This window comes from Halomarina halobia, assembly GCF_029338575.1.
In the GTDB taxonomy this organism is placed as follows: domain Archaea; phylum Halobacteriota; class Halobacteria; order Halobacteriales; family Haloarculaceae; genus Halomarina; species Halomarina halobia.
The window spans coordinates 1-52,415 of record NZ_CP119995.1 but is presented as its reverse complement, the minus strand read 5'-3'; the positions used below and the strand labels follow the sequence as shown (position 1 = coordinate 52,415).

The 52,415-nt window shown below is 65.0% G+C and carries 67 protein-coding genes and 1 pseudogene (1 of these 68 running past the window's edge); 14 read left to right on the top strand and 54 right to left on the bottom strand.

Annotated elements, in window-relative coordinates; translation table 11 throughout:
• The 3 genes in view from P1K31_RS21810 to P1K31_RS21800 are tightly spaced (at most 8 nt apart) and all read right to left on the bottom strand, a layout consistent with a single transcriptional unit that may run on beyond the window.
• Positions 1-1,672: the 5' portion of a type IV secretory system conjugative DNA transfer family protein gene (locus P1K31_RS21810; RefSeq protein WP_276306856.1), read on the bottom strand. It extends 17 nt beyond the left edge of the window; the window shows 1,672 of its 1,689 coding nt (coding positions 1-1,672); its start codon is at positions 1,670-1,672; its stop codon lies beyond the left edge, outside the window.
• A gap of 8 nt (positions 1,673-1,680) precedes the next feature.
• A complete protein-coding gene (locus P1K31_RS21805) occupies positions 1,681-2,373 on the bottom strand; it encodes a relaxase/mobilization nuclease domain-containing protein (RefSeq protein WP_276306855.1) in 693 nt (230 codons plus the stop codon).
• Positions 2,370-2,900, bottom strand: coding sequence for a hypothetical protein (locus P1K31_RS21800; protein ID WP_276306854.1), 531 nt, complete (start codon positions 2,898-2,900; stop codon positions 2,370-2,372). The genes P1K31_RS21805 and P1K31_RS21800 overlap by 4 nt, the downstream gene beginning before the upstream one ends.
• A gap of 854 nt (positions 2,901-3,754) precedes the next feature.
• Between P1K31_RS21800 and P1K31_RS21795 the strand changes: the two genes are divergently transcribed.
• On the top strand, positions 3,755-4,003 hold the full coding sequence (locus P1K31_RS21795) for a hypothetical protein (protein WP_276306853.1): 249 nt from the start codon (positions 3,755-3,757) through the stop codon (positions 4,001-4,003).
• Between the two features lie 42 nt (positions 4,004-4,045).
• Here P1K31_RS21795 and P1K31_RS21790 read toward each other — a convergent pair whose 3' ends face one another.
• Genes P1K31_RS21790 through P1K31_RS21775 form a run of 4 tightly spaced genes read right to left on the bottom strand, consistent with a single transcriptional unit; the run spans position 4,046 to position 5,123 of the window.
• A complete protein-coding gene (locus P1K31_RS21790) occupies positions 4,046-4,222 on the bottom strand; it encodes a hypothetical protein (RefSeq protein ID WP_276306852.1) in 177 nt (58 codons plus the stop codon).
• A complete protein-coding gene (locus tag P1K31_RS21785) occupies positions 4,198-4,590 on the bottom strand; it encodes a DUF7718 family protein (protein ID WP_276306851.1) in 393 nt (130 codons plus the stop codon). Before P1K31_RS21785 ends, P1K31_RS21790 begins: the two co-directional genes overlap by 25 nt.
• A gap of 1 nt (position 4,591) precedes the next feature.
• A complete protein-coding gene (locus P1K31_RS21780) occupies positions 4,592-4,888 on the bottom strand; it encodes a hypothetical protein (protein ID WP_276306850.1) in 297 nt (98 codons plus the stop codon).
• A complete protein-coding gene (locus tag P1K31_RS21775) occupies positions 4,881-5,123 on the bottom strand; it encodes a hypothetical protein (RefSeq protein ID WP_276306849.1) in 243 nt (80 codons plus the stop codon). The genes P1K31_RS21780 and P1K31_RS21775 overlap by 8 nt, the downstream gene beginning before the upstream one ends.
• Positions 5,124-5,318: 195 nt before the next feature.
• Between P1K31_RS21775 and P1K31_RS21770 the strand changes: the two genes are divergently transcribed.
• A complete protein-coding gene (locus P1K31_RS21770) occupies positions 5,319-5,906 on the top strand; it encodes a DUF8118 domain-containing protein (protein WP_276306848.1) in 588 nt (195 codons plus the stop codon).
• Positions 5,893-6,048, top strand: coding sequence for a hypothetical protein (locus tag P1K31_RS21765; protein WP_276306847.1), 156 nt, complete (start codon positions 5,893-5,895; stop codon positions 6,046-6,048). Before P1K31_RS21770 ends, P1K31_RS21765 begins: the two co-directional genes overlap by 14 nt.
• A gap of 543 nt (positions 6,049-6,591) precedes the next feature.
• Here the strand turns inward: P1K31_RS21765 and P1K31_RS21760 are convergent.
• From P1K31_RS21760 to P1K31_RS21720, 9 genes are all read right to left on the bottom strand, one after another.
• A complete protein-coding gene (locus tag P1K31_RS21760) occupies positions 6,592-6,807 on the bottom strand; it encodes a hypothetical protein (RefSeq protein ID WP_276306846.1) in 216 nt (71 codons plus the stop codon).
• A 272-nt stretch (positions 6,808-7,079) separates the two neighbouring features.
• Entirely contained in the window at positions 7,080-7,289 is a 210-nt protein-coding gene (locus tag P1K31_RS21755; protein ID WP_276306845.1) for a hypothetical protein, read from the bottom strand.
• Positions 7,286-7,783 carry a hypothetical protein gene (locus P1K31_RS21750; RefSeq protein ID WP_276305544.1) on the bottom strand — a complete coding sequence of 166 codons (498 nt, stop codon included), beginning with the start codon at positions 7,781-7,783 and terminating at the stop codon, positions 7,286-7,288. The genes P1K31_RS21755 and P1K31_RS21750 overlap by 4 nt, the downstream gene beginning before the upstream one ends.
• On the bottom strand, positions 7,780-8,112 hold the full coding sequence (locus tag P1K31_RS21745; protein WP_276305545.1) for a hypothetical protein: 333 nt from the start codon (positions 8,110-8,112) through the stop codon (positions 7,780-7,782). The genes P1K31_RS21750 and P1K31_RS21745 overlap by 4 nt, the downstream gene beginning before the upstream one ends.
• Positions 8,113-8,279: 167 nt before the next feature.
• Positions 8,280-8,822, bottom strand: coding sequence for a hypothetical protein (locus P1K31_RS21740; protein ID WP_276306862.1), 543 nt, complete (start codon positions 8,820-8,822; stop codon positions 8,280-8,282).
• Positions 8,823-9,013: 191 nt separating this feature from the next.
• On the bottom strand, positions 9,014-9,169 hold the full coding sequence (locus P1K31_RS21735) for a hypothetical protein (RefSeq protein WP_276306861.1): 156 nt from the start codon (positions 9,167-9,169) through the stop codon (positions 9,014-9,016).
• Between the two features lie 1,448 nt (positions 9,170-10,617).
• Entirely contained in the window at positions 10,618-13,851 is a 3,234-nt protein-coding gene (locus P1K31_RS21730; RefSeq protein WP_276306860.1) for a phage/plasmid primase, P4 family, read from the bottom strand.
• Between the two features lie 156 nt (positions 13,852-14,007).
• Entirely contained in the window at positions 14,008-14,184 is a 177-nt protein-coding gene (locus tag P1K31_RS21725; RefSeq protein ID WP_276306859.1) for a DUF7563 family protein, read from the bottom strand.
• Positions 14,181-14,405: a hypothetical protein gene (locus P1K31_RS21720; protein WP_276306858.1), complete on the bottom strand. Its 225-nt coding sequence runs from the start codon at positions 14,403-14,405 to the stop codon at positions 14,181-14,183. Before P1K31_RS21720 ends, P1K31_RS21725 begins: the two co-directional genes overlap by 4 nt.
• Before the next feature lie 1,201 nt (positions 14,406-15,606).
• Between P1K31_RS21720 and P1K31_RS21715 the strand changes: the two genes are divergently transcribed.
• On the top strand, positions 15,607-16,128 hold the full coding sequence (locus P1K31_RS21715) for a hypothetical protein (RefSeq protein WP_276306857.1): 522 nt from the start codon (positions 15,607-15,609) through the stop codon (positions 16,126-16,128).
• 210 nt (positions 16,129-16,338) lie between these two features.
• Here P1K31_RS21715 and P1K31_RS21710 read toward each other — a convergent pair whose 3' ends face one another.
• From P1K31_RS21710 to P1K31_RS21700, 3 genes are read right to left on the bottom strand one after another with little or no spacing between them, the layout of a single operon-like run.
• The gene (locus P1K31_RS21710; protein WP_276306856.1) at positions 16,339-18,027 is read right to left on the bottom strand and encodes a type IV secretory system conjugative DNA transfer family protein; all 1,689 of its coding nucleotides are present in this window, start codon (positions 18,025-18,027) and stop codon (positions 16,339-16,341) included.
• An 8-nt stretch (positions 18,028-18,035) separates the two neighbouring features.
• Positions 18,036-18,728, bottom strand: a complete 693-nt coding sequence (locus P1K31_RS21705; protein ID WP_276306855.1) for a relaxase/mobilization nuclease domain-containing protein — start codon at positions 18,726-18,728, stop codon at positions 18,036-18,038.
• The gene (locus P1K31_RS21700) at positions 18,725-19,255 is read right to left on the bottom strand and encodes a hypothetical protein (RefSeq protein ID WP_276306854.1); all 531 of its coding nucleotides are present in this window, start codon (positions 19,253-19,255) and stop codon (positions 18,725-18,727) included. The genes P1K31_RS21705 and P1K31_RS21700 overlap by 4 nt, the downstream gene beginning before the upstream one ends.
• 854 nt (positions 19,256-20,109) lie before the next feature.
• On the opposite strand from P1K31_RS21700, the gene P1K31_RS21695 reads away from it, so the two are divergent.
• Complete coding sequence (locus tag P1K31_RS21695; RefSeq protein WP_276306853.1) at positions 20,110-20,358, top strand: hypothetical protein; 249 nt, start codon at positions 20,110-20,112, stop codon at positions 20,356-20,358.
• Between the two features lie 42 nt (positions 20,359-20,400).
• Here the strand turns inward: P1K31_RS21695 and P1K31_RS21690 are convergent, their stop codons facing one another.
• The 4 genes from P1K31_RS21690 to P1K31_RS21675 are packed head-to-tail and all read right to left on the bottom strand — an operon-like array spanning position 20,401 to position 21,478.
• Positions 20,401-20,577 carry a hypothetical protein gene (locus tag P1K31_RS21690; RefSeq protein ID WP_276306852.1) on the bottom strand — a complete coding sequence of 59 codons (177 nt, stop codon included), beginning with the start codon at positions 20,575-20,577 and terminating at the stop codon, positions 20,401-20,403.
• The gene (locus tag P1K31_RS21685; RefSeq protein ID WP_276306851.1) at positions 20,553-20,945 is read right to left on the bottom strand and encodes a DUF7718 family protein; all 393 of its coding nucleotides are present in this window, start codon (positions 20,943-20,945) and stop codon (positions 20,553-20,555) included. The genes P1K31_RS21690 and P1K31_RS21685 overlap by 25 nt, the downstream gene beginning before the upstream one ends.
• Position 20,946: 1 nt before the next feature.
• On the bottom strand, positions 20,947-21,243 hold the full coding sequence (locus tag P1K31_RS21680; RefSeq protein ID WP_276306850.1) for a hypothetical protein: 297 nt from the start codon (positions 21,241-21,243) through the stop codon (positions 20,947-20,949).
• Positions 21,236-21,478 (bottom strand): hypothetical protein, encoded by a 243-nt coding sequence (locus P1K31_RS21675; RefSeq protein ID WP_276306849.1) that lies wholly within the window; start codon positions 21,476-21,478, stop codon positions 21,236-21,238. Before P1K31_RS21675 ends, P1K31_RS21680 begins: the two co-directional genes overlap by 8 nt.
• A 195-nt stretch (positions 21,479-21,673) precedes the next feature.
• On the opposite strand from P1K31_RS21675, the gene P1K31_RS21670 reads away from it, so the two are divergent.
• Both P1K31_RS21670 and P1K31_RS21665 read left to right on the top strand, forming a co-directional pair.
• On the top strand, positions 21,674-22,261 hold the full coding sequence (locus P1K31_RS21670; RefSeq protein WP_276306848.1) for a DUF8118 domain-containing protein: 588 nt from the start codon (positions 21,674-21,676) through the stop codon (positions 22,259-22,261).
• On the top strand, positions 22,248-22,403 hold the full coding sequence (locus tag P1K31_RS21665) for a hypothetical protein (protein WP_276306847.1): 156 nt from the start codon (positions 22,248-22,250) through the stop codon (positions 22,401-22,403). Before P1K31_RS21670 ends, P1K31_RS21665 begins: the two co-directional genes overlap by 14 nt.
• 543 nt (positions 22,404-22,946) lie before the next feature.
• On the opposite strand, the gene P1K31_RS21660 is transcribed toward P1K31_RS21665, so the two are convergent.
• The 9 genes from P1K31_RS21660 to P1K31_RS21620 form a co-directional block, all read right to left on the bottom strand.
• A complete protein-coding gene (locus tag P1K31_RS21660; protein ID WP_276306846.1) occupies positions 22,947-23,162 on the bottom strand; it encodes a hypothetical protein in 216 nt (71 codons plus the stop codon).
• 272 nt (positions 23,163-23,434) lie between these two features.
• The gene (locus tag P1K31_RS21655) at positions 23,435-23,644 is read right to left on the bottom strand and encodes a hypothetical protein (RefSeq protein ID WP_276306845.1); all 210 of its coding nucleotides are present in this window, start codon (positions 23,642-23,644) and stop codon (positions 23,435-23,437) included.
• Positions 23,641-24,138, bottom strand: a complete 498-nt coding sequence (locus P1K31_RS21650) for a hypothetical protein (protein ID WP_276305544.1) — start codon at positions 24,136-24,138, stop codon at positions 23,641-23,643. The genes P1K31_RS21655 and P1K31_RS21650 overlap by 4 nt, the downstream gene beginning before the upstream one ends.
• Positions 24,135-24,467: a hypothetical protein gene (locus P1K31_RS21645; RefSeq protein ID WP_276305545.1), complete on the bottom strand. Its 333-nt coding sequence runs from the start codon at positions 24,465-24,467 to the stop codon at positions 24,135-24,137. Before P1K31_RS21645 ends, P1K31_RS21650 begins: the two co-directional genes overlap by 4 nt.
• Positions 24,468-24,634: 167 nt before the next feature.
• A complete protein-coding gene (locus P1K31_RS21640; RefSeq protein ID WP_276306862.1) occupies positions 24,635-25,177 on the bottom strand; it encodes a hypothetical protein in 543 nt (180 codons plus the stop codon).
• 191 nt (positions 25,178-25,368) lie between these two features.
• Positions 25,369-25,524 (bottom strand): hypothetical protein, encoded by a 156-nt coding sequence (locus tag P1K31_RS21635; RefSeq protein WP_276306861.1) that lies wholly within the window; start codon positions 25,522-25,524, stop codon positions 25,369-25,371.
• A 1,448-nt stretch (positions 25,525-26,972) separates the two neighbouring features.
• Complete coding sequence (locus P1K31_RS21630) at positions 26,973-30,206, bottom strand: phage/plasmid primase, P4 family (RefSeq protein WP_276306860.1); 3,234 nt, start codon at positions 30,204-30,206, stop codon at positions 26,973-26,975.
• Between the two features lie 154 nt (positions 30,207-30,360).
• Positions 30,361-30,537: a DUF7563 family protein gene (locus P1K31_RS21625; protein ID WP_276306859.1), complete on the bottom strand. Its 177-nt coding sequence runs from the start codon at positions 30,535-30,537 to the stop codon at positions 30,361-30,363.
• Entirely contained in the window at positions 30,534-30,758 is a 225-nt protein-coding gene (locus P1K31_RS21620; RefSeq protein WP_276306858.1) for a hypothetical protein, read from the bottom strand. Before P1K31_RS21620 ends, P1K31_RS21625 begins: the two co-directional genes overlap by 4 nt.
• Positions 30,759-31,958: 1,200 nt before the next feature.
• Here P1K31_RS21620 and P1K31_RS21615 point away from each other — a divergent pair.
• Positions 31,959-32,480, top strand: a complete 522-nt coding sequence (locus P1K31_RS21615) for a hypothetical protein (RefSeq protein ID WP_276306857.1) — start codon at positions 31,959-31,961, stop codon at positions 32,478-32,480.
• 210 nt (positions 32,481-32,690) lie between these two features.
• On the opposite strand, the gene P1K31_RS21610 is transcribed toward P1K31_RS21615, so the two are convergent.
• From P1K31_RS21610 to P1K31_RS21600, 3 genes are read right to left on the bottom strand one after another with little or no spacing between them, the layout of a single operon-like run.
• Positions 32,691-34,379, bottom strand: a complete 1,689-nt coding sequence (locus P1K31_RS21610; protein WP_276306856.1) for a type IV secretory system conjugative DNA transfer family protein — start codon at positions 34,377-34,379, stop codon at positions 32,691-32,693.
• 8 nt (positions 34,380-34,387) lie between these two features.
• On the bottom strand, positions 34,388-35,080 hold the full coding sequence (locus P1K31_RS21605; RefSeq protein WP_276306855.1) for a relaxase/mobilization nuclease domain-containing protein: 693 nt from the start codon (positions 35,078-35,080) through the stop codon (positions 34,388-34,390).
• Entirely contained in the window at positions 35,077-35,607 is a 531-nt protein-coding gene (locus tag P1K31_RS21600; protein WP_276306854.1) for a hypothetical protein, read from the bottom strand. The genes P1K31_RS21605 and P1K31_RS21600 overlap by 4 nt, the downstream gene beginning before the upstream one ends.
• Positions 35,608-36,461: 854 nt before the next feature.
• Between P1K31_RS21600 and P1K31_RS21595 the strand changes: the two genes are divergently transcribed.
• Complete coding sequence (locus P1K31_RS21595; RefSeq protein WP_276306853.1) at positions 36,462-36,710, top strand: hypothetical protein; 249 nt, start codon at positions 36,462-36,464, stop codon at positions 36,708-36,710.
• Between the two features lie 42 nt (positions 36,711-36,752).
• Here the strand turns inward: P1K31_RS21595 and P1K31_RS21590 are convergent, their stop codons facing one another.
• From P1K31_RS21590 to P1K31_RS21575, 4 genes are read right to left on the bottom strand one after another with little or no spacing between them, the layout of a single operon-like run.
• Positions 36,753-36,929, bottom strand: coding sequence for a hypothetical protein (locus tag P1K31_RS21590; protein WP_276306852.1), 177 nt, complete (start codon positions 36,927-36,929; stop codon positions 36,753-36,755).
• A complete protein-coding gene (locus tag P1K31_RS21585; protein ID WP_276306851.1) occupies positions 36,905-37,297 on the bottom strand; it encodes a DUF7718 family protein in 393 nt (130 codons plus the stop codon). Before P1K31_RS21585 ends, P1K31_RS21590 begins: the two co-directional genes overlap by 25 nt.
• Position 37,298: 1 nt before the next feature.
• Positions 37,299-37,595, bottom strand: a complete 297-nt coding sequence (locus P1K31_RS21580) for a hypothetical protein (RefSeq protein ID WP_276306850.1) — start codon at positions 37,593-37,595, stop codon at positions 37,299-37,301.
• A complete protein-coding gene (locus tag P1K31_RS21575; protein ID WP_276306849.1) occupies positions 37,588-37,830 on the bottom strand; it encodes a hypothetical protein in 243 nt (80 codons plus the stop codon). Before P1K31_RS21575 ends, P1K31_RS21580 begins: the two co-directional genes overlap by 8 nt.
• A gap of 195 nt (positions 37,831-38,025) precedes the next feature.
• Between P1K31_RS21575 and P1K31_RS21570 the strand changes: the two genes are divergently transcribed.
• Both P1K31_RS21570 and P1K31_RS21565 read left to right on the top strand, forming a co-directional pair.
• A complete protein-coding gene (locus P1K31_RS21570) occupies positions 38,026-38,613 on the top strand; it encodes a DUF8118 domain-containing protein (RefSeq protein ID WP_276306848.1) in 588 nt (195 codons plus the stop codon).
• Positions 38,600-38,755 (top strand): hypothetical protein, encoded by a 156-nt coding sequence (locus tag P1K31_RS21565; protein WP_276306847.1) that lies wholly within the window; start codon positions 38,600-38,602, stop codon positions 38,753-38,755. The genes P1K31_RS21570 and P1K31_RS21565 overlap by 14 nt, the downstream gene beginning before the upstream one ends.
• Positions 38,756-39,298: 543 nt before the next feature.
• Here P1K31_RS21565 and P1K31_RS21560 read toward each other — a convergent pair.
• From P1K31_RS21560 to P1K31_RS21525, 8 genes are all read right to left on the bottom strand, one after another.
• Entirely contained in the window at positions 39,299-39,514 is a 216-nt protein-coding gene (locus P1K31_RS21560; protein WP_276306846.1) for a hypothetical protein, read from the bottom strand.
• Positions 39,515-39,786: 272 nt separating this feature from the next.
• Complete coding sequence (locus tag P1K31_RS21555) at positions 39,787-39,996, bottom strand: hypothetical protein (protein WP_276306845.1); 210 nt, start codon at positions 39,994-39,996, stop codon at positions 39,787-39,789.
• Positions 39,993-40,490 carry a hypothetical protein gene (locus tag P1K31_RS21550; RefSeq protein WP_276305544.1) on the bottom strand — a complete coding sequence of 166 codons (498 nt, stop codon included), beginning with the start codon at positions 40,488-40,490 and terminating at the stop codon, positions 39,993-39,995. Before P1K31_RS21550 ends, P1K31_RS21555 begins: the two co-directional genes overlap by 4 nt.
• Positions 40,487-40,819 carry a hypothetical protein gene (locus P1K31_RS21545; RefSeq protein WP_276305545.1) on the bottom strand — a complete coding sequence of 111 codons (333 nt, stop codon included), beginning with the start codon at positions 40,817-40,819 and terminating at the stop codon, positions 40,487-40,489. The genes P1K31_RS21550 and P1K31_RS21545 overlap by 4 nt, the downstream gene beginning before the upstream one ends.
• Before the next feature lie 167 nt (positions 40,820-40,986).
• A complete protein-coding gene (locus P1K31_RS21540) occupies positions 40,987-41,529 on the bottom strand; it encodes a hypothetical protein (protein ID WP_276306862.1) in 543 nt (180 codons plus the stop codon).
• 191 nt (positions 41,530-41,720) lie between these two features.
• A complete protein-coding gene (locus tag P1K31_RS21535; RefSeq protein ID WP_276306861.1) occupies positions 41,721-41,876 on the bottom strand; it encodes a hypothetical protein in 156 nt (51 codons plus the stop codon).
• A 1,448-nt stretch (positions 41,877-43,324) separates the two neighbouring features.
• A complete protein-coding gene (locus tag P1K31_RS21530; protein ID WP_276306866.1) occupies positions 43,325-46,057 on the bottom strand; it encodes a phage/plasmid primase, P4 family in 2,733 nt (910 codons plus the stop codon).
• Positions 46,054-46,557 carry a hypothetical protein gene (locus P1K31_RS21525; protein WP_276306865.1) on the bottom strand — a complete coding sequence of 168 codons (504 nt, stop codon included), beginning with the start codon at positions 46,555-46,557 and terminating at the stop codon, positions 46,054-46,056. The genes P1K31_RS21530 and P1K31_RS21525 overlap by 4 nt, the downstream gene beginning before the upstream one ends.
• A gap of 565 nt (positions 46,558-47,122) precedes the next feature.
• Here P1K31_RS21525 and P1K31_RS21520 point away from each other — a divergent pair.
• Positions 47,123-47,371, top strand: a complete 249-nt coding sequence (locus tag P1K31_RS21520) for a hypothetical protein (RefSeq protein ID WP_276306853.1) — start codon at positions 47,123-47,125, stop codon at positions 47,369-47,371.
• A 42-nt stretch (positions 47,372-47,413) separates the two neighbouring features.
• Here the strand turns inward: P1K31_RS21520 and P1K31_RS21515 are convergent, their stop codons facing one another.
• The 4 genes and pseudogenes from P1K31_RS21515 to P1K31_RS21500 form a co-directional block, all read right to left on the bottom strand.
• Positions 47,414-47,590, bottom strand: coding sequence for a hypothetical protein (locus P1K31_RS21515; protein ID WP_276306852.1), 177 nt, complete (start codon positions 47,588-47,590; stop codon positions 47,414-47,416).
• Positions 47,566-47,957 (bottom strand): annotated as a pseudogene (locus P1K31_RS21510) (DUF7718 family protein). The gene P1K31_RS21515 and the pseudogene P1K31_RS21510 overlap by 25 nt, the downstream one beginning before the upstream one ends.
• A gap of 1 nt (position 47,958) precedes the next feature.
• The gene (locus P1K31_RS21505) at positions 47,959-48,255 is read right to left on the bottom strand and encodes a hypothetical protein (RefSeq protein ID WP_276306850.1); all 297 of its coding nucleotides are present in this window, start codon (positions 48,253-48,255) and stop codon (positions 47,959-47,961) included.
• Positions 48,248-48,490 (bottom strand): hypothetical protein, encoded by a 243-nt coding sequence (locus tag P1K31_RS21500; protein ID WP_276306849.1) that lies wholly within the window; start codon positions 48,488-48,490, stop codon positions 48,248-48,250. The genes P1K31_RS21505 and P1K31_RS21500 overlap by 8 nt, the downstream gene beginning before the upstream one ends.
• A 195-nt stretch (positions 48,491-48,685) precedes the next feature.
• On the opposite strand from P1K31_RS21500, the gene P1K31_RS21495 reads away from it, so the two are divergent.
• Complete coding sequence (locus tag P1K31_RS21495) at positions 48,686-49,273, top strand: DUF8118 domain-containing protein (protein WP_276306848.1); 588 nt, start codon at positions 48,686-48,688, stop codon at positions 49,271-49,273.
• Positions 49,260-49,415, top strand: a complete 156-nt coding sequence (locus tag P1K31_RS21490; protein WP_276306847.1) for a hypothetical protein — start codon at positions 49,260-49,262, stop codon at positions 49,413-49,415. The genes P1K31_RS21495 and P1K31_RS21490 overlap by 14 nt, the downstream gene beginning before the upstream one ends.
• 544 nt (positions 49,416-49,959) lie before the next feature.
• Here P1K31_RS21490 and P1K31_RS21485 read toward each other — a convergent pair.
• The 3 genes from P1K31_RS21485 to P1K31_RS21475 all read right to left on the bottom strand — a co-directional run bounded on the left by P1K31_RS21485 (position 49,960) and on the right by P1K31_RS21475 (position 52,187).
• Positions 49,960-50,175 carry a hypothetical protein gene (locus P1K31_RS21485; protein WP_276306846.1) on the bottom strand — a complete coding sequence of 72 codons (216 nt, stop codon included), beginning with the start codon at positions 50,173-50,175 and terminating at the stop codon, positions 49,960-49,962.
• A gap of 272 nt (positions 50,176-50,447) precedes the next feature.
• A complete protein-coding gene (locus P1K31_RS21480; RefSeq protein ID WP_276306863.1) occupies positions 50,448-51,149 on the bottom strand; it encodes a hypothetical protein in 702 nt (233 codons plus the stop codon).
• A 495-nt stretch (positions 51,150-51,644) separates the two neighbouring features.
• A complete protein-coding gene (locus P1K31_RS21475; protein WP_276306862.1) occupies positions 51,645-52,187 on the bottom strand; it encodes a hypothetical protein in 543 nt (180 codons plus the stop codon).
• Positions 52,188-52,415 lie beyond the last annotated feature (228 nt).

Genomic DNA, 52,415 nt, shown 5'->3' with positions numbered 1-52,415 from the left:
CCTCGTCGATCTCGACGGCGAGCTGATCGTCCAACATGGGGAAGTAGCCATACCGCCACCCGGTGCGGCCGATGAACAGGCCGACGCCGGGATTCCAGCGGGTGAACTCTCCGCGGGCGAAGGCGTGTTCTTCTTCCTCCTTCAGCTCCCGACGCTTCGTGACCGAGAAATCGCCGGCGTGGTCTTTCTCGACGTGTTTGGTATAGGTCTTGAACTCCGTGCCGACGACCGTCCGGGCGTAGTCGATCGACGCCTCGTCACCGAGCCGGAGGATCACGCGCGAGACCAACCCCGAGAGGATGGACGTCCCGCGTTCCTTCCCGTAGTTCGCGAAGAGCTGACTCACCGACTGCAGCGTCAAGAGCACCTGAACCTGCTGGCCGCGACCGAGGTTCACGAGGTCGTCGAGGCGGCGCAGCCCGGGGATGCGCGTCGCTTCGTCGAGGATGAAGTACGCCCCCCGACTGGCGTCGTCGAGCGCGTGCATCGCCGCGTGATCCACCAGGAACCGAAAGATGGGCGCGACGGTCTGGCCCTGCCGTTGCGGGAAATCGAGGACGAGCACGCGCCCCTGTGGGTTGCGCATGTACTCGCGGATGGAGATCTCCGCGTCGGCGGTGTGCGTTGGAGCCGCAGCCGCAGCTTCGTCGGCTCGGGCCGCAGCCTCGCCCGCGAAGTCGCCGACGAAGACGTCAGCGACGCGCTGCTGGACGGTGGCGTACACGCCGACGGACTGGCGAGAGCCGTCGGGATCGAGCGCGGACGTCGCCGCGGCCATGTCGCCGTGCTCTGAGAGCGCCTCATACAGGTCCTCGCGTGAGAACTCCCGGAAGGTGCGTGCGAGTAGGGCGTTCGACAGCGTGACGTCGGGATCCTCGCGGTACTCGCGATCGAGGGCGACGCACGTGGCGCGAAAGACGTCACGCGCGGCCTGCTCGAAGAATTTCGCACTACCGTCGCCGTCGGCGGGGAAGAGCGCCCGGGCCAGCTCGCGGTAGTCCCGCTCGTCGTCGACCTCCTGGAACACGTTCCAGATGTGCGTCGACCCCGACGCGGAGACGCGGATCACGGCGTCCTCGCCACAGACCTCCCGGAGAAAGTCCTGGTAGTCAGTCTTGTAATCGAAGGCGACGATGGGCTCGTCACCCCGACGGGCGTCGGTGAGCTGCCAGACGAGCGTCTTGCCTACCTCGGTCTTGCCGGAGCCGGTGGTGCCGAGCGCGAGCATACTGGTGGGCCGCTCGATCGTCGCCGCCGTGAGGTCGACGAGCCGGCCGAGAATGGGGAGTGCGGCAACCCGAGCGACGAGGCCACTGGCACCGCCGCCGGTGAGGCCGACCCCCATCGGAAGGACGAACCCCTGGCGAGCGGCGCGCGTGAACGCCTGCCGGCGGACGAGCCGGCGGACGGTCGCGGCGAGCCGGCGCCACCCCAGGACGAGGCCGATGAGGATGAGGCTCCAGACGGCCGCTGGTGCGCCCCAGGCGACGTAGATGAGGACGGGCAGGCCACCCAGGAGGGCGCGGCGCTGCATCGTCGAGAGGCGCCACCAGCGCTCGCGAAGCCGGGGTTTGAATCGCGTTCCTAACCCAAAGTCAGATACGGACACGCCGAGATAGCCGAGTGCCGCGACGGTGAGCACGGTCGAGGCGAGGTCTGTGACGAGTTCCATCATCTCCCTCAGACCCCCCGCCCGCGGTCGTGCTCCGACTCGCGGCCTTGCTCCTGCTCCTGCGCTCGCGTGTACTCAGTGGTCTGTTCTGCCTGCTGCTGTCGTTCCGCCCGGAGGAGCGACGCCTCGAGCGCGTCGGCTCCCCGGTCGGGGTCACTCGTGTCCATGTTGTGTGTCATTGCTTGGTGCTGCTGGTGCTGTTCTTGGTGCTGGTGCTGTTCCGGTGCTCGATCCGTACGTTCTGGCCGGGGACGAGCGACGTCCCGGCGGAGGGTGTGCTCGCGCCCCCGCTCGACGAAGTGCTCATCCGCGCGCGCACGCGTCTCGCGAATATCGTCCAGGTCCATGTAGAGCGAGTTTTGCGAGCCGGCGATCGCGACGTGCACGTGCGGGTGCTCGGTGTCGCGGTGGATCCCGTAGGCGTACACGGTATTGGGCCGGTCGGCCAGGAACTCACGCATGGTCTGGCGGGTGCGAAGCGACAGTTCGCGGTCGGAGAGGCGCTCACCGTTCTCCGGCGAGAGAATGAAATCTCGCGTGAACTCGTGGCGCTCTGAGTGTGCGAGCATCGCCGCCCGCTGCTCGTCAGTCAGGGGCTCGCCCCGGTGGTTCCGGAGGTCATCACGGGCGTCGCGCTCGATATACGCGAGGAGATCGCCACAGCCCGCGTGGCGATGCGACGTCTGAAAGAACGTCGTCACAACTCGTCACCTCCCCCCTCACCGCCACCGCTCCCCGAATCGGTATCACGGAGCGCGCCGAAGCCGGAGCCCTCGCTGGCTCCCTCCTCGTCGACGTCTCCGCCGTCGTCTCTATCGGCGTCTCCATCGGTGTCCACGTCGGCGGGGTGGAGGTCAGGGTGCTCCTCGACGGGGATGCGAAGCCGCCGCGCCGCCGTCGAGAGTGCCTCCCGGCGTTCCGTGTCGGGATGCTCCGTTTTCAGAAGCTCCCACAGAGCGATCGCGTACACGTTCCCCCGGGCGGAGAGGTCGCGGACGTCGTCGGCCACCGCCACGAGTTCGTCACGGCCGTCGGCGAGCAGCTGCTCGATGTGCCGCTCCGCCTCGCTCTCCTCGATCAGGCGCTCTGCGGCCTCGCTCTGGCGTTGCTTTTGGACGAGGCGGTAGAGGTACTCCGAGACGCTCAGGTCGCGCTCGTCGGCCTCCTCTTCGATCTGACCCTTCTCGCCCTTCCCCACGTAGAGCGTGAGCCGCTGGTCACGCGCCACGGGGGAGCGACACCTCCGGGAGGTCACGTCGTCGACACGAGCCCGGATCCGGCCGGGCGTGTTGAGAACGAGGGTCAGTCGGCCGGCTGTCGTCGGTGGGATTCACTCCTTCGTGGCGGCGTGGGGTGGGCCTGGCAAGTTTAAGAACCACCGCACTCGGTGGTGAATCCGGCTGTCGTCGTCTGATTTCCATCTGTGGTACTACCACCACACTTCTGTTACACCTCTTGTATTAAGTAGATCACCGGTACGGTGAAAGTGAATTCAGGACTGACAGACAGAGCGACGCGTTCGGGAGGACGCCCTGCGTGACGCGGGTGGGACTGACAGGCCGGTCGTCGGTGCTCGAGGACAGGGACGTCCGGCGCCGACGGGAGTTGATCGAGGCGGACAGGCCCGCCCTCACAAATAACAGAACTACTCTGTGCTCGTGGACCCACCCCCACCACGGCGCAGTATAGCGATTTCCGAGTAATCGCACATCATGGCCCCACGATACCGGCGTCTCTTGCTGGTAGTTATGTAAGGCCGTCCGAGAGAAACGCGGTGTGCGGGGCGTCGAGGCGGTGGCCGACGACACGACACGCGACGCGAGAGCGGCGAGACGACCGCCACCGCATCGCACCGCACCGCACCGTCACCGCCACCGCCGGACGCCCCCCTCCCTCCGGTCGGGGGTAACGCTCAGGCTTCCGGGTCGGGGGGCAAGCCCCCGCTTCCGGCCGCTCCGCGCGGACTGGGACCCGCGCTCCGCTGGTCCTTCGCTGTGCCGGCTGTGGGGGTCGAGCCGGATCCGAATACGTTCGTGATCCGACGGGCGGAACGGTCGTGTTCGTGGGGACCGAACCGCCGGTATGCACAACGACGGTGAGCGGGAGACCGACCGGGATGCTCTCGCCGCGAAGGTGGCCCGAGTCGTCGAGTACAACACGGGCGGGCCACAGCCGGTCAGTATCGAGCCGTTCCGCGTCGGGCAGATCCTGACCCACCGAAACCGCCACTCCCCGGCACAGGTAGACGCGGCGATCGAGCAGGCGCTCGAGCAGGGATTCATCACGACGACCGACAGCGGTGAGCTGGTCTCCGCAGAAGGGATCCGTTAGGCGAGCGGTAGGGTGGGGTAGTTCACTGTCTCCCCTGCAGACTCAGTCGGAGTCAGCCGACTCGCGATCCGCACGGGAGGGCGCCCGCCCGCGCTCCCACGCCCGGACGTCGACGCCTTCGCCTTTGAGGTAGTCGCGAATCTCATCACGCTGCTCACGCATCGCGTCGCGAACCGCCTCGATCTCGGCGTCCGTTACCGGCTCGTGATCCCGTGCCATTGTTCAAATCTCCGTATGTATCCTTCCATGTGCTCAGTTAAGTGGTCTTCGGCGGCATCGAGCGCGACGTTCGCCGGGAGCGGCGGCGTCAGTTCGTGACTGTCGATTTTCTCCCCCTCGCGGTAGACGTCGATATGCAGCCCCTCTTCGGTAACGTCGTGCGTCGCTTCAGCACTCCCGTCGGCGTCGTGATCGTAGCGGACGACCGTCGCCCACTCCTCGCGGTCAGGATCGAGCAGGTACTCAAGTTGCACGACGAACCGCCGCACCTGTCCACGCTCGACGTCGATCCCGAGCCGGCGGCGCACGCGGTACTCGAGCGGCGTCGTGAACGCTTTATCATACTCTCGGGGGGCATCGTCTGGCATCTCACTCGTCGGCGCGGTCTTCGTGTAGACCCTGCTTAGCGAGCCGAGGAGATATTTCCTCGAGTTCTTGCGCAATTGCCTCCCGGGCGGCGTCGACGTGACGAAGTGCCATCCAAAGTTGTCCATCGTCCGGTGGTGCATACACGTCGGACAAATTCACATCCTCGCCGATACGCTTCTCAGCGAGCGCTTCTATGTCCCGAGACGCCAATTCCTCCCGTTGGCCGTGCACACGGTTCAGGTCTTCGAGCGCGTCGAAAAGCCGCTCAACCGCCTCGGCGACATTGTCGTTACCCATCGTCGTCCTCACAGACGGCCTCCCGAAGTTCATCGCCGAGCGTGGGGTGGTGCTCGTCGAGGATGGGGAGGTCAACCTCGCCGATCCGTTCGATCTTGTCTCGAACGCGGGCGACGACACGGTATCGGTAACTGTCCGAGACGTCCGCGTCCCCCGCGAGAATCTCTATCTCACGGTCGGTGAGCAGGGCGCGGTAGGTCTTTTCCGGCATGGCGGACGGGTTCGGTGCTGGCATACATTACTCTATGCGGTTTCCTCCGCGATAAACATTACCCTTTGGAGTATCGCTACTCCAGAGAGTAATCTTTATGTTACTCCACGTAGTAGCTATAGGTAGAGACAGACCGGTCCCTCGGGGCGTTTCACTCGATAGGAGGAAACGCCCGCGCGTCACACCGCGCGGGCTGGGGTGTCTTGCACGGTAACACCCATGACGACACACGAGACTGCGGCAGAAGAACGTACCGACAATGACCTCGACCTGGAGCTTGACCCGCGCGATGTGCGCGCCCTCACGCACTACCTGCTGGTGGTCGAGGACGCCCCCGACCTCTACCTCGTGTACGGCGAGGGCGGCGACGAGTACACGGTCGACGCACGCACCGGCGCGTGCACCTGTCCGGACCACGAGTACCGCGGCGTCACGTGCAAGCACGCCCGCCGGGTGGCCTTCGAGACGGGCGCTCGCGACGTCCCCGCGGACGCCGACCGCGACGCGATGGATCCGCTGCTGGTCGAGGCGCTCGAGGACGTGGACCGAGCGACGGGCGACGACGAGCAGGATCCGGCCGTCGCGACGGACGGCGGGCTCATCGTCGCCGGCGATGACGGCGAGGTCCTCGAGGGCGAGGACGAGGGTGAGGGTGAGTACACGTACCACGTCGAGCCGCCCGCAGAGGGCGGACAGCGCTACGTCCGCTGCGACGGCTGCGGGCGCGAGCTGCTCATGTCACTCGGCGGCCGGAACGCTCTCCTCCACGCGGCCGATTGTCCGACCGAGACCAATGAGGGAGCGTGACATGGGGACGGGGGCGAGCGTGATGTTCAAGGCGTGCGACGCCTGCGGCGAGATCAAGGAGGACGTCCGCCGCGTGCGCGTCGAGGGCGAGACGCTCCGGCGGGCGCTCTGTCCCGACTGTCGCTCGGCCGAACAGTCCTAACGAAAGCGCGGGGGCCGTCCCCCGCCTCTATAGGTATGACCTTTTCTGCGGCGTCACCGACCCTTACTCACAGTCAGCGACGGCCGATCATCCACGCTACAGTGACATTGTAAGTTACCGAATTATCCGGCATAAGCCGGTGCTAACCGGAGCTGCTGGAGACGCAGGACAATACCACTCGGAGCCCGACGACAGCACATCTTGTTACTCAGATACTCACGAAATCACTATACCGGAGGCGTGCTATATACAACCAATTATCAATGAGTTAACGAGCGACGGGGGAGCGTGGCAGCTGCCGCGCTTGCGTACGGATGCCGATGACGCGACGCACCGCGGCCGGTGTGCGTCGTCGAGGCGCGAGACCGGCCCGGTAGCTTCCGAGTCGTGCAGCGCAGACCGGTCCCCCGGGCCAGTCGTCCGGGGGAGGGTGTAACAGTGGCATGCCACTGACGCGGTGATCCTTCAATCCCCACCTGTGTCCGCGCACCTCGCCGCCGCCGGGGCGGGGTGCTGCTTCGTCAGTCGCTCGTGTCGGCCGCTTCAATCGGCGGGAGGGGCCCAAATTTCCCACGCCGTGCCTCTGCGTGACTGGCCGTCCGCCACCAGCGTGTAGCCCTCTGCGGTGTCGTCTCGCTCCTCGTCGCCATAGATGACGTCGAACCCACCGTAGTCGGGGAGATCGGAGTCGATACCGTCGGCGAGTTCGGGCGATTCCAGGGCGTCGATGCGCCGCTCAAGATCGCGTTTGCTGGACATGTGCTTGATTATCTATCACCGGCGGTCTTGGAGTCCTCGGGGGGCTGAGCCGTCGTGCCACGTCGACGTCGCGGGAGGCTCGATCGTGAGACCGGAATCAGAGGTGAATTCGCCCTCTGGCCCGTAGTAGCGGTCGTACTCCGCCGGTGACATCCAGCCACTCGGTGTTTCAGGATCGCCCCCGATCCTGACAACAAAGATCCGTTCCTCGTCGGGGTGGGACGGCTCGAGCGCGTCAAGCCGCCGATCGAGGTCACGTTTCGATCGGCGGGTCACTCCCGATCACCTGGATTGATCCTGTACGTAAACTCGCTCTCCGGCAGGTCGCCGTAGTGGCGCTCGTACTCCGCCGGCGAGAGCCACCCGGTCGGGGCGTCGTCGTCGCCACCGATGATCGCGACGAAGATCCGTTCCTCGTCGGGGTGGGACGGCTCGAGCGTGTCGAGGCGCTTCTCGAGGGTGCGTTTCGATCGGCGCGTCATGCTCCCCCCTCCACGATCGAACGGTCGGAATCGTGGCCGGAGGCGCCGGCGAGCGGACCATACGCTGGATAGTCCGGCGACGCTGCCATGACCGTCCGATCCCAGACGCGATCAACGTGGTCTGCCGTGATGGCCGCTTGCTCGAAGAATGCACGGACACCCTCGTCGCCAAGCGGGACGTCTCCCTCCACCCGACCGTGGAGAAACTCGAGGAACGTCGGTTGCGGGATGTACACCCCCGTCTCGGCTCGGAGATCGTACAACGCGCGGGAGAGCCGGCCGCGGAACTCCGCGATCACCCCGGACGTCATAATGAGGAACCCCGGAGCGTTCCCACGAGCACATTGGGCGTGCCAATCCGTCTGTATTGCAGTGCTGAGAGGGTCGGACACTGAGAGCGGGGTGTATACTAAACAGAGCTCCGGCGTCTGCTCTGACTGGTCTTCGAGCTGGTCGAGGCGCTTCTCGAGGCCGCGTTTCGACCGGCGGGTCACCGCTGGCCCTCCTGCTGTGCTTCGAGGCGCTCGAGGCGGTCGGCCAACACGTCGAGATCGTGGAACTCGGTGATCCACTCGTCGTAGTCCATCGCTGTCTTCGCCGCCTTCCGATACTCTTCGTTATCGAGGAGCCCCCGGATCGCACGGGACACCACGGCCTCGACGGTGAACGCCCGTCGGTCACGATCGACGAGCCGAGCGTGAACGTGGCGGGCGATCCGGGCGAAGTCCTTGCTAATCTGCTGTTGGCTCACGCCGTAGTCCTCGGCGAGTTCCGTCTGGTTGAGTGCGGCGGGGTGGCCCGCCTCTTCGACGAGTTGTAGCAATTCGGCGCGCCGTTCGACGTAACTGTACTCCGTCCGGGCTTTCGAGGGGAGGTCAACGCTCGAATAATCGGGCTCAGTACTACCCTCTACAACTCCGAGCGCCGCAGCAGACGAGGCAGACGAACCGGACGAAGCCGGCGAGGAGGAAGAGGGGGACGCCACGCCGGCTACCCCTCTTCCTCCAAGTCGACCGCCAGGCGGTCGGCCAGTTGCTTTTGCGTTCGTAGCGGATGCGTGTCCCGCAGGCGCGCCGCTGCCTCCTCGTCTCCCGCCGCAACCAGCCGATCATAGATCGCGTTGACCATCAGTTTCCACCGGTTGGCCGGGCGGTCTTCCGCCGGGTCGTGCCGTCCCTGCTTCTCACGGCGGCGCTGGTGCTTGCGCGCCTGTTGTTCCTGCCACTCCTTCTCGAGGTCCATGCGGGATTTGACGTTCGAGAGATCGCGCTCGGTCGGATTCGAGAGCACGGTGACGCGAGGGTGCTTTCGTAGCAGGGCATGGGCAGCATCCGCTTGAGCCGCGGGGAGTTCGAACCGTCGGACGTCCTCGCCTGGGTCGGGCTCGGGGAGTTCGATCAGGCGCTCACCGTCGGGGTCCGTCGGGTCGCCGATCGTGGCGAACGCCGTGGGCGCGCCTAACACGATCACGTCGCTGTCAGCGTCACTACTGTCGGTCTCGGGGGTGTCGGTGGTGGGAGATGCGTCGGTCATGATGGATGGATGGATGAATGGAATGGTACGGCGTGGAGCAGGCCGTCGACTGCGGCGAGTCGGTGCGGCCGGATGAACGGCGGACCCCGCCGCCCATCCGACGATGCTACAAACCACAGAGACGGTATCGGGGGAACACCAGCCCCGTTCGTGCATCCTGCTCGCTCCGGAGGCACGACAGCCGGAGGTCATCACGAGTTCGGGGACTCCGCCCCCGCCCGGTTGGTGTGGGCCAGTAGCCGCCGGATGACGTCCTCGTAGCTGTCGCCCGGGCGCTTCCGGTAGAACAGGGCGTCACGCGTCTCCGGCTGGACGGCGATCGTTGTATGGCTCGAATTCGAGGGCATAGCACTGGACTGAGGGCATCGACGGACGGATGCGGTGTGTTCACTCGTCTATAAGATCTATAGGTACAAGAACCTTCTGATCAGTGTGGTAAATTTACACGTCAATATCGGTGGACAGAACGTCCGTTCTCGGCGAACCACTCAGCACGGGCGCATACGTTTCAGGTGGAGACCGCGGACACCACTCATCAATCGGCGGAGTCCTATCAGACACACGAGAAGTGTAGACGCTGTAGACGGGGGCCCCCCCCTACCTTCTTTATTAGAGCGTATACTACCTCGTTTTCTGCTACTCTATGCGAGTTTAGTGGAGGGACCGTCTACACCGTCCACGCCTCCAGAAAACAGGGTAGAGAACCCACTCATTCTTGTGAATTCGCGTAGACGGTGGTGAGAACTCGAAAAAGTGACCGTCTACACTGTACTGATTTCCGAGGGGAATGTAGACGCTGTAGACGGTCGGAGCTGGAAAGTTCTGAGCAGCGGCGAGACAGCGAGGAAAAGAGCGGTCGGGGTTAGAACCAGCGTTCGTGTTCGTCGCATGCTGCTATGGGGTCTCCTCAGACGTCCCCCGGAGAGACCGCCGGGGGAGCGTGGACAGGATCGACGAGTGCCGTTGCTGGTCGGCGGGGTCGTTTGACCCGGTGGTCACGGGCGTGGTCCGCTGAGTCGGTTGAGTCAATGTGAGTCAATAGGTGGGGGTCGGCATTGACTCAGCAAAACCACAAGACGGCAGTGGAATTGAGACGGGTGAGTCAATTGAGTCAATGTCTCGGCCTACTCTCTGATTATACCCATAGTTAGTAAGCGAGCAAACGCGATTTGATTGACTCAATTGACTCACTCCAACTCACCCCTCCGCAGTGTGGCGATTTTGTGAGTCAATGTACCATTCCTGACATTGACTCAGATTGACTCAATTGACTCACCTCGCTTCTCATGACTGTTGGTCGTGGGTACATCATGCGCGCCGCGCGCTTCGGCACTCGCCGTCGGCATCCTCCTCACTGTGAGCACCGTCCGATGTCCACTTCCCAGCTCGTTCTGTCGGCGTCTGGTCGGCGCTCCCTCAGCCTCCGTCAGTTCGGTGAAGGAGTACGCCGAGGGCGTCGGTAGGAGGGGCGTCCTTCAGTCTCCGTCAGTTCGGTGAGGGACGCGTCGCTGGTCGGCTCCCGTCCGCCACCAGGTGACGCTCTCGGCCTACTCGGACGGAGGTCTCGTTGCGCGCGCGGGCGAAGCTACGACGAACGTCTGGATGGGCGTCGAGGCAGCCGCGAGGCTGTCGTCGTGGTCGTCGCCGCTGACACCTGCCTGACTGGCTTCCCAGTGTGTGGGAAGCTCCGCCGGTTACGGCAGGGTGGATGTCACTCGACGGACTCTCGCCCTCGACGGACGCCGTGGCGTCCGCGTCCCCCCGTCGAGGAGGACGAGGGGGGAGGTCAAGCCGGCTACACTACTTCGTAGACGCCCGTTTCTGGTTCTTGAAGCACGCCCGTGGTGAGCGCCGTGGCGAGCGCGGTCTCTGCCGTCTCGGGGTCCATCCCCCGCCACTGCGTGGCCTTCGCCAGCAACTCCCCTCGTGGGAGCCGACCGTCCGATCCGGCCTGCTCGATAAGTTCGCGAAGACGGACGGCGTCGGCACGCGTCGACGTCGCATCGTCAGGGACCGCACTCGACGCGTCAGGCGATTCTGGAGGGGTCTCCTCCCCGGTCGTACCCCCGGCGTCAGGCGTGTCGGAGGCGGTCGCGCCCCCGTCCGTAACCGCCTGATCAGTCGCGTCGGTACTCTCTGCGAGATCGGCGTTCGCGCCGCGGTCACCTCGCTCAGTCGTCCCGACGCCCTGCTGAATCTCGGCCACCTCGGTCGCGTATTCGCTGAAGGTGAGTTGTGGGCCGTACTTGTCGTGAATCTCTAATTTCGTCCCACTAATCCGGTAGCACTTGCCCGCCTCGAGGCCGGCCAGCTCCGCGACGCCGGCGAAGTCGATGACGTCCACCATGTCGGTCGCATCACGGACCGTCCCCGAGTAGGCCGGGCCGCGTTCGGCGGTGTTTTCCTCGAAGCCGAGCACTTCGACGGTGACCGTCGTATAGCCGTCCGCGACCGAGAGATCGGCGAGCGGCGTCTCGTCGTGCACCGTCGACCGCTCAGTTGGCTGACCGTCGCCGTCCCCGTCCCCGTCCCCGTCAGCGTCGTCATCACGGTCGGTGTCGTCGACGTCAGCCATATCGTCGAACGGGAGGGTGACCTGGTGGGCCATCGTCGGCGGGATGTGCTGTGCCCCTTCGGAGGTCAGCGTCGCCGCGCGAAGCGTCCGGATCTGCTCGCCGTCGACGCGGGGGCGGTACTCGTCGACGGTGAAGGTGGTCTGGCCGAGGACGCGCCAGAAGACGCGCTGATCACGGGGAGCGAAGTCGTTCGCCTCACAGAACCGAACGTAGGTCTGATAGACGACCGCTTTGGGGAGTTCGTACCCTCGCTGATTGTCGAGACACTCCACGCGAAACTGCTTAATCGGGTCGGAGAACTTCTCGTAGTATTCGAGGCGCTCCTCGCCCGTCTCGGGAAGACTCACGTCGCCGTGCTCGCGGAGGCGGTCGAGGCCGTCGAGCGCCGCGTTCAGCAAGCCGGAGAGTTCCTCGTCGGTCGTCATCGACTCGACGAAGCCCTCTTTCTTCGCGTCCGGATTGCCGTCGTCCGCCTCCGTGGTGAAGTTGTACGGGAGGTGTACCGGGACGATGCGGCGCTGAATCGAGTGAAGCCGTTCGCCGAACGCCGGCGGCTGGTTCACCCCGAACATGAGGGTCGCTGTGTTCCGGAACGAAAAGCCCTGCTCGCCCTTCCGCTCGGCCATGATCCGGTCGCCACCGGTGAGCGCCTTCAGCTTGCTCACGTCGGTCACCTTCGCACCGGACATGTCCGCCGCCATGTTCGCGAGCTTCCCGTAGAGGTCGGCCGTCGCAAAGCGGTTCTCGGCGAGCGACTGGAGTTCGTGCTCCGCGACGTTATCCGCGCCGAGGAGGTCAGTGACCACGTTGAAGAACGTCGTCTTGCCGTTCGAGCCCTTGCCGAAGAGGATGAGGAACTTCTCGTAGTCGTAGCGCGGCCACAGCGCATGTCCGACCATCTCGAGCATCGTCCGCTTGTCCTCCTCGCGCTTCGTGATGTCGTCGAGGAAGGCGTCCACGGTAGGACAGGCCGCGTCAGGGTCGTACGCGGCCGCGATCCGGCGCGTAAACAGGTACGCCGGCGAGTGGTCGGCGAGCTCGCGCGTCTCTAAGTTGAGCACGCCGTTCGCCACGCAGAGCAGCGGCGCGTCCGCCGCGCCGGCATTGAATTCGTCGCGCGTGTGGCGACAGGTCGCCTTCAGCTGGTCGACGATTTCGTTTCGCTCGTGCCGGCTGTAGTGCGGGCCGAGGTTCGCCTTCAGTATGTCCGAGACGTACGTTTCCCCGTTGCGGACGAAGACGCCCGTCTCGGCGTCGTAGTAGTGGAGATGGTCGGTGTCTCGCGGCGTCGCGAAGGCGTGATCGGCGAGGAGGAGGTCGACCGCCTCACTCCTGGCGTACTTGTTCTCACAGCCAGGGACGTTCGAAGGCTTCGCGTAGACGCCGCGCACGTGCTCCCATGACGAGGCTCCATCGTCATCGGCAGCATCGGATTCGCCGTCCGTCTCGGCGTCTCGTGCCGTCTCACCAACGATCGCGGGCGGAGTCGGCGCGGTCTGGCTTCCCGGTGAGTAGAACTCCGTCACGCCGGAGAGGGCTTCGTCGATCGTTCCCTCGCCGTAGGTCGTGCCGTCGGCGTAATGGGGCTCGTCCCACTTCGCCCGCATCCGGCCGGAGTTCCGAACGATGCGGTCCATCTGGTGGCGGTCCCCGCCGGTCCAGAACGCGAGCATCGAACAGAAGGCGAGGTCAGCACGACTCGTGTCATTGCTGTGCATCGAGTCGTCGCCACGGTACAGCCGTGAGAACTTCTCGCCGTTCTCGGCGGCGCGCGCCTTCTCCAGGAGTTCCTCGTCGTCGAGGTCGAGGTCCGGCGGCGGTGCCGTCGAACCCGTCGCCGCCGATTCTGATTCGCCAGCAGCCATGTACTCGGCGTACAGGTCTTTGACCACGCCGTTGCGCTGCTCGACGGCCGGCGAGACGTCGAACTCGGTCGCCTGCTCGCCGGTCACCGTGAAGAACCGGCCGTCATCGTACAGTTCCAGCTCACTCGACTCGAACGCCTCGAGCGTCGAGTCCTGGGGGACCTTGTTCCGGTCGCCCGGGTGGAATCCGACGACGTAGACGTGATAGCCAGTCCCCGACGGGGAGACCTCCGTATACGAATCGAGGCGCTCGATGACGTCACGCGCCCACGGTTCGACCTCCCTCGTGTCGGGGTCACGGACGTCGTCGAGGTCGACGCCCGCAACGATGTCGTCCCGGGCGAACACGAAGCCGACGCCGTCCGTCCGCTCACGACCGTCGCGGTGGTACGCTACGGCCGTCTCGAATGAGCGCCAGGTGTCGGGATCCGTCGACGCGGCGTACGGGTGGTCCGCCTCGCCGTCAGCACGCTCGTCGTAGGGTTTGATCGGAACCTTCGTCTCCTCCCCGTCGCGATGCTCGATCCGCCAGCACACCCACTGCGCGCGCTGTCGGAGCCGCTCCGGGACCGCCTCGAACACGGTCACGCCGACCACCCGCAGTCGCTGAGGCGCTCGGGGACAGCGGCGGGTCGGAACGCGAGCGGTGGCCGGCCGTCACCCCCCCTCACTGTGACCACCCGAAACGCCGATGAAGCGTTTTGATCGCGTCGTCACGCTCGCCGGCAGTGTCGCCGCTCCCGGTCATCGGACCACCTCACCGGCGTCTGCGTCCCCGCGTGGATAGGTGACGCCGAGCGTCCGCTCGTGAAACGTGCTGCAGGCCGGACAAGCGGCGAGTTTGCCCCGCCGGGGGTCACCGAAGACCCGGACGTACTCCCGCGTGACGTATGCCTCGCACCCCGAGCAGCGCGGACTCATCTAACCTTCACCTCCGCGATCGCCTCGAACTCCTCGAGCGTGTGGTTCTCGCAGGCGTGGGTGACGTCGCGCGGATCGGCGTCGATCTCAACCGCCGTGGACGCCGTGCAATTCGCCGCGTCGCACTCGTAGATGCTGTAGACCAGTCGATACCCTCCAGACGGCGACTGCTCGTAGTCCGTCCGGTCGCGCCCCCCTGCGTAGAAACGAGTCGGCGACATCTTACTCGCCGACCTCCACGGCACAGAAGCATTCCCAACACGGAAGCTGGTCGCCGTCGACGCCGTCGCAAAATTCGTTCCCGTTCGGACACGGCTCTTGCCCCCGCTCCCCCTCCGGAGCGCTCGCGTCGCTCAGAGACGCTTGCTTGCTAATCTGTCCCTCGCTGTCGTGTGCGGAAACCTCGACGTCTCCGCGGGCGTTGGTTATCGCCATGGTCCGGCCGACCGTTCCGGGACTCACCGGAAGCGCGTCGGTTGCTCTCCCCTACGAATTCAAGTGATAAATAGTTGTGTGCTGTGTCACTCCCTGTCCGGTGACCAACCGGCGCCTGTACCTCTCTCAGCGTGAACGATCAGCCGTACGATGCGCTAAAAGCACACAACTGTGTGTCAATGTGTCTCTAAAAAGGCCAGCCGTAGCTATTGGTTCATTGTTTTTTCAGAATGGCGTAAAACGCCACGGGGCGCATTTCGATGGTGGGTGAGTTAAGTCCACCTGCAACCCCGCGGCGCGTCGGCCGAACCATTGCTTGACGCTTGGCGATTGCGGACACGGCCGGGCGTGGCTCGTGTCTATTCCATTCTACACTACAGTCACCTATAGATGTTGTGGAAAATGGCACAGACAGCCGCCAATTCGGCGGAATTGTATAGATACGTCTATTCGCTTTTACAGGGTGGTGTGTGTTCCTCGCATCTGTGCCGCGCGTGGTTCTCTCGGTGCGGCGATGCAGCGGGTTCCTGTCTCCGGACTGCCTGACGATCCAGTAGCTTCTGTCTCCGGGTTGCCTGACGGAAGCCACCGCATCGATGTAAGTCATTCGGTTGTTCTGGTAGTTAACCACAGAGTTACTGTCTATGAGGGCTTAGCGCGCTCTGATCGTTAAGACCTATCCGCGCGCCGTCTGGTGGTTTTCAAAACCCGGTCTGTCGGCAGTGACGCGTACGACGGTCGGCGGGCGCGACCGCCTGTATGTCGCGCGCTCGACGTGTAGAGGGCGAACCGGTGGACGAGGCGGGGGAAGGGACGGTCCGGCGTGATGCATATACCGTATGTTGCGATACAGAGTGCTGCATCCATGTAGAATCCGTGACGAACGGTACTACACTTCACTCAGCGCGCGCTGCAGTCTGCTGCAGGGTGGCTGTCAGCCGCTCGTCTGACGCATCGTTTTGCAGCAGGCGTGTGGAAGCGATGGGTATGGAACGCATCACCGCCTCGCTCGAGGAGCGTCACCAGGCGTACCTCAAGCGGGTTCGTGAGGAGCCAGAAGAGGGCGAGCGAGGGAAATCGGAGGCTGTGCGGCTGATATTCGAGCGCGCTGAAGAGCGTGATGAACTCGCGCAGCAGCGTGACGCACTCCGACGAAAGACCGATGAACTCCGCTCACAGCTTGCTGCAGCGAACTCACGGATCGATGCATCGAACGAGTTGGTCCGCGCGGTCGAGCGCGAGCAGTCGATCGCCGAGCGGAAGGCACAGGCGGGGATCGTCACCCGGGCGAAGTGGTGGCTGACCGGGATGCCCTCGTCGTCCTCGCCCTCGTCGTCGTCGTCGTCGGAGGCGGCGCGTGTCACGGAGCCAGAGCCCGCCTCGGAGCCGGAACCGAGCGGAGAATCAGCGGGAGCGACAGAGCGGGCGGCGGCGGCAGAAGCCTCGACGGCGCGGCCGTCGCGCTCCTCCTCGAGTCGGTCGTCGTCGTCGCGCACGAACAACGAGTGACGGGACGGGGGCGTCCTGCGCGCGGCTTAACCAACACGTGCACGACGGCGTCCGCGGTTGTTGGTTAAGATCCGATGCCGAACGTCGACGGGCAGCCCGCCGACGAATGAGTATAGCTACACGCTATAGCTATACCGACCGACAGCGCCGCCGTCGCCTCCCCGCGCGCGCGACGCCTCGGAAAAAACGTTGCGTCGGTCCCGTCCTCGCTTACGTCCGGGCGTGCGCCTCGTCGATCTCGACGGCGAGCTGATCGTCCAACATGGGGAAGTAGCCATACCGCCACCCGGTGCGGCCGATGAACAGGCCGACGCCGGGATTCCAGCGGGTGAACTCTCCGCGGGCGAAGGCGTGTTCTTCTTCCTCCTTCAGCTCCCGACGCTTCGTGACCGAGAAATCGCCGGCGTGGTCTTTCTCGACGTGTTTGGTATAGGTCTTGAACTCCGTGCCGACGACCGTCCGGGCGTAGTCGATCGACGCCTCGTCACCGAGCCGGAGGATCACGCGCGAGACCAACCCCGAGAGGATGGACGTCCCGCGTTCCTTCCCGTAGTTCGCGAAGAGCTGACTCACCGACTGCAGCGTCAAGAGCACCTGAACCTGCTGGCCGCGACCGAGGTTCACGAGGTCGTCGAGGCGGCGCAGCCCGGGGATGCGCGTCGCTTCGTCGAGGATGAAGTACGCCCCCCGACTGGCGTCGTCGAGCGCGTGCATCGCCGCGTGATCCACCAGGAACCGAAAGATGGGCGCGACGGTCTGGCCCTGCCGTTGCGGGAAATCGAGGACGAGCACGCGCCCCTGTGGGTTGCGCATGTACTCGCGGATGGAGATCTCCGCGTCGGCGGTGTGCGTTGGAGCCGCAGCCGCAGCTTCGTCGGCTCGGGCCGCAGCCTCGCCCGCGAAGTCGCCGACGAAGACGTCAGCGACGCGCTGCTGGACGGTGGCGTACACGCCGACGGACTGGCGAGAGCCGTCGGGATCGAGCGCGGACGTCGCCGCGGCCATGTCGCCGTGCTCTGAGAGCGCCTCATACAGGTCCTCGCGTGAGAACTCCCGGAAGGTGCGTGCGAGTAGGGCGTTCGACAGCGTGACGTCGGGATCCTCGCGGTACTCGCGATCGAGGGCGACGCACGTGGCGCGAAAGACGTCACGCGCGGCCTGCTCGAAGAATTTCGCACTACCGTCGCCGTCGGCGGGGAAGAGCGCCCGGGCCAGCTCGCGGTAGTCCCGCTCGTCGTCGACCTCCTGGAACACGTTCCAGATGTGCGTCGACCCCGACGCGGAGACGCGGATCACGGCGTCCTCGCCACAGACCTCCCGGAGAAAGTCCTGGTAGTCAGTCTTGTAATCGAAGGCGACGATGGGCTCGTCACCCCGACGGGCGTCGGTGAGCTGCCAGACGAGCGTCTTGCCTACCTCGGTCTTGCCGGAGCCGGTGGTGCCGAGCGCGAGCATACTGGTGGGCCGCTCGATCGTCGCCGCCGTGAGGTCGACGAGCCGGCCGAGAATGGGGAGTGCGGCAACCCGAGCGACGAGGCCACTGGCACCGCCGCCGGTGAGGCCGACCCCCATCGGAAGGACGAACCCCTGGCGAGCGGCGCGCGTGAACGCCTGCCGGCGGACGAGCCGGCGGACGGTCGCGGCGAGCCGGCGCCACCCCAGGACGAGGCCGATGAGGATGAGGCTCCAGACGGCCGCTGGTGCGCCCCAGGCGACGTAGATGAGGACGGGCAGGCCACCCAGGAGGGCGCGGCGCTGCATCGTCGAGAGGCGCCACCAGCGCTCGCGAAGCCGGGGTTTGAATCGCGTTCCTAACCCAAAGTCAGATACGGACACGCCGAGATAGCCGAGTGCCGCGACGGTGAGCACGGTCGAGGCGAGGTCTGTGACGAGTTCCATCATCTCCCTCAGACCCCCCGCCCGCGGTCGTGCTCCGACTCGCGGCCTTGCTCCTGCTCCTGCGCTCGCGTGTACTCAGTGGTCTGTTCTGCCTGCTGCTGTCGTTCCGCCCGGAGGAGCGACGCCTCGAGCGCGTCGGCTCCCCGGTCGGGGTCACTCGTGTCCATGTTGTGTGTCATTGCTTGGTGCTGCTGGTGCTGTTCTTGGTGCTGGTGCTGTTCCGGTGCTCGATCCGTACGTTCTGGCCGGGGACGAGCGACGTCCCGGCGGAGGGTGTGCTCGCGCCCCCGCTCGACGAAGTGCTCATCCGCGCGCGCACGCGTCTCGCGAATATCGTCCAGGTCCATGTAGAGCGAGTTTTGCGAGCCGGCGATCGCGACGTGCACGTGCGGGTGCTCGGTGTCGCGGTGGATCCCGTAGGCGTACACGGTATTGGGCCGGTCGGCCAGGAACTCACGCATGGTCTGGCGGGTGCGAAGCGACAGTTCGCGGTCGGAGAGGCGCTCACCGTTCTCCGGCGAGAGAATGAAATCTCGCGTGAACTCGTGGCGCTCTGAGTGTGCGAGCATCGCCGCCCGCTGCTCGTCAGTCAGGGGCTCGCCCCGGTGGTTCCGGAGGTCATCACGGGCGTCGCGCTCGATATACGCGAGGAGATCGCCACAGCCCGCGTGGCGATGCGACGTCTGAAAGAACGTCGTCACAACTCGTCACCTCCCCCCTCACCGCCACCGCTCCCCGAATCGGTATCACGGAGCGCGCCGAAGCCGGAGCCCTCGCTGGCTCCCTCCTCGTCGACGTCTCCGCCGTCGTCTCTATCGGCGTCTCCATCGGTGTCCACGTCGGCGGGGTGGAGGTCAGGGTGCTCCTCGACGGGGATGCGAAGCCGCCGCGCCGCCGTCGAGAGTGCCTCCCGGCGTTCCGTGTCGGGATGCTCCGTTTTCAGAAGCTCCCACAGAGCGATCGCGTACACGTTCCCCCGGGCGGAGAGGTCGCGGACGTCGTCGGCCACCGCCACGAGTTCGTCACGGCCGTCGGCGAGCAGCTGCTCGATGTGCCGCTCCGCCTCGCTCTCCTCGATCAGGCGCTCTGCGGCCTCGCTCTGGCGTTGCTTTTGGACGAGGCGGTAGAGGTACTCCGAGACGCTCAGGTCGCGCTCGTCGGCCTCCTCTTCGATCTGACCCTTCTCGCCCTTCCCCACGTAGAGCGTGAGCCGCTGGTCACGCGCCACGGGGGAGCGACACCTCCGGGAGGTCACGTCGTCGACACGAGCCCGGATCCGGCCGGGCGTGTTGAGAACGAGGGTCAGTCGGCCGGCTGTCGTCGGTGGGATTCACTCCTTCGTGGCGGCGTGGGGTGGGCCTGGCAAGTTTAAGAACCACCGCACTCGGTGGTGAATCCGGCTGTCGTCGTCTGATTTCCATCTGTGGTACTACCACCACACTTCTGTTACACCTCTTGTATTAAGTAGATCACCGGTACGGTGAAAGTGAATTCAGGACTGACAGACAGAGCGACGCGTTCGGGAGGACGCCCTGCGTGACGCGGGTGGGACTGACAGGCCGGTCGTCGGTGCTCGAGGACAGGGACGTCCGGCGCCGACGGGAGTTGATCGAGGCGGACAGGCCCGCCCTCACAAATAACAGAACTACTCTGTGCTCGTGGACCCACCCCCACCACGGCGCAGTATAGCGATTTCCGAGTAATCGCACATCATGGCCCCACGATACCGGCGTCTCTTGCTGGTAGTTATGTAAGGCCGTCCGAGAGAAACGCGGTGTGCGGGGCGTCGAGGCGGTGGCCGACGACACGACACGCGACGCGAGAGCGGCGAGACGACCGCCACCGCATCGCACCGCACCGCACCGTCACCGCCACCGCCGGACGCCCCCCTCCCTCCGGTCGGGGGTAACGCTCAGGCTTCCGGGTCGGGGGGCAAGCCCCCGCTTCCGGCCGCTCCGCGCGGACTGGGACCCGCGCTCCGCTGGTCCTTCGCTGTGCCGGCTGTGGGGGTCGAGCCGGATCCGAATACGTTCGTGATCCGACGGGCGGAACGGTCGTGTTCGTGGGGACCGAACCGCCGGTATGCACAACGACGGTGAGCGGGAGACCGACCGGGATGCTCTCGCCGCGAAGGTGGCCCGAGTCGTCGAGTACAACACGGGCGGGCCACAGCCGGTCAGTATCGAGCCGTTCCGCGTCGGGCAGATCCTGACCCACCGAAACCGCCACTCCCCGGCACAGGTAGACGCGGCGATCGAGCAGGCGCTCGAGCAGGGATTCATCACGACGACCGACAGCGGTGAGCTGGTCTCCGCAGAAGGGATCCGTTAGGCGAGCGGTAGGGTGGGGTAGTTCACTGTCTCCCCTGCAGACTCAGTCGGAGTCAGCCGACTCGCGATCCGCACGGGAGGGCGCCCGCCCGCGCTCCCACGCCCGGACGTCGACGCCTTCGCCTTTGAGGTAGTCGCGAATCTCATCACGCTGCTCACGCATCGCGTCGCGAACCGCCTCGATCTCGGCGTCCGTTACCGGCTCGTGATCCCGTGCCATTGTTCAAATCTCCGTATGTATCCTTCCATGTGCTCAGTTAAGTGGTCTTCGGCGGCATCGAGCGCGACGTTCGCCGGGAGCGGCGGCGTCAGTTCGTGACTGTCGATTTTCTCCCCCTCGCGGTAGACGTCGATATGCAGCCCCTCTTCGGTAACGTCGTGCGTCGCTTCAGCACTCCCGTCGGCGTCGTGATCGTAGCGGACGACCGTCGCCCACTCCTCGCGGTCAGGATCGAGCAGGTACTCAAGTTGCACGACGAACCGCCGCACCTGTCCACGCTCGACGTCGATCCCGAGCCGGCGGCGCACGCGGTACTCGAGCGGCGTCGTGAACGCTTTATCATACTCTCGGGGGGCATCGTCTGGCATCTCACTCGTCGGCGCGGTCTTCGTGTAGACCCTGCTTAGCGAGCCGAGGAGATATTTCCTCGAGTTCTTGCGCAATTGCCTCCCGGGCGGCGTCGACGTGACGAAGTGCCATCCAAAGTTGTCCATCGTCCGGTGGTGCATACACGTCGGACAAATTCACATCCTCGCCGATACGCTTCTCAGCGAGCGCTTCTATGTCCCGAGACGCCAATTCCTCCCGTTGGCCGTGCACACGGTTCAGGTCTTCGAGCGCGTCGAAAAGCCGCTCAACCGCCTCGGCGACATTGTCGTTACCCATCGTCGTCCTCACAGACGGCCTCCCGAAGTTCATCGCCGAGCGTGGGGTGGTGCTCGTCGAGGATGGGGAGGTCAACCTCGCCGATCCGTTCGATCTTGTCTCGAACGCGGGCGACGACACGGTATCGGTAACTGTCCGAGACGTCCGCGTCCCCCGCGAGAATCTCTATCTCACGGTCGGTGAGCAGGGCGCGGTAGGTCTTTTCCGGCATGGCGGACGGGTTCGGTGCTGGCATACATTACTCTATGCGGTTTCCTCCGCGATAAACATTACCCTTTGGAGTATCGCTACTCCAGAGAGTAATCTTTATGTTACTCCACGTAGTAGCTATAGGTAGAGACAGACCGGTCCCTCGGGGCGTTTCACTCGATAGGAGGAAACGCCCGCGCGTCACACCGCGCGGGCTGGGGTGTCTTGCACGGTAACACCCATGACGACACACGAGACTGCGGCAGAAGAACGTACCGACAATGACCTCGACCTGGAGCTTGACCCGCGCGATGTGCGCGCCCTCACGCACTACCTGCTGGTGGTCGAGGACGCCCCCGACCTCTACCTCGTGTACGGCGAGGGCGGCGACGAGTACACGGTCGACGCACGCACCGGCGCGTGCACCTGTCCGGACCACGAGTACCGCGGCGTCACGTGCAAGCACGCCCGCCGGGTGGCCTTCGAGACGGGCGCTCGCGACGTCCCCGCGGACGCCGACCGCGACGCGATGGATCCGCTGCTGGTCGAGGCGCTCGAGGACGTGGACCGAGCGACGGGCGACGACGAGCAGGATCCGGCCGTCGCGACGGACGGCGGGCTCATCGTCGCCGGCGATGACGGCGAGGTCCTCGAGGGCGAGGACGAGGGTGAGGGTGAGTACACGTACCACGTCGAGCCGCCCGCAGAGGGCGGACAGCGCTACGTCCGCTGCGACGGCTGCGGGCGCGAGCTGCTCATGTCACTCGGCGGCCGGAACGCTCTCCTCCACGCGGCCGATTGTCCGACCGAGACCAATGAGGGAGCGTGACATGGGGACGGGGGCGAGCGTGATGTTCAAGGCGTGCGACGCCTGCGGCGAGATCAAGGAGGACGTCCGCCGCGTGCGCGTCGAGGGCGAGACGCTCCGGCGGGCGCTCTGTCCCGACTGTCGCTCGGCCGAACAGTCCTAACGAAAGCGCGGGGGCCGTCCCCCGCCTCTATAGGTATGACCTTTTCTGCGGCGTCACCGACCCTTACTCACAGTCAGCGACGGCCGATCATCCACGCTACAGTGACATTGTAAGTTACCGAATTATCCGGCATAAGCCGGTGCTAACCGGAGCTGCTGGAGACGCAGGACAATACCACTCGGAGCCCGACGACAGCACATCTTGTTACTCAGATACTCACGAAATCACTATACCGGAGGCGTGCTATATACAACCAATTATCAATGAGTTAACGAGCGACGGGGGAGCGTGGCAGCTGCCGCGCTTGCGTACGGATGCCGATGACGCGACGCACCGCGGCCGGTGTGCGTCGTCGAGGCGCGAGACCGGCCCGGTAGCTTCCGAGTCGTGCAGCGCAGACCGGTCCCCCGGGCCAGTCGTCCGGGGGAGGGTGTAACAGTGGCATGCCACTGACGCGGTGATCCTTCAATCCCCACCTGTGTCCGCGCACCTCGCCGCCGCCGGGGCGGGGTGCTGCTTCGTCAGTCGCTCGTGTCGGCCGCTTCAATCGGCGGGAGGGGCCCAAATTTCCCACGCCGTGCCTCTGCGTGACTGGCCGTCCGCCACCAGCGTGTAGCCCTCTGCGGTGTCGTCTCGCTCCTCGTCGCCATAGATGACGTCGAACCCACCGTAGTCGGGGAGATCGGAGTCGATACCGTCGGCGAGTTCGGGCGATTCCAGGGCGTCGATGCGCCGCTCAAGATCGCGTTTGCTGGACATGTGCTTGATTATCTATCACCGGCGGTCTTGGAGTCCTCGGGGGGCTGAGCCGTCGTGCCACGTCGACGTCGCGGGAGGCTCGATCGTGAGACCGGAATCAGAGGTGAATTCGCCCTCTGGCCCGTAGTAGCGGTCGTACTCCGCCGGTGACATCCAGCCACTCGGTGTTTCAGGATCGCCCCCGATCCTGACAACAAAGATCCGTTCCTCGTCGGGGTGGGACGGCTCGAGCGCGTCAAGCCGCCGATCGAGGTCACGTTTCGATCGGCGGGTCACTCCCGATCACCTGGATTGATCCTGTACGTAAACTCGCTCTCCGGCAGGTCGCCGTAGTGGCGCTCGTACTCCGCCGGCGAGAGCCACCCGGTCGGGGCGTCGTCGTCGCCACCGATGATCGCGACGAAGATCCGTTCCTCGTCGGGGTGGGACGGCTCGAGCGTGTCGAGGCGCTTCTCGAGGGTGCGTTTCGATCGGCGCGTCATGCTCCCCCCTCCACGATCGAACGGTCGGAATCGTGGCCGGAGGCGCCGGCGAGCGGACCATACGCTGGATAGTCCGGCGACGCTGCCATGACCGTCCGATCCCAGACGCGATCAACGTGGTCTGCCGTGATGGCCGCTTGCTCGAAGAATGCACGGACACCCTCGTCGCCAAGCGGGACGTCTCCCTCCACCCGACCGTGGAGAAACTCGAGGAACGTCGGTTGCGGGATGTACACCCCCGTCTCGGCTCGGAGATCGTACAACGCGCGGGAGAGCCGGCCGCGGAACTCCGCGATCACCCCGGACGTCATAATGAGGAACCCCGGAGCGTTCCCACGAGCACATTGGGCGTGCCAATCCGTCTGTATTGCAGTGCTGAGAGGGTCGGACACTGAGAGCGGGGTGTATACTAAACAGAGCTCCGGCGTCTGCTCTGACTGGTCTTCGAGCTGGTCGAGGCGCTTCTCGAGGCCGCGTTTCGACCGGCGGGTCACCGCTGGCCCTCCTGCTGTGCTTCGAGGCGCTCGAGGCGGTCGGCCAACACGTCGAGATCGTGGAACTCGGTGATCCACTCGTCGTAGTCCATCGCTGTCTTCGCCGCCTTCCGATACTCTTCGTTATCGAGGAGCCCCCGGATCGCACGGGACACCACGGCCTCGACGGTGAACGCCCGTCGGTCACGATCGACGAGCCGAGCGTGAACGTGGCGGGCGATCCGGGCGAAGTCCTTGCTAATCTGCTGTTGGCTCACGCCGTAGTCCTCGGCGAGTTCCGTCTGGTTGAGTGCGGCGGGGTGGCCCGCCTCTTCGACGAGTTGTAGCAATTCGGCGCGCCGTTCGACGTAACTGTACTCCGTCCGGGCTTTCGAGGGGAGGTCAACGCTCGAATAATCGGGCTCAGTACTACCCTCTACAACTCCGAGCGCCGCAGCAGACGAGGCAGACGAACCGGACGAAGCCGGCGAGGAGGAAGAGGGGGACGCCACGCCGGCTACCCCTCTTCCTCCAAGTCGACCGCCAGGCGGTCGGCCAGTTGCTTTTGCGTTCGTAGCGGATGCGTGTCCCGCAGGCGCGCCGCTGCCTCCTCGTCTCCCGCCGCAACCAGCCGATCATAGATCGCGTTGACCATCAGTTTCCACCGGTTGGCCGGGCGGTCTTCCGCCGGGTCGTGCCGTCCCTGCTTCTCACGGCGGCGCTGGTGCTTGCGCGCCTGTTGTTCCTGCCACTCCTTCTCGAGGTCCATGCGGGATTTGACGTTCGAGAGATCGCGCTCGGTCGGATTCGAGAGCACGGTGACGCGAGGGTGCTTTCGTAGCAGGGCATGGGCAGCATCCGCTTGAGCCGCGGGGAGTTCGAACCGTCGGACGTCCTCGCCTGGGTCGGGCTCGGGGAGTTCGATCAGGCGCTCACCGTCGGGGTCCGTCGGGTCGCCGATCGTGGCGAACGCCGTGGGCGCGCCTAACACGATCACGTCGCTGTCAGCGTCACTACTGTCGGTCTCGGGGGTGTCGGTGGTGGGAGATGCGTCGGTCATGATGGATGGATGGATGAATGGAATGGTACGGCGTGGAGCAGGCCGTCGACTGCGGCGAGTCGGTGCGGCCGGATGAACGGCGGACCCCGCCGCCCATCCGACGATGCTACAAACCACAGAGACGGTATCGGGGGAACACCAGCCCCGTTCGTGCATCCTGCTCGCTCCGGAGGCACGACAGCCGGAGGTCATCACGAGTTCGGGGACTCCGCCCCCGCCCGGTTGGTGTGGGCCAGTAGCCGCCGGATGACGTCCTCGTAGCTGTCGCCCGGGCGCTTCCGGTAGAACAGGGCGTCACGCGTCTCCGGCTGGACGGCGATCGTTGTATGGCTCGAATTCGAGGGCATAGCACTGGACTGAGGGCATCGACGGACGGATGCGGTGTGTTCACTCGTCTATAAGATCTATAGGTACAAGAACCTTCTGATCAGTGTGGTAAATTTACACGTCAATATCGGTGGACAGAACGTCCGTTCTCGGCGAACCACTCAGCACGGGCGCATACGTTTCAGGTGGAGACCGCGGACACCACTCATCAATCGGCGGAGTCCTATCAGACACACGAGAAGTGTAGACGCTGTAGACGGGGGCCCCCCCCTACCTTCTTTATTAGAGCGTATACTACCTCGTTTTCTGCTACTCTATGCGAGTTTAGTGGAGGGACCGTCTACACCGTCCACGCCTCCAGAAAACAGGGTAGAGAACCCACTCATTCTTGTGAATTCGCGTAGACGGTGGTGAGAACTCGAAAAAGTGACCGTCTACACTGTACTGATTTCCGAGGGGAATGTAGACGCTGTAGACGGTCGGAGCTGGAAAGTTCTGAGCAGCGGCGAGACAGCGAGGAAAAGAGCGGTCGGGGTTAGAACCAGCGTTCGTGTTCGTCGCATGCTGCTATGGGGTCTCCTCAGACGTCCCCCGGAGAGACCGCCGGGGGAGCGTGGACAGGATCGACGAGTGCCGTTGCTGGTCGGCGGGGTCGTTTGACCCGGTGGTCACGGGCGTGGTCCGCTGAGTCGGTTGAGTCAATGTGAGTCAATAGGTGGGGGTCGGCATTGACTCAGCAAAACCACAAGACGGCAGTGGAATTGAGACGGGTGAGTCAATTGAGTCAATGTCTCGGCCTACTCTCTGATTATACCCATAGTTAGTAAGCGAGCAAACGCGATTTGATTGACTCAATTGACTCACTCCAACTCACCCCTCCGCAGTGTGGCGATTTTGTGAGTCAATGTACCATTCCTGACATTGACTCAGATTGACTCAATTGACTCACCTCGCTTCTCATGACTGTTGGTCGTGGGTACATCATGCGCGCCGCGCGCTTCGGCACTCGCCGTCGGCATCCTCCTCACTGTGAGCACCGTCCGATGTCCACTTCCCAGCTCGTTCTGTCGGCGTCTGGTCGGCGCTCCCTCAGCCTCCGTCAGTTCGGTGAAGGAGTACGCCGAGGGCGTCGGTAGGAGGGGCGTCCTTCAGTCTCCGTCAGTTCGGTGAGGGACGCGTCGCTGGTCGGCTCCCGTCCGCCACCAGGTGACGCTCTCGGCCTACTCGGACGGAGGTCTCGTTGCGCGCGCGGGCGAAGCTACGACGAACGTCTGGATGGGCGTCGAGGCAGCCGCGAGGCTGTCGTCGTGGTCGTCGCCGCTGACACCTGCCTGACTGGCTTCCCAGTGTGTGGGAAGCTCCGCCGGTTACGGCAGGGTGGATGTCACTCGACGGACTCTCGCCCTCGACGGACGCCGTGGCGTCCGCGTCCCCCCGTCGAGGAGGACGAGGGGGGAGGTCAAGCCGGCTACACTACTTCGTAGACGCCCGTTTCTGGTTCTTGAAGCACGCCCGTGGTGAGCGCCGTGGCGAGCGCGGTCTCTGCCGTCTCGGGGTCCATCCCCCGCCACTGCGTGGCCTTCGCCAGCAACTCCCCTCGTGGGAGCCGACCGTCCGATCCGGCCTGCTCGATAAGTTCGCGAAGACGGACGGCGTCGGCACGCGTCGACGTCGCATCGTCAGGGACCGCACTCGACGCGTCAGGCGATTCTGGAGGGGTCTCCTCCCCGGTCGTACCCCCGGCGTCAGGCGTGTCGGAGGCGGTCGCGCCCCCGTCCGTAACCGCCTGATCAGTCGCGTCGGTACTCTCTGCGAGATCGGCGTTCGCGCCGCGGTCACCTCGCTCAGTCGTCCCGACGCCCTGCTGAATCTCGGCCACCTCGGTCGCGTATTCGCTGAAGGTGAGTTGTGGGCCGTACTTGTCGTGAATCTCTAATTTCGTCCCACTAATCCGGTAGCACTTGCCCGCCTCGAGGCCGGCCAGCTCCGCGACGCCGGCGAAGTCGATGACGTCCACCATGTCGGTCGCATCACGGACCGTCCCCGAGTAGGCCGGGCCGCGTTCGGCGGTGTTTTCCTCGAAGCCGAGCACTTCGACGGTGACCGTCGTATAGCCGTCCGCGACCGAGAGATCGGCGAGCGGCGTCTCGTCGTGCACCGTCGACCGCTCAGTTGGCTGACCGTCGCCGTCCCCGTCCCCGTCCCCGTCAGCGTCGTCATCACGGTCGGTGTCGTCGACGTCAGCCATATCGTCGAACGGGAGGGTGACCTGGTGGGCCATCGTCGGCGGGATGTGCTGTGCCCCTTCGGAGGTCAGCGTCGCCGCGCGAAGCGTCCGGATCTGCTCGCCGTCGACGCGGGGGCGGTACTCGTCGACGGTGAAGGTGGTCTGGCCGAGGACGCGCCAGAAGACGCGCTGATCACGGGGAGCGAAGTCGTTCGCCTCACAGAACCGAACGTAGGTCTGATAGACGACCGCTTTGGGGAGTTCGTACCCTCGCTGATTGTCGAGACACTCCACGCGAAACTGCTTAATCGGGTCGGAGAACTTCTCGTAGTATTCGAGGCGCTCCTCGCCCGTCTCGGGAAGACTCACGTCGCCGTGCTCGCGGAGGCGGTCGAGGCCGTCGAGCGCCGCGTTCAGCAAGCCGGAGAGTTCCTCGTCGGTCGTCATCGACTCGACGAAGCCCTCTTTCTTCGCGTCCGGATTGCCGTCGTCCGCCTCCGTGGTGAAGTTGTACGGGAGGTGTACCGGGACGATGCGGCGCTGAATCGAGTGAAGCCGTTCGCCGAACGCCGGCGGCTGGTTCACCCCGAACATGAGGGTCGCTGTGTTCCGGAACGAAAAGCCCTGCTCGCCCTTCCGCTCGGCCATGATCCGGTCGCCACCGGTGAGCGCCTTCAGCTTGCTCACGTCGGTCACCTTCGCACCGGACATGTCCGCCGCCATGTTCGCGAGCTTCCCGTAGAGGTCGGCCGTCGCAAAGCGGTTCTCGGCGAGCGACTGGAGTTCGTGCTCCGCGACGTTATCCGCGCCGAGGAGGTCAGTGACCACGTTGAAGAACGTCGTCTTGCCGTTCGAGCCCTTGCCGAAGAGGATGAGGAACTTCTCGTAGTCGTAGCGCGGCCACAGCGCATGTCCGACCATCTCGAGCATCGTCCGCTTGTCCTCCTCGCGCTTCGTGATGTCGTCGAGGAAGGCGTCCACGGTAGGACAGGCCGCGTCAGGGTCGTACGCGGCCGCGATCCGGCGCGTAAACAGGTACGCCGGCGAGTGGTCGGCGAGCTCGCGCGTCTCTAAGTTGAGCACGCCGTTCGCCACGCAGAGCAGCGGCGCGTCCGCCGCGCCGGCATTGAATTCGTCGCGCGTGTGGCGACAGGTCGCCTTCAGCTGGTCGACGATTTCGTTTCGCTCGTGCCGGCTGTAGTGCGGGCCGAGGTTCGCCTTCAGTATGTCCGAGACGTACGTTTCCCCGTTGCGGACGAAGACGCCCGTCTCGGCGTCGTAGTAGTGGAGATGGTCGGTGTCTCGCGGCGTCGCGAAGGCGTGATCGGCGAGGAGGAGGTCGACCGCCTCACTCCTGGCGTACTTGTTCTCACAGCCAGGGACGTTCGAAGGCTTCGCGTAGACGCCGCGCACGTGCTCCCATGACGAGGCTCCATCGTCATCGGCAGCATCGGATTCGCCGTCCGTCTCGGCGTCTCGTGCCGTCTCACCAACGATCGCGGGCGGAGTCGGCGCGGTCTGGCTTCCCGGTGAGTAGAACTCCGTCACGCCGGAGAGGGCTTCGTCGATCGTTCCCTCGCCGTAGGTCGTGCCGTCGGCGTAATGGGGCTCGTCCCACTTCGCCCGCATCCGGCCGGAGTTCCGAACGATGCGGTCCATCTGGTGGCGGTCCCCGCCGGTCCAGAACGCGAGCATCGAACAGAAGGCGAGGTCAGCACGACTCGTGTCATTGCTGTGCATCGAGTCGTCGCCACGGTACAGCCGTGAGAACTTCTCGCCGTTCTCGGCGGCGCGCGCCTTCTCCAGGAGTTCCTCGTCGTCGAGGTCGAGGTCCGGCGGCGGTGCCGTCGAACCCGTCGCCGCCGATTCTGATTCGCCAGCAGCCATGTACTCGGCGTACAGGTCTTTGACCACGCCGTTGCGCTGCTCGACGGCCGGCGAGACGTCGAACTCGGTCGCCTGCTCGCCGGTCACCGTGAAGAACCGGCCGTCATCGTACAGTTCCAGCTCACTCGACTCGAACGCCTCGAGCGTCGAGTCCTGGGGGACCTTGTTCCGGTCGCCCGGGTGGAATCCGACGACGTAGACGTGATAGCCAGTCCCCGACGGGGAGACCTCCGTATACGAATCGAGGCGCTCGATGACGTCACGCGCCCACGGTTCGACCTCCCTCGTGTCGGGGTCACGGACGTCGTCGAGGTCGACGCCCGCAACGATGTCGTCCCGGGCGAACACGAAGCCGACGCCGTCCGTCCGCTCACGACCGTCGCGGTGGTACGCTACGGCCGTCTCGAATGAGCGCCAGGTGTCGGGATCCGTCGACGCGGCGTACGGGTGGTCCGCCTCGCCGTCAGCACGCTCGTCGTAGGGTTTGATCGGAACCTTCGTCTCCTCCCCGTCGCGATGCTCGATCCGCCAGCACACCCACTGCGCGCGCTGTCGGAGCCGCTCCGGGACCGCCTCGAACACGGTCACGCCGACCACCCGCAGTCGCTGAGGCGCTCGGGGACAGCGGCGGGTCGGAACGCGAGCGGTGGCCGGCCGTCACCCCCTCACTGTGACCACCCGAAACGCCGATGAAGCGTTTTGATCGCGTCGTCACGCTCGCCGGCAGTGTCGCCGCTCCCGGTCATCGGACCACCTCACCGGCGTCTGCGTCCCCGCGTGGATAGGTGACGCCGAGCGTCCGCTCGTGAAACGTGCTGCAGGCCGGACAAGCGGCGAGTTTGCCCCGCCGGGGGTCACCGAAGACCCGGACGTACTCCCGCGTGACGTATGCCTCGCACCCCGAGCAGCGCGGACTCATCTAACCTTCACCTCCGCGATCGCCTCGAACTCCTCGAGCGTGTGGTTCTCGCAGGCGTGGGTGACGTCGCGCGGATCGGCGTCGATCTCAACCGCCGTGGACGCCGTGCAATTCGCCGCGTCGCACTCGTAGATGCTGTAGACCAGTCGATACCCTCCAGACGGCGACTGCTCGTAGTCCGTCCGGTCGCGCCCCCCTGCGTAGAAACGAGTCGGCGACATCTTACTCGCCGACCTCCACGGCACAGAAGCATTCCCAACACGGAAGCTGGTCGCCGTCGACGCCGTCGCAAAATTCGTTCCCGTTCGGACACGGCTCTTGCCCCCGCTCCCCTCCGGAGCGCTCGCGTCGCTCAGAGACGCTTGCTTGCTAATCTGTCCCTCGCTGTCGTGTGCGGAAACCTCGACGTCTCCGCGGGCGTTGGTTATCGCCATGGTCCGGCCGACCGTTCCGGGACTCACCGGAAGCGCGTCGGTTGCTCTCCCCTACGAATTCAAGTGATAAATAGTTGTGTGCTGTGTCACTCCCTGTCCGGTGACCAACCGGCGCCTGTACCTCTCTCAGCGTGAACGATCAGCCGTACGATGCGCTAAAAGCACACAACTGTGTGTCAATGTGTCTCTAAAAAGGCCAGCCGTAGCTATTGGTTCATTGTTTTTTCAGAATGGCGTAAAACGCCACGGGGCGCATTTCGATGGTGGGTGAGTTAAGTCCACCTGCAACCCCGCGGCGCGTCGGCCGAACCATTGCTTGACGCTTGGCGATTGCGGACACGGCCGGGCGTGGCTCGTGTCTATTCCATTCTACACTACAGTCACCTATAGATGTTGTGGAAAATGGCACAGACAGCCGCCAATTCGGCGGAATTGTATAGATACGTCTATTCGCTTTTACAGGGTGGTGTGTGTTCCTCGCATCTGTGCCGCGCGTGGTTCTCTCGGTGCGGCGATGCAGCGGGTTCCTGTCTCCGGACTGCCTGACGATCCAGTAGCTTCTGTCTCCGGGTTGCCTGACGGAAGCCACCGCATCGATGTAAGTCATTCGGTTGTTCTGGTAGTTAACCACAGAGTTACTGTCTATGAGGGCTTAGCGCGCTCTGATCGTTAAGACCTATCCGCGCGCCGTCTGGTGGTTTTCAAAACCCGGTCTGTCGGCAGTGACGCGTACGACGGTCGGCGGGCGCGACCGCCTGTATGTCGCGCGCTCGACGTGTAGAGGGCGAACCGGTGGACGAGGCGGGGGAAGGGACGGTCCGGCGTGATGCATATACCGTATGTTGCGATACAGAGTGCTGCATCCATGTAGAATCCGTGACGAACGGTACTACACTTCACTCAGCGCGCGCTGCAGTCTGCTGCAGGGTGGCTGTCAGCCGCTCGTCTGACGCATCGTTTTGCAGCAGGCGTGTGGAAGCGATGGGTATGGAACGCATCACCGCCTCGCTCGAGGAGCGTCACCAGGCGTACCTCAAGCGGGTTCGTGAGGAGCCAGAAGAGGGCGAGCGAGGGAAATCGGAGGCTGTGCGGCTGATATTCGAGCGCGCTGAAGAGCGTGATGAACTCGCGCAGCAGCGTGACGCACTCCGACGAAAGACCGATGAACTCCGCTCACAGCTTGCTGCAGCGAACTCACGGATCGATGCATCGAACGAGTTGGTCCGCGCGGTCGAGCGCGAGCAGTCGATCGCCGAGCGGAAGGCACAGGCGGGGATCGTCACCCGGGCGAAGTGGTGGCTGACCGGGATGCCCTCGTCGTCCTCGCCCTCGTCGTCGTCGTCGTCGGAGGCGGCGCGTGTCACGGAGCCAGAGCCCGCCTCGGAGCCGGAACCGAGCGGAGAATCAGCGGGAGCGACAGAGCGGGCGGCGGCGGCAGAAGCCTCGACGGCGCGGCCGTCGCGCTCCTCCTCGAGTCGGTCGTCGTCGTCGCGCACGAACAACGAGTGACGGGACGGGGGCGTCCTGCGCGCGGCTTAACCAACACGTGCACGACGGCGTCCGCGGTTGTTGGTTAAGATCCGATGCCGAACGTCGACGGGCAGCCCGCCGACGAATGAGTATAGCTACACGCTATAGCTATACCGACCGACAGCGCCGCCGTCGCCTCCCCGCGCGCGCGACGCCTCGGAAAAAACGTTGCGTCGGTCCCGTCCTCGCTTACGTCCGGGCGTGCGCCTCGTCGATCTCGACGGCGAGCTGATCGTCCAACATGGGGAAGTAGCCATACCGCCACCCGGTGCGGCCGATGAACAGGCCGACGCCGGGATTCCAGCGGGTGAACTCTCCGCGGGCGAAGGCGTGTTCTTCTTCCTCCTTCAGCTCCCGACGCTTCGTGACCGAGAAATCGCCGGCGTGGTCTTTCTCGACGTGTTTGGTATAGGTCTTGAACTCCGTGCCGACGACCGTCCGGGCGTAGTCGATCGACGCCTCGTCACCGAGCCGGAGGATCACGCGCGAGACCAACCCCGAGAGGATGGACGTCCCGCGTTCCTTCCCGTAGTTCGCGAAGAGCTGACTCACCGACTGCAGCGTCAAGAGCACCTGAACCTGCTGGCCGCGACCGAGGTTCACGAGGTCGTCGAGGCGGCGCAGCCCGGGGATGCGCGTCGCTTCGTCGAGGATGAAGTACGCCCCCCGACTGGCGTCGTCGAGCGCGTGCATCGCCGCGTGATCCACCAGGAACCGAAAGATGGGCGCGACGGTCTGGCCCTGCCGTTGCGGGAAATCGAGGACGAGCACGCGCCCCTGTGGGTTGCGCATGTACTCGCGGATGGAGATCTCCGCGTCGGCGGTGTGCGTTGGAGCCGCAGCCGCAGCTTCGTCGGCTCGGGCCGCAGCCTCGCCCGCGAAGTCGCCGACGAAGACGTCAGCGACGCGCTGCTGGACGGTGGCGTACACGCCGACGGACTGGCGAGAGCCGTCGGGATCGAGCGCGGACGTCGCCGCGGCCATGTCGCCGTGCTCTGAGAGCGCCTCATACAGGTCCTCGCGTGAGAACTCCCGGAAGGTGCGTGCGAGTAGGGCGTTCGACAGCGTGACGTCGGGATCCTCGCGGTACTCGCGATCGAGGGCGACGCACGTGGCGCGAAAGACGTCACGCGCGGCCTGCTCGAAGAATTTCGCACTACCGTCGCCGTCGGCGGGGAAGAGCGCCCGGGCCAGCTCGCGGTAGTCCCGCTCGTCGTCGACCTCCTGGAACACGTTCCAGATGTGCGTCGACCCCGACGCGGAGACGCGGATCACGGCGTCCTCGCCACAGACCTCCCGGAGAAAGTCCTGGTAGTCAGTCTTGTAATCGAAGGCGACGATGGGCTCGTCACCCCGACGGGCGTCGGTGAGCTGCCAGACGAGCGTCTTGCCTACCTCGGTCTTGCCGGAGCCGGTGGTGCCGAGCGCGAGCATACTGGTGGGCCGCTCGATCGTCGCCGCCGTGAGGTCGACGAGCCGGCCGAGAATGGGGAGTGCGGCAACCCGAGCGACGAGGCCACTGGCACCGCCGCCGGTGAGGCCGACCCCCATCGGAAGGACGAACCCCTGGCGAGCGGCGCGCGTGAACGCCTGCCGGCGGACGAGCCGGCGGACGGTCGCGGCGAGCCGGCGCCACCCCAGGACGAGGCCGATGAGGATGAGGCTCCAGACGGCCGCTGGTGCGCCCCAGGCGACGTAGATGAGGACGGGCAGGCCACCCAGGAGGGCGCGGCGCTGCATCGTCGAGAGGCGCCACCAGCGCTCGCGAAGCCGGGGTTTGAATCGCGTTCCTAACCCAAAGTCAGATACGGACACGCCGAGATAGCCGAGTGCCGCGACGGTGAGCACGGTCGAGGCGAGGTCTGTGACGAGTTCCATCATCTCCCTCAGACCCCCCGCCCGCGGTCGTGCTCCGACTCGCGGCCTTGCTCCTGCTCCTGCGCTCGCGTGTACTCAGTGGTCTGTTCTGCCTGCTGCTGTCGTTCCGCCCGGAGGAGCGACGCCTCGAGCGCGTCGGCTCCCCGGTCGGGGTCACTCGTGTCCATGTTGTGTGTCATTGCTTGGTGCTGCTGGTGCTGTTCTTGGTGCTGGTGCTGTTCCGGTGCTCGATCCGTACGTTCTGGCCGGGGACGAGCGACGTCCCGGCGGAGGGTGTGCTCGCGCCCCCGCTCGACGAAGTGCTCATCCGCGCGCGCACGCGTCTCGCGAATATCGTCCAGGTCCATGTAGAGCGAGTTTTGCGAGCCGGCGATCGCGACGTGCACGTGCGGGTGCTCGGTGTCGCGGTGGATCCCGTAGGCGTACACGGTATTGGGCCGGTCGGCCAGGAACTCACGCATGGTCTGGCGGGTGCGAAGCGACAGTTCGCGGTCGGAGAGGCGCTCACCGTTCTCCGGCGAGAGAATGAAATCTCGCGTGAACTCGTGGCGCTCTGAGTGTGCGAGCATCGCCGCCCGCTGCTCGTCAGTCAGGGGCTCGCCCCGGTGGTTCCGGAGGTCATCACGGGCGTCGCGCTCGATATACGCGAGGAGATCGCCACAGCCCGCGTGGCGATGCGACGTCTGAAAGAACGTCGTCACAACTCGTCACCTCCCCCCTCACCGCCACCGCTCCCCGAATCGGTATCACGGAGCGCGCCGAAGCCGGAGCCCTCGCTGGCTCCCTCCTCGTCGACGTCTCCGCCGTCGTCTCTATCGGCGTCTCCATCGGTGTCCACGTCGGCGGGGTGGAGGTCAGGGTGCTCCTCGACGGGGATGCGAAGCCGCCGCGCCGCCGTCGAGAGTGCCTCCCGGCGTTCCGTGTCGGGATGCTCCGTTTTCAGAAGCTCCCACAGAGCGATCGCGTACACGTTCCCCCGGGCGGAGAGGTCGCGGACGTCGTCGGCCACCGCCACGAGTTCGTCACGGCCGTCGGCGAGCAGCTGCTCGATGTGCCGCTCCGCCTCGCTCTCCTCGATCAGGCGCTCTGCGGCCTCGCTCTGGCGTTGCTTTTGGACGAGGCGGTAGAGGTACTCCGAGACGCTCAGGTCGCGCTCGTCGGCCTCCTCTTCGATCTGACCCTTCTCGCCCTTCCCCACGTAGAGCGTGAGCCGCTGGTCACGCGCCACGGGGGAGCGACACCTCCGGGAGGTCACGTCGTCGACACGAGCCCGGATCCGGCCGGGCGTGTTGAGAACGAGGGTCAGTCGGCCGGCTGTCGTCGGTGGGATTCACTCCTTCGTGGCGGCGTGGGGTGGGCCTGGCAAGTTTAAGAACCACCGCACTCGGTGGTGAATCCGGCTGTCGTCGTCTGATTTCCATCTGTGGTACTACCACCACACTTCTGTTACACCTCTTGTATTAAGTAGATCACCGGTACGGTGAAAGTGAATTCAGGACTGACAGACAGAGCGACGCGTTCGGGAGGACGCCCTGCGTGACGCGGGTGGGACTGACAGGCCGGTCGTCGGTGCTCGAGGACAGGGACGTCCGGCGCCGACGGGAGTTGATCGAGGCGGACAGGCCCGCCCTCACAAATAACAGAACTACTCTGTGCTCGTGGACCCACCCCCACCACGGCGCAGTATAGCGATTTCCGAGTAATCGCACATCATGGCCCCACGATACCGGCGTCTCTTGCTGGTAGTTATGTAAGGCCGTCCGAGAGAAACGCGGTGTGCGGGGCGTCGAGGCGGTGGCCGACGACACGACACGCGACGCGAGAGCGGCGAGACGACCGCCACCGCATCGCACCGCACCGCACCGTCACCGCCACCGCCGGACGCCCCCCTCCCTCCGGTCGGGGGTAACGCTCAGGCTTCCGGGTCGGGGGGCAAGCCCCCGCTTCCGGCCGCTCCGCGCGGACTGGGACCCGCGCTCCGCTGGTCCTTCGCTGTGCCGGCTGTGGGGGTCGAGCCGGATCCGAATACGTTCGTGATCCGACGGGCGGAACGGTCGTGTTCGTGGGGACCGAACCGCCGGTATGCACAACGACGGTGAGCGGGAGACCGACCGGGATGCTCTCGCCGCGAAGGTGGCCCGAGTCGTCGAGTACAACACGGGCGGGCCACAGCCGGTCAGTATCGAGCCGTTCCGCGTCGGGCAGATCCTGACCCACCGAAACCGCCACTCCCCGGCACAGGTAGACGCGGCGATCGAGCAGGCGCTCGAGCAGGGATTCATCACGACGACCGACAGCGGTGAGCTGGTCTCCGCAGAAGGGATCCGTTAGGCGAGCGGTAGGGTGGGGTAGTTCACTGTCTCCCCTGCAGACTCAGTCGGAGTCAGCCGACTCGCGATCCGCACGGGAGGGCGCCCGCCCGCGCTCCCACGCCCGGACGTCGACGCCTTCGCCTTTGAGGTAGTCGCGAATCTCATCACGCTGCTCACGCATCGCGTCGCGAACCGCCTCGATCTCGGCGTCCGTTACCGGCTCGTGATCCCGTGCCATTGTTCAAATCTCCGTATGTATCCTTCCATGTGCTCAGTTAAGTGGTCTTCGGCGGCATCGAGCGCGACGTTCGCCGGGAGCGGCGGCGTCAGTTCGTGACTGTCGATTTTCTCCCCCTCGCGGTAGACGTCGATATGCAGCCCCTCTTCGGTAACGTCGTGCGTCGCTTCAGCACTCCCGTCGGCGTCGTGATCGTAGCGGACGACCGTCGCCCACTCCTCGCGGTCAGGATCGAGCAGGTACTCAAGTTGCACGACGAACCGCCGCACCTGTCCACGCTCGACGTCGATCCCGAGCCGGCGGCGCACGCGGTACTCGAGCGGCGTCGTGAACGCTTTATCATACTCTCGGGGGGCATCGTCTGGCATCTCACTCGTCGGCGCGGTCTTCGTGTAGACCCTGCTTAGCGAGCCGAGGAGATATTTCCTCGAGTTCTTGCGCAATTGCCTCCCGGGCGGCGTCGACGTGACGAAGTGCCATCCAAAGTTGTCCATCGTCCGGTGGTGCATACACGTCGGACAAATTCACATCCTCGCCGATACGCTTCTCAGCGAGCGCTTCTATGTCCCGAGACGCCAATTCCTCCCGTTGGCCGTGCACACGGTTCAGGTCTTCGAGCGCGTCGAAAAGCCGCTCAACCGCCTCGGCGACATTGTCGTTACCCATCGTCGTCCTCACAGACGGCCTCCCGAAGTTCATCGCCGAGCGTGGGGTGGTGCTCGTCGAGGATGGGGAGGTCAACCTCGCCGATCCGTTCGATCTTGTCTCGAACGCGGGCGACGACACGGTATCGGTAACTGTCCGAGACGTCCGCGTCCCCCGCGAGAATCTCTATCTCACGGTCGGTGAGCAGGGCGCGGTAGGTCTTTTCCGGCATGGCGGACGGGTTCGGTGCTGGCATACATTACTCTATGCGGTTTCCTCCGCGATAAACATTACCCTTTGGAGTATCGCTACTCCAGAGAGTAATCTTTATGTTACTCCACGTAGTAGCTATAGGTAGAGACAGACCGGTCCCTCGGGGCGTTTCACTCGATAGGAGGAAACGCCCGCGCGTCACACCGCGCGGGCTGGGGTGTCTTGCACGGTAACACCCATGACGACACACGAGACTGCGGCAGAAGAACGTACCGACAATGACCTCGACCTGGAGCTTGACCCGCGCGATGTGCGCGCCCTCACGCACTACCTGCTGGTGGTCGAGGACGCCCCCGACCTCTACCTCGTGTACGGCGAGGGCGGCGACGAGTACACGGTCGACGCACGCACCGGCGCGTGCACCTGTCCGGACCACGAGTACCGCGGCGTCACGTGCAAGCACGCCCGCCGGGTGGCCTTCGAGACGGGCGCTCGCGACGTCCCCGCGGACGCCGACCGCGACGCGATGGATCCGCTGCTGGTCGAGGCGCTCGAGGACGTGGACCGAGCGACGGGCGACGACGAGCAGGATCCGGCCGTCGCGACGGACGGCGGGCTCATCGTCGCCGGCGATGACGGCGAGGTCCTCGAGGGCGAGGACGAGGGTGAGGGTGAGTACACGTACCACGTCGAGCCGCCCGCAGAGGGCGGACAGCGCTACGTCCGCTGCGACGGCTGCGGGCGCGAGCTGCTCATGTCACTCGGCGGCCGGAACGCTCTCCTCCACGCGGCCGATTGTCCGACCGAGACCAATGAGGGAGCGTGACATGGGGACGGGGGCGAGCGTGATGTTCAAGGCGTGCGACGCCTGCGGCGAGATCAAGGAGGACGTCCGCCGCGTGCGCGTCGAGGGCGAGACGCTCCGGCGGGCGCTCTGTCCCGACTGTCGCTCGGCCGAACAGTCCTAACGAAAGCGCGGGGGCCGTCCCCCGCCTCTATAGGTATGACCTTTTCTGCGGCGTCACCGACCCTTACTCACAGTCAGCGACGGCCGATCATCCACGCTACAGTGACATTGTAAGTTACCGAATTATCCGGCATAAGCCGGTGCTAACCGGAGCTGCTGGAGACGCAGGACAATACCACTCGGAGCCCGACGACAGCACATCTTGTTACTCAGATACTCACGAAATCACTATACCGGAGGCGTGCTATATACAACCAATTATCAATGAGTTAACGAGCGACGGGGGAGCGTGGCAGCTGCCGCGCTTGCGTACGGATGCCGATGACGCGACGCACCGCGGCCGGTGTGCGTCGTCGAGGCGCGAGACCGGCCCGGTAGCTTCCGAGTCGTGCAGCGCAGACCGGTCCCCCGGGCCAGTCGTCCGGGGGAGGGTGTAACAGTGGCATGCCACTGACGCGGTGATCCTTCAATCCCCACCTGTGTCCGCGCACCTCGCCGCCGCCGGGGCGGGGTGCTGCTTCGTCAGTCGCTCGTGTCGGCCGCTTCAATCGGCGGGAGGGGCCCAAATTTCCCACGCCGTGCCTCTGCGTGACTGGCCGTCCGCCACCAGCGTGTAGCCCTCTGCGGTGTCGTCTCGCTCCTCGTCGCCATAGATGACGTCGAACCCACCGTAGTCGGGGAGATCGGAGTCGATACCGTCGGCGAGTTCGGGCGATTCCAGGGCGTCGATGCGCCGCTCAAGATCGCGTTTGCTGGACATGTGCTTGATTATCTATCACCGGCGGTCTTGGAGTCCTCGGGGGGCTGAGCCGTCGTGCCACGTCGACGTCGCGGGAGGCTCGATCGTGAGACCGGAATCAGAGGTGAATTCGCCCTCTGGCCCGTAGTAGCGGTCGTACTCCGCCGGTGACATCCAGCCACTCGGTGTTTCAGGATCGCCCCCGATCCTGACAACAAAGATCCGTTCCTCGTCGGGGTGGGACGGCTCGAGCGCGTCAAGCCGCCGATCGAGGTCACGTTTCGATCGGCGGGTCACTCCCGATCACCTGGATTGATCCTGTACGTAAACTCGCTCTCCGGCAGGTCGCCGTAGTGGCGCTCGTACTCCGCCGGCGAGAGCCACCCGGTCGGGGCGTCGTCGTCGCCACCGATGATCGCGACGAAGATCCGTTCCTCGTCGGGGTGGGACGGCTCGAGCGTGTCGAGGCGCTTCTCGAGGGTGCGTTTCGATCGGCGCGTCATGCTCCCCCCTCCACGATCGAACGGTCGGAATCGTGGCCGGAGGCGCCGGCGAGCGGACCATACGCTGGATAGTCCGGCGACGCTGCCATGACCGTCCGATCCCAGACGCGATCAACGTGGTCTGCCGTGATGGCCGCTTGCTCGAAGAATGCACGGACACCCTCGTCGCCAAGCGGGACGTCTCCCTCCACCCGACCGTGGAGAAACTCGAGGAACGTCGGTTGCGGGATGTACACCCCCGTCTCGGCTCGGAGATCGTACAACGCGCGGGAGAGCCGGCCGCGGAACTCCGCGATCACCCCGGACGTCATAATGAGGAACCCCGGAGCGTTCCCACGAGCACATTGGGCGTGCCAATCCGTCTGTATTGCAGTGCTGAGAGGGTCGGACACTGAGAGCGGGGTGTATACTAAACAGAGCTCCGGCGTCTGCTCTGACTGGTCTTCGAGCTGGTCGAGGCGCTTCTCGAGGCCGCGTTTCGACCGGCGGGTCACCGCTGGCCCTCCTGCTGTGCTTCGAGGCGCTCGAGGCGGTCGGCCAACACGTCGAGATCGTGGAACTCGGTGATCCACTCGTCGTAGTCCATCGCTGTCTTCGCCGCCTTCCGATACTCTTCGTTATCGAGGAGCCCCCGGATCGCACGGGACACCACGGCCTCGACGGTGAACGCCCGTCGGTCACGATCGACGAGCCGAGCGTGAACGTGGCGGGCGATCCGGGCGAAGTCCTTGCTAATCTGCTGTTGGCTCACGCCGTAGTCCTCGGCGAGTTCCGTCTGGTTGAGTGCGGCGGGGTGGCCCGCCTCTTCGACGAGTTGTAGCAATTCGGCGCGCCGTTCGACGTAACTGTACTCCGTCCGGGCTTTCGAGGGGAGGTCAACGCTCGAATAATCGGGCTCAGTACTACCCTCTACAACTCCGAGCGCCGCAGCAGACGAGGCAGACGAACCGGACGAAGCCGGCGAGGAGGAAGAGGGGGACGCCACGCCGGCTACCCCTCTTCCTCCAAGTCGACCGCCAGGCGGTCGGCCAGTTGCTTTTGCGTTCGTAGCGGATGCGTGTCCCGCAGGCGCGCCGCTGCCTCCTCGTCTCCCGCCGCAACCAGCCGATCATAGATCGCGTTGACCATCAGTTTCCACCGGTTGGCCGGGCGGTCTTCCGCCGGGTCGTGCCGTCCCTGCTTCTCACGGCGGCGCTGGTGCTTGCGCGCCTGTTGTTCCTGCCACTCCTTCTCGAGGTCCATGCGGGATTTGACGTTCGAGAGATCGCGCTCGGTCGGATTCGAGAGCACGGTGACGCGAGGGTGCTTTCGTAGCAGGGCATGGGCAGCATCCGCTTGAGCCGCGGGGAGTTCGAACCGTCGGACGTCCTCGCCTGGGTCGGGCTCGGGGAGTTCGATCAGGCGCTCACCGTCGGGGTCCGTCGGGTCGCCGATCGTGGCGAACGCCGTGGGCGCGCCTAACACGATCACGTCGCTGTCAGCGTCACTACTGTCGGTCTCGGGGGTGTCGGTGGTGGGAGATGCGTCGGTCATGATGGATGGATGGATGAATGGAATGGTACGGCGTGGAGCAGGCCGTCGACTGCGGCGAGTCGGTGCGGCCGGATGAACGGCGGACCCCGCCGCCCATCCGACGATGCTACAAACCACAGAGACGGTATCGGGGGAACACCAGCCCCGTTCGTGCATCCTGCTCGCTCCGGAGGCACGACAGCCGGAGGTCATCACGAGTTCGGGGACTCCGCCCCCGCCCGGTTGGTGTGGGCCAGTAGCCGCCGGATGACGTCCTCGTAGCTGTCGCCCGGGCGCTTCCGGTAGAACAGGGCGTCACGCGTCTCCGGCTGGACGGCGATCGTTGTATGGCTCGAATTCGAGGGCATAGCACTGGACTGAGGGCATCGACGGACGGATGCGGTGTGTTCACTCGTCTATAAGATCTATAGGTACAAGAACCTTCTGATCAGTGTGGTAAATTTACACGTCAATATCGGTGGACAGAACGTCCGTTCTCGGCGAACCACTCAGCACGGGCGCATACGTTTCAGGTGGAGACCGCGGACACCACTCATCAATCGGCGGAGTCCTATCAGACACACGAGAAGTGTAGACGCTGTAGACGGGGGCCCCCCCCTACCTTCTTTATTAGAGCGTATACTACCTCGTTTTCTGCTACTCTATGCGAGTTTAGTGGAGGGACCGTCTACACCGTCCACGCCTCCAGAAAACAGGGTAGAGAACCCACTCATTCTTGTGAATTCGCGTAGACGGTGGTGAGAACTCGAAAAAGTGACCGTCTACACTGTACTGATTTCCGAGGGGAATGTAGACGCTGTAGACGGTCGGAGCTGGAAAGTTCTGAGCAGCGGCGAGACAGCGAGGAAAAGAGCGGTCGGGGTTAGAACCAGCGTTCGTGTTCGTCGCATGCTGCTATGGGGTCTCCTCAGACGTCCCCCGGAGAGACCGCCGGGGGAGCGTGGACAGGATCGACGAGTGCCGTTGCTGGTCGGCGGGGTCGTTTGACCCGGTGGTCACGGGCGTGGTCCGCTGAGTCGGTTGAGTCAATGTGAGTCAATAGGTGGGGGTCGGCATTGACTCAGCAAAACCACAAGACGGCAGTGGAATTGAGACGGGTGAGTCAATTGAGTCAATGTCTCGGCCTACTCTCTGATTATACCCATAGTTAGTAAGCGAGCAAACGCGATTTGATTGACTCAATTGACTCACTCCAACTCACCCCTCCGCAGTGTGGCGATTTTGTGAGTCAATGTACCATTCCTGACATTGACTCAGATTGACTCAATTGACTCACCTCGCTTCTCATGACTGTTGGTCGTGGGTACATCATGCGCGCCGCGCGCTTCGGCACTCGCCGTCGGCATCCTCCTCACTGTGAGCACCGTCCGATGTCCACTTCCCAGCTCGTTCTGTCGGCGTCTGGTCGGCGCTCCCTCAGCCTCCGTCAGTTCGGTGAAGGAGTACGCCGAGGGCGTCGGTAGGAGGGGCGTCCTTCAGTCTCCGTCAGTTCGGTGAGGGACGCGTCGCTGGTCGGCTCCCGTCCGCCACCAGGTGACGCTCTCGGCCTACTCGGACGGAGGTCTCGTTGCGCGCGCGGGCGAAGCTACGACGAACGTCTGGATGGGCGTCGAGGCAGCCGCGAGGCTGTCGTCGTGGTCGTCGCCGCTGACACCTGCCTGACTGGCTTCCCAGTGTGTGGGAAGCTCCGCCGGTTACGGCAGGGTGGATGTCACTCGACGGACTCTCGCCCTCGACGGACGCCGTGGCGTCCGCGTCCCCCCGTCGAGGAGGACGAGGGGGGAGGTCAAGCCGGCTACACTACTTCGTAGACGCCCGTTTCTGGTTCTTGAAGCACGCCCGTGGTGAGCGCCGTGGCGAGCGCGGTCTCTGCCGTCTCGGGGTCCATCCCCCGCCACTGCGTGGCCTTCGCCAGCAACTCCCCTCGTGGGAGCCGACCGTCCGATCCGGCCTGCTCGATAAGTTCGCGAAGACGGACGGCGTCGGCACGCGTCGACGTCGCATCGTCAGGGACCGCACTCGACGCGTCAGGCGATTCTGGAGGGGTCTCCTCCCCGGTCGTACCCCCGGCGTCAGGCGTGTCGGAGGCGGTCGCGCCCCCGTCCGTAACCGCCTGATCAGTCGCGTCGGTACTCTCTGCGAGATCGGCGTTCGCGCCGCGGTCACCTCGCTCAGTCGTCCCGACGCCCTGCTGAATCTCGGCCACCTCGGTCGCGTATTCGCTGAAGGTGAGTTGTGGGCCGTACTTGTCGTGAATCTCTAATTTCGTCCCACTAATCCGGTAGCACTTGCCCGCCTCGAGGCCGGCCAGCTCCGCGACGCCGGCGAAGTCGATGACGTCCACCATGTCGGTCGCATCACGGACCGTCCCCGAGTAGGCCGGGCCGCGTTCGGCGGTGTTTTCCTCGAAGCCGAGCACTTCGACGGTGACCGTCGTATAGCCGTCCGCGACCGAGAGATCGGCGAGCGGCGTCTCGTCGTGCACCGTCGACCGCTCAGTTGGCTGACCGTCGCCGTCCCCGTCCCCGTCCCCGTCAGCGTCGTCATCACGGTCGGTGTCGTCGACGTCAGCCATATCGTCGAACGGGAGGGTGACCTGGTGGGCCATCGTCGGCGGGATGTGCTGTGCCCCTTCGGAGGTCAGCGTCGCCGCGCGAAGCGTCCGGATCTGCTCGCCGTCGACGCGGGGGCGGTACTCGTCGACGGTGAAGGTGGTCTGGCCGAGGACGCGCCAGAAGACGCGCTGATCACGGGGAGCGAAGTCGTTCGCCTCACAGAACCGAACGTAGGTCTGATAGACGACCGCTTTGGGGAGTTCGTACCCTCGCTGATTGTCGAGACACTCCACGCGAAACTGCTTAATCGGGTCGGAGAACTTCTCGTAGTATTCGAGGCGCTCCTCGCCCGTCTCGGGAAGACTCACGTCGCCGTGCTCGCGGAGGCGGTCGAGGCCGTCGAGCGCCGCGTTCAGCAAGCCGGAGAGTTCCTCGTCGGTCGTCATCGACTCGACGAAGCCCTCTTTCTTCGCGTCCGGATTGCCGTCGTCCGCCTCCGTGGTGAAGTTGTACGGGAGGTGTACCGGGACGATGCGGCGCTGAATCGAGTGAAGCCGTTCGCCGAACGCCGGCGGCTGGTTCACCCCGAACATGAGGGTCGCTGTGTTCCGGAACGAAAAGCCCTGCTCGCCCTTCCGCTCGGCCATGATCCGGTCGCCACCGGTGAGCGCCTTCAGCTTGCTCACGTCGGTCACCTTCGCACCGGACATGTCCGCCGCCATGTTCGCGAGCTTCCCGTAGAGGTCGGCCGTCGCAAAGCGGTTCTCGGCGAGCGACTGGAGTTCGTGCTCCGCGACGTTATCCGCGCCGAGGAGGTCAGTGACCACGTTGAAGAACGTCGTCTTGCCGTTCGAGCCCTTGCCGAAGAGGATGAGGAACTTCTCGTAGTCGTAGCGCGGCCACAGCGCATGTCCGACCATCTCGAGCATCGTCCGCTTGTCCTCCTCGCGCTTCGTGATGTCGTCGAGGAAGGCGTCCACGGTAGGACAGGCCGCGTCAGGGTCGTACGCGGCCGCGATCCGGCGCGTAAACAGGTACGCCGGCGAGTGGTCGGCGAGCTCGCGCGTCTCTAAGTTGAGCACGCCGTTCGCCACGCAGAGCAGCGGCGCGTCCGCCGCGCCGGCATTGAATTCGTCGCGCGTGTGGCGACAGGTCGCCTTCAGCTGGTCGACGATTTCGTTTCGCTCGTGCCGGCTGTAGTGCGGGCCGAGGTTCGCCTTCAGTATGTCCGAGACGTACGTTTCCCCGTTGCGGACGAAGACGCCCGTCTCGGCGTCGTAGTAGTGGAGATGGTCGGTGTCTCGCGGCGTCGCGAAGGCGTGATCGGCGAGGAGGAGGTCGACCGCCTCACTCCTGGCGTACTTGTTCTCACAGCCAGGGACGTTCGAAGGCTTCGCGTAGACGCCGCGCACGTGCTCCCATGACGAGGCTCCATCGTCATCGGCAGCATCGGATTCGCCGTCCGTCTCGGCGTCTCGTGCCGTCTCACCAACGATCGCGGGCGGAGTCGGCGCGGTCTGGCTTCCCGGTGAGTAGAACTCCGTCACGCCGGAGAGGGCTTCGTCGATCGTTCCCTCGCCGTAGGTCGTGCCGTCGGCGTAATGGGGCTCGTCCCACTTCGCCCGCATCCGGCCGGAGTTCCGAACGATGCGGTCCATCTGGTGGCGGTCCCCGCCGGTCCAGAACGCGAGCATCGAACAGAAGGCGAGGTCAGCACGACTCGTGTCATTGCTGTGCATCGAGTCGTCGCCACGGTACAGCCGTGAGAACTTCTCGCCGTTCTCGGCGGCGCGCGCCTTCTCCAGGAGTTCCTCGTCGTCGAGGTCGAGGTCCGGCGGCGGTGCCGTCGAACCCGTCGCCGCCGATTCTGATTCGCCAGCAGCCATGTACTCGGCGTACAGGTCTTTGACCACGCCGTTGCGCTGCTCGACGGCCGGCGAGACGTCGAACTCGGTCGCCTGCTCGCCGGTCACCGTGAAGAACCGGCCGTCATCGTACAGTTCCAGCTCACTCGACTCGAACGCCTCGAGCGTCGAGTCCTGGGGACCTTGTTCCGGTCGCCCGGGTGGAATCCGACGACGTAGACGTGATAGCCAGTCCCCGACGGGGAGACCTCCGTATACGAATCGAGGCGCTCGATGACGTCACGCGCCCACGGTTCGACCTCCCTCGTGTCGGGGTCACGGACGTCGTCGAGGTCGACGCCCGCAACGATGTCGTCCCGGGCGAACACGAAGCCGACGCCGTCCGTCCGCTCACGACCGTCGCGGTGGTACGCTACGGCCGTCTCGAATGAGCGCCAGGTGTCGGGATCCGTCGACGCGGCGTACGGGTGGTCCGCCTCGCCGTCAGCACGCTCGTCGTAGGGTTTGATCGGAACCTTCGTCTCCTCCCCGTCGCGATGCTCGATCCGCCAGCACACCCACTGCGCGCGCTGTCGGAGCCGCTCCGGGACCGCCTCGAACACGGTCACGCCGACCACCCGCAGTCGCTGAGGCGCTCGGGGACAGCGGCGGGTCGGAACGCGAGCGGTGGCCGGCCGTCACCCCTCACTGTGACCACCCGAAACGCCGATGAAGCGTTTTGATCGCGTCGTCACGCTCGCCGGCAGTGTCGCCGCTCCCGGTCATCGGACCACCCCACACGGCGTCTGCGTCCCCGCGTGCACATCAGGCCCCACGCCGAGCGTCTCTTGCTGGTAGTTATGTAAGGCCGTCCGAGAGAAACGCGGTGTGCGGGGCGTCGAGGCGGTGGCCGACGACACGACACGCGACGCGAGAGCGGCGAGACGACCGCCACCGCATCGCACCGCACCGCACCGTCACCGCCACCGCCGGACGCCCCCCTCCCTCCGGTCGGGGGTAACGCTCAGGCTTCCGGGTCGGGGGGCAAGCCCCCGCTTCCGGCCGCTCCGCGCGGACTGGGACCCGCGCTCCGCTGGTCCTTCGCTGTGCCGGCTGTGGGGGTCGAGCCGGATCCGAATACGTTCGTGATCCGACGGGCGGAACGGTCGTGTTCGTGGGGACCGAACCGCCGGTATGCACAACGACGGTGAGCGGGAGACCGACCGGGATGCTCTCGCCGCGAAGGTGGCCCGAGTCGTCGAGTACAACACGGGCGGGCCACAGCCGGTCAGTATCGAGCCGTTCCGCGTCGGGCAGATCCTGACCCACCGAAACCGCCACTCCCCGGCACAGGTAGACGCGGCGATCGAGCAGGCGCTCGAGCAGGGATTCATCACGACGACCGACAGCGGTGAGCTGGTCTCCGCAGAAGGGATCCGTTAGGCGAGCGGTAGGGTGGGGTAGTTCACTGTCTCCCCTGCAGACTCAGTCGGAGTCAGCCGACTCGCGATCCGCACGGGAGGGCGCCCGCCCGCGCTCCCACGCCCGGACGTCGACGCCTTCGCCTTTGAGGTAGTCGCGAATCTCATCACGCTGCTCACGCATCGCGTCGCGAACCGCCTCGATCTCGGCGTCCGTTACCGGCTCGTGATCCCGTGCCATTGTTCAAATCTCCGTATGTATCCTTCCATGTGCTCAGTTAAGTGGTCTTCGGCGGCATCGAGCGCGACGTTCGCCGGGAGCGGCGGCGTCAGTTCGTGACTGTCGATTTTCTCCCCTCGCGGTAGACGTCGATATGCAGCCCCTCTTCGGTAACGTCGTGCGTCGCTTCAGCACTCCCGTCGGCGTCGTGATCGTAGCGGACGACCGTCGCCCACTCCTCGCGGTCAGGATCGAGCAGGTACTCAAGTTGCACGACGAACCGCCGCACCTGTCCACGCTCGACGTCGATCCCGAGCCGGCGGCGCACGCGGTACTCGAGCGGCGTCGTGAACGCTTTATCATACTCTCGGGGGGCATCGTCTGGCATCTCACTCGTCGGCGCGGTCTTCGTGTAGACCCTGCTTAGCGAGCCGAGGAGATATTTCCTCGAGTTCTTGCGCAATTGCCTCCCGGGCGGCGTCGACGTGACGAAGTGCCATCCAAAGTTGTCCATCGTCCGGTGGTGCATACACGTCGGACAAATTCACATCCTCGCCGATACGCTTCTCAGCGAGCGCTTCTATGTCCCGAGACGCCAATTCCTCCCGTTGGCCGTGCACACGGTTCAGGTCTTCGAGCGCGTCGAAAAGCCGCTCAACCGCCTCGGCGACATTGTCGTTACCCATCGTCGTCCTCACAGACGGCCTCCCGAAGTTCATCGCCGAGCGTGGGGTGGTGCTCGTCGAGGATGGGGAGGTCAACCTCGCCGATCCGTTCGATCTTGTCTCGAACGCGGGCGACGACACGGTATCGGTAACTGTCCGAGACGTCCGCGTCCCCCGCGAGAATCTCTATCTCACGGTCGGTGAGCAGGGCGCGGTAGGTCTTTTCCGGCATGGCGGACGGGTTCGGTGCTGGCATACATTACTCTATGCGGTTTCCTCCGCGATAAACATTACCCTTTGGAGTATCGCTACTCCAGAGAGTAATCTTTATGTTACTCCACGTAGTAGCTATAGGTAGAGACAGACCGGTCCCTCGGGGCGTTTCACTCGATAGGAGGAAACGCCCGCGCGTCACACCGCGCGGGCTGGGGTGTCTTGCACGGTAACACCCATGACGACACACGAGACTGCGGCAGAAGAACGTACCGACAATGACCTCGACCTGGAGCTTGACCCGCGCGATGTGCGCGCCCTCACGCACTACCTGCTGGTGGTCGAGGACGCCCCCGACCTCTACCTCGTGTACGGCGAGGGCGGCGACGAGTACACGGTCGACGCACGCACCGGCGCGTGCACCTGTCCGGACCACGAGTACCGCGGCGTCACGTGCAAGCACGCCCGCCGGGTGGCCTTCGAGACGGGCGCTCGCGACGTCCCCGCGGACGCCGACCGCGACGCGATGGATCCGCTGCTGGTCGAGGCGCTCGAGGACGTGGACCGAGCGACGGGCGACGACGAGCAGGATCCGGCCGTCGCGACGGACGGCGGGCTCATCGTCGCCGGCGATGACGGCGAGGTCCTCGAGGGCGAGGACGAGGGTGAGGGTGAGTACACGTACCACGTCGAGCCGCCCGCAGAGGGCGGACAGCGCTACGTCCGCTGCGACGGCTGCGGGCGCGAGCTGCTCATGTCACTCGGCGGCCGGAACGCTCTCCTCCACGCGGCCGATTGTCCGACCGAGACCAATGAGGGAGCGTGACATGGGGACGGGGGCGAGCGTGATGTTCAAGGCGTGCGACGCCTGCGGCGAGATCAAGGAGGACGTCCGCCGCGTGCGCGTCGAGGGCGAGACGCTCCGGCGGGCGCTCTGTCCCGACTGTCGCTCGGCCGAACAGTCCTAACGAAAGCGCGGGGGCCGTCCCCCCGCCTCTATAGGTATGACCTTTTCTGCGGCGTCACCGACCCTTACTCACAGTCAGCGACGGCCGATCATCCACGCTACAGTGACATTGTAAGTTACCGAATTATCCGGCATAAGCCGGTGCTAACCGGAGCTGCTGGAGACGCAGGACAATACCACTCGGAGCCCGACGACAGCACATCTTGTTACTCAGATACTCACGAAATCACTATACCGGAGGCGTGCTATATACAACCAATTATCAATGAGTTAACGAGCGACGGGGGAGCGTGGCAGCTGCCGCGCTTGCGTACGGATGCCGATGACGCGACGCACCGCGGCCGGTGTGCGTCGTCGAGGCGCGAGACCGGCCCGGTAGCTTCCGAGTCGTGCAGCGCAGACCGGTCCCCCGGGCCAGTCGTCCGGGGGAGGGTGTAACAGTGGCATGCCACTGACGCGGTGATCCTTCAATCCCCACCTGTGTCCGCGCACCTCGCCGCCGCCGGGGCGGGGTGCTGCTTCGTCAGTCGCTCGTGTCGGCCGCTTCAATCGGCGGGAGGGGCCCAAATTTCCCACGCCGTGCCTCTGCGTGACTGGCCGTCCGCCACCAGCGTGTAGCCCTCTGCGGTGTCGTCTCGCTCCTCGTCGCCATAGATGACGTCGAACCCACCGTAGTCGGGGAGATCGGAGTCGATACCGTCGGCGAGTTCGGGCGATTCCAGGGCGTCGATGCGCCGCTCAAGATCGCGTTTGCTGGACATGTGCTTGATTATCTATCACCGGCGGTCTTGGAGTCCTCGGGGGGCTGAGCCGTCGTGCCACGTCGACGTCGCGGGAGGCTCGATCGTGAGACCGGAATCAGAGGTGAATTCGCCCTCTGGCCCGTAGTAGCGGTCGTACTCCGCCGGTGACATCCAGCCACTCGGTGTTTCAGGATCGCCCCCGATCCTGACAACAAAGATCCGTTCCTCGTCGGGGTGGGACGGCTCGAGCGCGTCAAGCCGCCGATCGAGGTCACGTTTCGATCGGCGGGTCACTCCCGATCACCTGGATTGATCCTGTACGTAAACTCGCTCTCCGGCAGGTCGCCGTAGTGGCGCTCGTACTCCGCCGGCGAGAGCCACCCGGTCGGGGCGTCGTCGTCGCCACCGATGATCGCGACGAAGATCCGTTCCTCGTCGGGGTGGGACGGCTCGAGCGTGTCGAGGCGCTTCTCGAGGGTGCGTTTCGATCGGCGCGTCATGCTCCCCTCCACGATCGAACGGTCGGAATCGTGGCCGGAGGCGCCGGCGAGCGGACCATACGCTGGATAGTCCGGCGACGCTGCCATGACCGTCCGATCCCAGACGCGATCAACGTGGTCTGCCGTGATGGCCGCTTGCTCGAAGAATGCACGGACACCCTCGTCGCCAAGCGGGACGTCTCCCTCCACCCGACCGTGGAGAAACTCGAGGAACGTCGGTTGCGGGATGTACACCCCCGTCTCGGCTCGGAGATCGTACAACGCGCGGGAGAGCCGGCCGCGGAACTCCGCGATCACCCCGGACGTCATAATGAGGAACCCCGGAGCGTTCCCACGAGCACATTGGGCGTGCCAATCCGTCTGTATTGCAGTGCTGAGAGGGTCGGACACTGAGAGCGGGGTGTATACTAAACAGAGCTCCGGCGTCTGCTCTGACTGGTCTTCGAGCTGGTCGAGGCGCTTCTCGAGGCCGCGTTTCGACCGGCGGGTCACCGCTGGCCCTCCTGCTGTGCTTCGAGGCGCTCGAGGCGGTCGGCCAACACGTCGAGATCGTGGAACTCGGTGATCCACTCGTCGTAGTCCATCGCTGTCTTCGCCGCCTTCCGATACTCTTCGTTATCGAGGAGCCCCGGATCGCACGGGACACCACGGCCTCGACGGTGAACGCCCGTCGGTCACGATCGACGAGCCGAGCGTGAACGTGGCGGGCGATCCGGGCGAAGTCCTTGCTAATCTGCTGTTGGCTCACGCCGTAGTCCTCGGCGAGTTCCGTCTGGTTGAGTGCGGCGGGGTGGCCCGCCTCTTCGACGAGTTGTAGCAATTCGGCGCGCCGTTCGACGTAACTGTACTCCGTCCGGGCTTTCGAGGGGAGGTCAACGCTCGAATAATCGGGCTCAGTACTACCCTCTACAACTCCGAGCGCCGCAGCAGACGAGGCAGACGAACCGGACGAAGCCGGCGAGGAGGAAGAGGGGGACGCCACGCCGGCTACCCCTCTTCCTCCAAGTCGACCGCCAGGCGGTCGGCCAGTTGCTTTTGCGTTCGTAGCGGATGCGTGTCCCGCAGGCGCGCCGCTGCCTCCTCGTCTCCCGCCGCAACCAGCCGATCATAGATCGCGTTGACCATCAGTTTCCACCGGTTGGCCGGGCGGTCTTCCGCCGGGTCGTGCCGTCCCTGCTTCTCACGGCGGCGCTGGTGCTTGCGCGCCTGTTGTTCCTGCCACTCCTTCTCGAGGTCCATGCGGGATTTGACGTTCGAGAGATCGCGCTCGGTCGGATTCGAGAGCACGGTGACGCGAGGGTGCTTTCGTAGCAGGGCATGGGCAGCATCCGCTTGAGCCGCGGGGAGTTCGAACCGTCGGACGTCCTCGCCTGGGTCGGGCTCGGGGAGTTCGATCAGGCGCTCACCGTCGGGGTCCGTCGGGTCGCCGATCGTGGCGAACGCCGTGGGCGCGCCTAACACGATCACGTCGCTGTCAGCGTCACTACTGTCGGTCTCGGGGGTGTCGGTGGTGGGAGATGCGTCGGTCATGATGGATGGATGGATGAATGGAATGGTACGGCGTGGAGCAGGCCGTCGACTGCGGCGAGTCGGTGCGGCCGGATGAACGGCGGACCCCGCCGCCCATCCGACGATGCTACAAACCACAGAGACGGTATCGGGGAACACCAGCCCCGTTCGTGCATCCTGCTCGCTCCGGAGGCACGACAGCCGGAGGTCATCACGAGTTCGGGGACTCCGCCCCCGCCCGGTTGGTGT

What these genes read in the sequence shown, in the direction of transcription:
- P1K31_RS21795 (WP_276306853.1), top strand. Translation starts at nt 3,755, where the DNA reads ATGCACAACGACGGTGAGCGGGAGACCGACCGGGATGCTCTCGCCGCG.
- P1K31_RS21790 (WP_276306852.1), bottom strand. Translation starts at nt 4,222, where the DNA reads ATGGCACGGGATCACGAGCCGGTAACGGACGCCGAGATCGAGGCGGTT.
- P1K31_RS21785 (WP_276306851.1), bottom strand. Translation starts at nt 4,590, where the DNA reads ATGCCAGACGATGCCCCCCGAGAGTATGATAAAGCGTTCACGACGCCG.
- P1K31_RS21780 (WP_276306850.1), bottom strand. Translation starts at nt 4,888, where the DNA reads ATGGGTAACGACAATGTCGCCGAGGCGGTTGAGCGGCTTTTCGACGCG.
- P1K31_RS21775 (WP_276306849.1), bottom strand. Translation starts at nt 5,123, where the DNA reads ATGCCAGCACCGAACCCGTCCGCCATGCCGGAAAAGACCTACCGCGCC.
- P1K31_RS21770 (WP_276306848.1), top strand. Translation starts at nt 5,319, where the DNA reads ATGACGACACACGAGACTGCGGCAGAAGAACGTACCGACAATGACCTC.
- P1K31_RS21765 (WP_276306847.1), top strand. Translation starts at nt 5,893, where the DNA reads ATGAGGGAGCGTGACATGGGGACGGGGGCGAGCGTGATGTTCAAGGCG.
- P1K31_RS21760 (WP_276306846.1), bottom strand. Translation starts at nt 6,807, where the DNA reads ATGTCCAGCAAACGCGATCTTGAGCGGCGCATCGACGCCCTGGAATCG.
- P1K31_RS21755 (WP_276306845.1), bottom strand. Translation starts at nt 7,289, where the DNA reads ATGACGCGCCGATCGAAACGCACCCTCGAGAAGCGCCTCGACACGCTC.
- P1K31_RS21740 (WP_276306862.1), bottom strand. Translation starts at nt 8,822, where the DNA reads ATGACCGACGCATCTCCCACCACCGACACCCCCGAGACCGACAGTAGT.
- P1K31_RS21735 (WP_276306861.1), bottom strand. Translation starts at nt 9,169, where the DNA reads ATGCCCTCGAATTCGAGCCATACAACGATCGCCGTCCAGCCGGAGACG.
- P1K31_RS21725 (WP_276306859.1), bottom strand. Translation starts at nt 14,184, where the DNA reads ATGAGTCCGCGCTGCTCGGGGTGCGAGGCATACGTCACGCGGGAGTAC.
- P1K31_RS21720 (WP_276306858.1), bottom strand. Translation starts at nt 14,405, where the DNA reads ATGTCGCCGACTCGTTTCTACGCAGGGGGGCGCGACCGGACGGACTAC.
- P1K31_RS21715 (WP_276306857.1), top strand. Translation starts at nt 15,607, where the DNA reads ATGGAACGCATCACCGCCTCGCTCGAGGAGCGTCACCAGGCGTACCTC.
- P1K31_RS21710 (WP_276306856.1), bottom strand. Translation starts at nt 18,027, where the DNA reads ATGGAACTCGTCACAGACCTCGCCTCGACCGTGCTCACCGTCGCGGCA.
- P1K31_RS21695 (WP_276306853.1), top strand. Translation starts at nt 20,110, where the DNA reads ATGCACAACGACGGTGAGCGGGAGACCGACCGGGATGCTCTCGCCGCG.
- P1K31_RS21690 (WP_276306852.1), bottom strand. Translation starts at nt 20,577, where the DNA reads ATGGCACGGGATCACGAGCCGGTAACGGACGCCGAGATCGAGGCGGTT.
- P1K31_RS21685 (WP_276306851.1), bottom strand. Translation starts at nt 20,945, where the DNA reads ATGCCAGACGATGCCCCCCGAGAGTATGATAAAGCGTTCACGACGCCG.
- P1K31_RS21680 (WP_276306850.1), bottom strand. Translation starts at nt 21,243, where the DNA reads ATGGGTAACGACAATGTCGCCGAGGCGGTTGAGCGGCTTTTCGACGCG.
- P1K31_RS21675 (WP_276306849.1), bottom strand. Translation starts at nt 21,478, where the DNA reads ATGCCAGCACCGAACCCGTCCGCCATGCCGGAAAAGACCTACCGCGCC.
- P1K31_RS21670 (WP_276306848.1), top strand. Translation starts at nt 21,674, where the DNA reads ATGACGACACACGAGACTGCGGCAGAAGAACGTACCGACAATGACCTC.
- P1K31_RS21665 (WP_276306847.1), top strand. Translation starts at nt 22,248, where the DNA reads ATGAGGGAGCGTGACATGGGGACGGGGGCGAGCGTGATGTTCAAGGCG.
- P1K31_RS21660 (WP_276306846.1), bottom strand. Translation starts at nt 23,162, where the DNA reads ATGTCCAGCAAACGCGATCTTGAGCGGCGCATCGACGCCCTGGAATCG.
- P1K31_RS21655 (WP_276306845.1), bottom strand. Translation starts at nt 23,644, where the DNA reads ATGACGCGCCGATCGAAACGCACCCTCGAGAAGCGCCTCGACACGCTC.
- P1K31_RS21640 (WP_276306862.1), bottom strand. Translation starts at nt 25,177, where the DNA reads ATGACCGACGCATCTCCCACCACCGACACCCCCGAGACCGACAGTAGT.
- P1K31_RS21635 (WP_276306861.1), bottom strand. Translation starts at nt 25,524, where the DNA reads ATGCCCTCGAATTCGAGCCATACAACGATCGCCGTCCAGCCGGAGACG.
- P1K31_RS21625 (WP_276306859.1), bottom strand. Translation starts at nt 30,537, where the DNA reads ATGAGTCCGCGCTGCTCGGGGTGCGAGGCATACGTCACGCGGGAGTAC.
- P1K31_RS21620 (WP_276306858.1), bottom strand. Translation starts at nt 30,758, where the DNA reads ATGTCGCCGACTCGTTTCTACGCAGGGGGGCGCGACCGGACGGACTAC.
- P1K31_RS21615 (WP_276306857.1), top strand. Translation starts at nt 31,959, where the DNA reads ATGGAACGCATCACCGCCTCGCTCGAGGAGCGTCACCAGGCGTACCTC.
- P1K31_RS21610 (WP_276306856.1), bottom strand. Translation starts at nt 34,379, where the DNA reads ATGGAACTCGTCACAGACCTCGCCTCGACCGTGCTCACCGTCGCGGCA.
- P1K31_RS21595 (WP_276306853.1), top strand. Translation starts at nt 36,462, where the DNA reads ATGCACAACGACGGTGAGCGGGAGACCGACCGGGATGCTCTCGCCGCG.
- P1K31_RS21590 (WP_276306852.1), bottom strand. Translation starts at nt 36,929, where the DNA reads ATGGCACGGGATCACGAGCCGGTAACGGACGCCGAGATCGAGGCGGTT.
- P1K31_RS21585 (WP_276306851.1), bottom strand. Translation starts at nt 37,297, where the DNA reads ATGCCAGACGATGCCCCCCGAGAGTATGATAAAGCGTTCACGACGCCG.
- P1K31_RS21580 (WP_276306850.1), bottom strand. Translation starts at nt 37,595, where the DNA reads ATGGGTAACGACAATGTCGCCGAGGCGGTTGAGCGGCTTTTCGACGCG.
- P1K31_RS21575 (WP_276306849.1), bottom strand. Translation starts at nt 37,830, where the DNA reads ATGCCAGCACCGAACCCGTCCGCCATGCCGGAAAAGACCTACCGCGCC.
- P1K31_RS21570 (WP_276306848.1), top strand. Translation starts at nt 38,026, where the DNA reads ATGACGACACACGAGACTGCGGCAGAAGAACGTACCGACAATGACCTC.
- P1K31_RS21565 (WP_276306847.1), top strand. Translation starts at nt 38,600, where the DNA reads ATGAGGGAGCGTGACATGGGGACGGGGGCGAGCGTGATGTTCAAGGCG.
- P1K31_RS21560 (WP_276306846.1), bottom strand. Translation starts at nt 39,514, where the DNA reads ATGTCCAGCAAACGCGATCTTGAGCGGCGCATCGACGCCCTGGAATCG.
- P1K31_RS21555 (WP_276306845.1), bottom strand. Translation starts at nt 39,996, where the DNA reads ATGACGCGCCGATCGAAACGCACCCTCGAGAAGCGCCTCGACACGCTC.
- P1K31_RS21540 (WP_276306862.1), bottom strand. Translation starts at nt 41,529, where the DNA reads ATGACCGACGCATCTCCCACCACCGACACCCCCGAGACCGACAGTAGT.
- P1K31_RS21535 (WP_276306861.1), bottom strand. Translation starts at nt 41,876, where the DNA reads ATGCCCTCGAATTCGAGCCATACAACGATCGCCGTCCAGCCGGAGACG.
- P1K31_RS21520 (WP_276306853.1), top strand. Translation starts at nt 47,123, where the DNA reads ATGCACAACGACGGTGAGCGGGAGACCGACCGGGATGCTCTCGCCGCG.
- P1K31_RS21515 (WP_276306852.1), bottom strand. Translation starts at nt 47,590, where the DNA reads ATGGCACGGGATCACGAGCCGGTAACGGACGCCGAGATCGAGGCGGTT.
- P1K31_RS21505 (WP_276306850.1), bottom strand. Translation starts at nt 48,255, where the DNA reads ATGGGTAACGACAATGTCGCCGAGGCGGTTGAGCGGCTTTTCGACGCG.
- P1K31_RS21500 (WP_276306849.1), bottom strand. Translation starts at nt 48,490, where the DNA reads ATGCCAGCACCGAACCCGTCCGCCATGCCGGAAAAGACCTACCGCGCC.
- P1K31_RS21495 (WP_276306848.1), top strand. Translation starts at nt 48,686, where the DNA reads ATGACGACACACGAGACTGCGGCAGAAGAACGTACCGACAATGACCTC.
- P1K31_RS21490 (WP_276306847.1), top strand. Translation starts at nt 49,260, where the DNA reads ATGAGGGAGCGTGACATGGGGACGGGGGCGAGCGTGATGTTCAAGGCG.
- P1K31_RS21485 (WP_276306846.1), bottom strand. Translation starts at nt 50,175, where the DNA reads ATGTCCAGCAAACGCGATCTTGAGCGGCGCATCGACGCCCTGGAATCG.
- P1K31_RS21475 (WP_276306862.1), bottom strand. Translation starts at nt 52,187, where the DNA reads ATGACCGACGCATCTCCCACCACCGACACCCCCGAGACCGACAGTAGT.